Below are 57671 nucleotides of genomic sequence, written 5' to 3' on the forward strand. Positions count from 1 at the left end.
GATGCCGGCCAATCCAGTTTTATCGCCCAGCCTTCTGTGGCAGGGACCTACGGTACCTTTACCTTAGCCGCCAATGGGGCCTGGACTTACACGGCGAACAATGCACAAACGGCCATCCAGCAATTAAAGGTTGGCCAATCGTTGACTGATAGTTTCACGGCGAAATCTCTCGATGGAACTGCTACCAAAGTGGTTACCGTAACCATTCAGGGTACTAATGAAGTCCCTATTTTAACCAACGACACGAAAACTGGTAATGAAGATACAACCATTACCGGGAATGTTCTTAGCAATGATCAAGATACAGATGGTGGTGTTTTAACTGTAACGGCTTTCTCCATCAACAATACCTCTTATACCGCTGGTGCTACAGCAACAATAGCGGGTGTAGGTACCGTTAGCATTGCAGCAAATGGCGCTTATAATTTTACGCCTGTAGCGAATTGGAGTGGTTCAGCGCCATCTATAACTTATACCGTTAGTGATGGACAGGGCGGTTCTGCAACGGCGTCTCTTCAACTCAATGTTACTCCAGTTGCTGATGTTCCTACTCTAGGATTAACTACTCCGACTTCTTCAATTCCAATTGGAACAGGGTTAATGAAAGAAACATGGACAAATAATATCTTAGGTTTGACAACGAATGGATCCGGGGCTACGCCAAGTACTTTACAAGCTGTTATAGAGGCTACTCTTTTAAATCCAAGTTCTACAACCAGTATACAAAATGTTCAACAACCAGGTACGAATGATGTTGCAGTAGGAACAGCATCAAAAATTTCAGGGCTTATTTATTTAGAAGCAGGTCATACTTATACATTTAGTGGATCTGGTGATGATAGTATTTGTATTGTGGTGGGTAATAACGTTGTAGCTCAAGCTACCTGGGGAGGTAGTCAAGGTGTATTTAGCGGTAATTTTGTCCCCACTGCAACAGGTTATTATTTGTTATCCATTTATCATAATAATTCTGATGGACCAGGTAATTATGATGTTAATTTGCGTGACAATGGTGGCGCGATTAAAGATTTAAGCTCAGCAAATTTCAAATTATATCAAGATGTAGATGATGTGCATGGCGTCAATCTCCGTCTTTCTGAACTTAAGCCTGATGGTTTTTATCAAGCATACTCATTATAATGAAGGTAGCGAAGATACAGCCATTCCACTCTCACGCATTAATGCTGCATTGGTAGATACTGATGGTTCCGAAATTTTAGCAATTAAACTTGGTAATATTCCTGTCGGTGCTGTACTTAGTGATGGTACGCATACTTTCACTAGTACTGTAGGTAATACTTCTGTTGATATCACCGGTTGGAATCTGAATGCTTTAACAATTCTTCCGCCGCTCAATTTTAATGGCAATTTTTCACTGCAAGTCACTGCCACTGCAACGGAAACAGCAAACGGTGATCAAGAAAGCAGCACAGTAAATATTAACGTTGTTGTGTATCCAGTTGATGATGTCCCGGTAGCAAATATAGCCGATGGGGTAACACAAAATATTGCTGGCGCTGAAATTGATGGCGTATTAGCAGATATGGGGGGTGAATCTCAAGGTGGGGTAATCAATCTAAATGGAACACCTTTGGAAGGATTAACTTCAGGGAGAGTTGATGTTACCTATAATGTATCTGGTTCAACGATTACTGCGATGGCTGGTTCAAATGTAGTATTTGTCCTTTCCGCTGATGGACCTGATGGGACCTACAACTTTACTCTTCATCAACCGCTTGATCCTATTAACATTGCTTATACGCCAACAGTTACAGGTTCAGGTAATGCAAGTGCCTATTATGTAAATAGTACGTCTGGGGCTTTGTCTACTTCAGCTGGTGATTGGGAAATGAAGATCACTGCAAGTGGGGGTAATGGTAATGTCATTTTAAATAGTAATGGCCTGGGCGTTACAGGAGGTGCAGGTAATACCGTAGTTAATAGAGGTGAAAAATTAACATTTGATTTTGATAATACGGGTCTTGATGGGGTAGCAAATAATGCTACTGGAATGACATTGGATCTTATTGCTACAGGCTCTGTAGATGTCTCTTATAAGTGGACTGCTTATTACACTGATGGCACAACTGCCACAGGAACTGCAATTTTACCTGATGGAACAAGTGCCAGTGTTGATATTCCTGTAACAGCCAATAAATACCTTGATCGTGTAGAACTTGAAAATAATTCAAGCTCTTCCAGTGCAAATAATAAGCATTTCCGAGTTTCTGGAGTTGAATTTGATATTGAAGGCGATAAAACAACAGATTTGCCTTTCCAATTTACTGCTACTGATGGAGATGGAGATTCTATTTCAGGGAACTTTACCGTTACAGTCACTTCTGATCCGTTAAATCTCAATTTGTTTGATTTTAGTAATGAGCATGAAAAAGTCCTTAGTAATAATTCTGAGAATTTATTAATTCCTGAGGATTTATCACACATGGGAACGGTAGCTGGCGGACATGGTATTGATACAGTGAAATTTAACGAAAATAACATGGGCTTAAGTACTAATGAAATTAAAGAACATTTTGGTCATGGTGGCTGGGAAGTGATTGATATGGCTGGTGCCGGTAAAAATGATGTGCATCTTGATTTGGATGCGGCATTAAAATTATCTCATAACAGTGATTTGAGTGTTGAGGTAAATGGTGTTACCTATGATCATGTGCTGAAAATTCGGGGGGACGGTGATGGCCAACAACATGATACAGTCAATATTGAAAAAACATCTACGCAAACCTGGAATGAACTTGGAAATGTAGATGCAGCACATGGTGGTGGAAAGCTTTTTGAATTCTCCAATGGCGCTGAGGTTGCACATGTTCAGGTTGTGGGAGTTACTCCTACTGCTGCGTTGCCAGAAATTCCACCTCCAACGACAGTGACCTAAGGACTAAGGAGAGTACTGTGAATTATCAAGATCAATCAGGAGAGCCGGAGGAAATCCCCTCTTCACCACCATTAGAAGATCCTATGCTGCCCGATCCAGCAGAACCAGGCCCTGATTATTCTCCTGAGCCAAGTCCAGCCAATGATCCAGAGCCAGAACCAGTACATATACCAGAACCTTTGTCAGATGATTAAACAGCAGACCCCTTGTATAACCGGTGTCTCTGGTTATATTGCTGTAATGCGAACGTTTCTGCGATGCTTATTTACTACTTACTTGTAAGCTCCGCTCCTGAAACGTTTGCGCCTTAAAATACAGAGGTTATGCAAGAGGCCTAATGGGTACTTTACCAGCTTAGGGAACTGCAAAATGCCATTCCATGGTTTTTGATAAGTTTTCCAAGATAATTTCACCGCGAATGCTATTGCCTTTAGCATTGACTCGAGGACTAAGTACCACTATACCTGCTTTGGCAGGAACTACTGCAATGGTATATCCTGAAACGCCACTTTTAGCGGGCATGCCGGTACGAACCATATGTGTTCCAGTCTCATCATATAAACCACAGGTTGCCATGATAGCGAGCGTAATTTTACATGTTTCAAGAGAAATAATTTGTGTTCCATCTTGGGGATCTTTTCCTGCATTGGCTAAGATAGTCGGTAAATAGAGCATCTGTTCAAGCATTGCTTCGTAAGAGCAAAGAGTAAAATATAAATCAAGGGTTTCATTAACGCCGGTTCCCAAATTGTTCCTGCTTTTAAGTAAATACGCCATAGAACGATTACGGTCCCCAGTCCTTTTTTCTGACGCAAATACGAGAGGATTTATGCTCAAACGCTGATTAAATAATTTCTGTACCCAATGTTCCAGCCAGGCAAATTTCTGCTCCCCTAAGCCAGGTATATGAGAGCAAAGGGTGATTGCGCCGGCATTTAACATAGGATTGGATGGTTTGGGGCCAAACCGTTCGAGACGGGTAATCGATGCAAAATCATCACCGGAAGGTTCAACTTTAACCCATTCAAAAAGCTGTTCTGCGCCAAATTCCTCTAAAAGACCAATAAGGGGAATCATTTTGCCTGTACTTTGTAAAGTAACTGGCGATAAAGGCATATTGCTGTAAGAAAATGATTCGCCGCTTAAAAGCTTAACTGCTACTGCAGTTAAGTCTTTGTTCACATTCGCTAATTCGGGTATGTAATTCGCGGTATCGCCATCCTGATTGCGCTCCGCCTTGTTGACTAATTGTTTCAAAAGAGCAGGTGTTATTTTTTTATTTGTCATAGGCTCTCAGCCATAAAAAATGGGGTTGCATTATGCTAAATTTAGCACAGTAAGACAAATAAATGGAAAAACCACTCATTTTCAGTGGGGTAAGGATATTATTGGTGACTAAATAATTTAATTAAAAACAAATAATTAATTAAAAAAATATAAACTGTAAAGATTAGCTCATTAATTCTTGAAGTTTATGTCCTATATTTGCCGCGCGCATTAAACTCTCACCGATTAAAAAGGTATTGATGCCATTTGCTTGCATTAGCTTAATATCTTCGTTGGTGTTAATGCCGCTTTCACTGATCATGATTTTATCTGCTGGCAGATGATGAATTAATTCAAGACTGGTACGAATATCAGTAATAAACGTGTGTAAACTTCGATTATTGACTCCCATCAAAGGAGTAGGTAGTACCAGTGCACGCTCAAGTTCTGTTAGCGTATGGCTTTCTACCAATACTGCCATACCCAGTTCTTGAGCTAATTGGCAATAATCTCGGAGTTGTGAATCATCAAGCATAGCAACTATCAACAAAATACAATCGGCTCCCAGAGCCCGGCTTTCATGGAGTTGGTAATCATCTATGATGAAGTCTTTACGTAGCACAGGTAAGGATGAATGTTTTTTCGCTACAGCTAAATAACTTGGATCGCCTTGAAAAAAGTGATGGTCTGTAAGGACAGATAAACAGCTGGCACCATTTTTTTCGTAAATTTGGGCGATAGTTGCTACATCAAAATCAGCACGTATGATTCCTTTACTGGGTGAGGCTTTTTTGATTTCCGCAATAATGGCTGGATTAATCTTATGTAAGCCAGCAATAAAATCTCGAACAGGTAAAGTGTCAATATTTTTTAAACTGGCTAAAGGCTTAAGACGTTTTGCTTGTGCAATTTCTTCCTGCTTATGTTCGGCTATGCGATTTAAAATACTATTCATTATTGTTTTATCACTTGTTGAGTTAATTCTTTCAATTGCACAAATTTTTCGGCGGCTTTGCCACTATCAATTGCCTTTTTGGCCTTTTCTACAGCATCGTTGAAACTGGAGCTGAGTTCCGCACAATAAAGTGCTGCGGCAGTGTTTAATAGGACGATATCGCGTGCGGGCCCCAACTCACCATTCAACACCTTCTCTGCAAGTATCAGGCTTTGAGCAGGGGAGTTAACAATAATGGCTTCCAAATCCGCATGAAAACAATCATAATCTTTGGGGTCAATACACCAATGTTTGAATTCGCCTTGATGATATTCTACAACATCCGTAATGGCTGAAATACTGACCTCATCCATGCCATCACGAGAATTGATGACCAATGCACGCTCACTGCCAAGATTAGCAAGCACTTTGGCTATTGGCTCTAGCAAACGATATGCGCAGACGCCGACAACTTGTTTTTTTACATGGGCGGGATTAATAAGGGGGCCAAGTAAATTAAAAAAAGTACGTATCCCAAGTTGTTGACGTGCTGTTTTTGCATGTTGTACAGCTTGATGAAAATGAGGAGCAAATAAAAAACTGACACCGCATTGCTGCATACAGGCTTGTAACTGTGCATCGGTCAAATGAAGTTCGAAGCCAGCCTGTAATAGCAAATCGGCACTACCACTACGACTAGAAACAGAACGATTACCGTGTTTAGCCACATGAGCCCCTGCTGCTGCAGCAACAAAACTGCTGACCGTTGAGACATTAAAGGTATTTTTGCCATCACCCCCTGTGCCCACGATGTCTAGCAAATCATTACCTAAATCAATACAGTGAGCCATTTTCATCATGACGGAAGCCGCAGCAGTTAATTCCTCAACTGTTTCACCTTTCATACGCATGAGGGCTAAGAAGGTAGCGATTTGCACATCACTCAATTCACCTTTCATGCAGGCAAACATAAAGTCTTGTGTTGCTGTGGCGGTTAAATTTTCACCGGCAATTAATTGCTCAAATAATTTATTGGTATTCATAGGCTAAAAAATGAGTTAAAAGCTGCATGCCATATTCACTTAAAATGGCTTCCGGATGAAATTGTAGACCATATAAAGGATATTGACGATGTGTAATAGCCATAATTGTATTATCAGCCCATGCATCAATGGCAAAACAAGAGGGCAGGGTTGCAATATCGACAGCTAATGAATGATAACGAGTAGCCTGAAATGGGGTGGGCAAATTACGAAACAAGCCTTGCTTGTTATGGTTAATTAAAGAGTTTTTGCCGTGCATTATTTCTGGTGCCTGAATAATGGAAGCTCCAAAAAAATGAGCTAGACATTGATGACCTAAACAAATTCCAAGAATGGGAGTTTGTTGATAAAAATGTTCAATCACCTGTAAAGAAATACCTGCCTGCGCTGGGCCTTTGGGGCCGGGAGAAATAACCAGGTATTGGGGCGCTAGACGTTCAATATCCTCAATAGAGATGCGATCATTTGCAAAGACCTTAACCTCTTGCCCCAAGCATTGAAAGTATTGTACGAGGTTATAAGTAAAAGAATCGTAATTATCAATAATTAGCAACATGATTATAATGAGAACTCTTCACCCAAATACACTGCACGTACTTGTTGGTTGGCAAGAATTGCTTCGGGCGAACCTTCGCAAAGGATTCTGCCCTGAGTCACAATATATGCTCGTTCACAGATATCTAAAGTTTCACGGACATTGTGATCTGTGATTAAAACCCCAATATTTTTGTCACATAAATGGGAAATTATTTTTTTAATATCAAGAACAGAGATAGGATCAACACCTGCGAATGGCTCATCCAACAAAATGAAGGTCGGTTCAATGGCCAATGCGCGTGCGATTTCAACACGGCGGCGCTCACCACCTGATAAACTCATTCCTAAACTTTTTTGTAAATGAGAAATATGGAATTCATGCAGCAATTGCTCTAGTTTCTCTTGCCGTGCTTGCTCATCGAGATCATTACGTAATTGCAGGATAGCCAAGATATTCTCTGATACGGTCATTTTACGAAATACTGATGCTTCCTGGGGTAGATAACCTACACCTAATCGTGCTCGTTGGTGCATCGGCGCCTTGGTAACATCTTTGCCGTCAAGGATGATTTGGCCCTCATCACAGGATTGGAGGCCAACGATCATATAAAAACAAGTTGTTTTTCCTGCCCCGTTTGGCCCTAATAAACCGACACATTCGCCACGACGAATATTAATACTGACACCATTAACAACAGTACGGGTTTTAAATGATTTTTTTAAGTTTTTTGCTGACAATTCACTCATGATTGTTTTCCTGGATGAATGATAATTGTCGTACGTGTCTTACCATCACTTTTAGAGACTACATGCTGTTTGAGCGTATCGTAACTAATTTTAGGCGCTGCAAAAGAATTATCACCTTGGGATACATGGGCATTACCAATCAGTTCAATCAGGTGGCGGTTTGGATAATAACGGATGATATCAGCGTAGGCATGTAATAAGGGTTTATCTAATGCAGTTTGCGTCCAATAATGAGCCTGTTCCTTATCATTACCTTCTGCAACAGCAAAAACTAATTTGTTGTGTTTATCACCCTCAGTAATCGCTTTTGCTGCTCGTAAATGAGTAGTTCCTTGATCGAATTGGACGTCACCAATATATTCCCCGCGATGGGTTTGTTGATCGAGATCAGCCGAATCCGCTGATAATTCAACCAGTTTTTCGCGATCATCAGGCATTGCCAGACTATGGTTACTAGTTAAGATCAGTATTAACAACGTAATGCATTTCAATAGTCCAATCTTAGGCATGTTTGGGTTCATAAGTGGCTCGCGCTTTACTTAATAACTGTACTCGCTTATCGGCTAGATAGGCTTTCATTCCCTGGGCGAGAACAATACTGCCTGGTTGTTCAAAGCGCACTGCTTTTTCGGTAGTGGCTAGCTTGTTTTTAGGAAAATAGGTGAGTTCCTCTGTTTTCATTGTACTTTCCTGGTTGTGCGTACTTTTATTTTGATGAACTATTACATTATGAATAAAAGTAATTTGTTGCCCGCCATTGATTGCCCTGGCTCGCTCGGATTTAATTTCCCAAGGTGCTTGGTTGTCTTGAGTGATAATAATATGAGGCGATTGCAGTAGGTGGGTATTATGGTTCGGTATATGCTGTACTTCGGGAGTTTTTAAATAATTGACTAATTTCCCAGTCTCATCAAAACGGCGTACAGTTAAGTTCGTAATAATTGTGTCAGCCGCTTTTGAAAGGGCTTTATCATTAAGTTTGGCTACTGGTGTAGAGCTTGCAAAATACCAACCGGAACATGCCAGTGCTATTAATACACAAAATAACCATGCAGCTTGTTTGGCTGCATTCATGATGCGAGGTACCTGGTTAGTGCGAGTTCTTGTTTGTCTTGCGCGTTTAGAATTAGTTCACAAACTTCACGAACAGCGCCACGCCCGCCTTGTTGTTCAGTTTGCCAAACCGCAAATTCTTTTACTTGAGGCACCGCATTTGCAACGGCAACTCCCAGGCCTACCTGTTGAATAATAGCCAAATCAGGTAGGTCGTCCCCTATATAAGCAATTTCCTTGTTACTCAAACCCAGGCGTAATTTTAACTGCTCAAATGCATCTCGCTTATCTACCTGTCCTGTAAAATAGTGTAAAATACCTAATTGTTTCATGCGGTGATCAATGACGGCATTTTGAGAAGTAGTAATAACTGCTACTACTATGTCAGCAGCCATTAGTAATTTTAAACCCATTCCATCTTGTACATGAAAAGATTTTAATTCATTGCCCATGTTATCTATATGGAGAAGACCATCAGTCAAAACCCCATCAACATCACAAATTAAGCACTTGATATGCTTGGCTTTTTCTGTTAATTCGTTCATTTTTCCACCTTAAAAAACACCAGCCCGAAGCAGATCATGTAAATGGATAACTGCTGCTGGTTTATTATCGTCATCAACAACAACTAAAGAGGTAATACTGTATTTTTGCATAATTGCCAGTGCTTCTGCTGCCAATGTTCCTTTTTTGATTGTTTTACAATTTCTACTCATAACACTGGCCAACGGCGTCGTATTAATGTCAAAATTTTGAGTCAAAGTACGTCTTACATCGCCATCGGTATAAACACCTGATAAATAGCCATGGTTATCTACCACGCAGGTCATTCCTAATTTTTTTGCCGTAACCTCAATCAACGCTTCGCTAATAGTAGCCTGCTCATGAACTAAAGGTAATTCATCTCCATGATGGCATAATTCGTCAATACGCAGTAAAAGGCGTCTGCCCAGAGCGCCGCCAGGATGTGATAAGGCGAAATCTTCGGCACTAAAGCCGCGAGCCTGCAGTAAAGCGATAGCCAAAGCATCTCCCATCACTAAAGAGACAGTGGTGCTTGTGGTGGGAGCCAGGCCTAAAGGGCAAGCTTCCTGACGGATACTAATATCTAAATTGACACTGGCAGCTTTAGCTAAAGTTGAATCATCATTGCCGGTCAATGTAATTAGAGGCACTTCAAGACGCTTAAGGAGAGGTAATAAGGTAACAATTTCGTTGGTAAACCCGGAATTTGAAATTGCAACCACGGCATCCTGTCGGGTAATCATACCTAAATCACCGTGACTGGCTTCGCCAGGGTGCATAAAAAAAGCAGGTGTACCTGTACTTGAAAGTGTGGCGGCAATTTTATGCGCAATATGACCTGACTTGCCCATACCAGTCACTACAACGCGTCCTTTACAGGCTAGTAAAAGTTCGCAGGCTGTTTCAAAGCGCTCATCAATGCGTTGCGTTAGTTCAAGCACTGCCTGAGCTTCAGTTTCAATGACCGCAAGGCCTAATTTGCAAAAATTCATGTATTCTCAGTGCTATCAAGCAGAAGGCCAAGTTTAACACAGTAATTTTTTTCTTTATAGGTTAAAAAGCTAGGGTTTATCCTGCTGAGATAGTTCCTTTTAACCAACTACAATTATAATAAAACTAGTTTAGGTTATAGTCGATTTTCTGGGAGAAGCAGGCGAAAGCGTATTTTATGGACTATATTTTTCTATATTGTACATAAAATGATCTATCAATGGCTTTCCCAGTTTTGCCATCAGTAAATGATTGGCACAAAAAATCAAAACAGCACCCTGACCGGGTAGTTGAGAAGTATTTAAGGGCAATTTATGACGCTCAAACCATTTACGAACGATTTGATGGGCTCATTAAGCTTTTGCATCATTGTGATAAGCATGAAAAAGATCATGAAAATTATACAAGATTAAAAAAAACTGTCTTAGAAGTTATTGGTTATATTATTAACGATGATAATGCCGAAACAATAAGAGAAAAAATTACTGCACGAATAGCTATTCGCGATTTCGATCCCTTTTTTATGCCGTGGCTTCGACCAGCTCCTGGCGATGTTTCCAATGATCCCTGGGCATTTTATGAACGTGTAAGAGAAAAGTCTGCAGAACAAATAAAAGCCCATTTTAAAAAATTTTACGCTAAATTAAAGGCAAGCAAGGATTTATTACCTTACGGTGGAAAGGATGCGGGTGATGAGGCATTTTATGCGCTTCGCTCTGGAGTAGGAACAGTCTATCATAGTAAAGAGGAGCTCGAGGAGTTTCGAGTCATACCAAACAAGACCAATTTATTGAAATTACAAACGCTCGATAAAGGTGATAATCGGCATCTTACTTTTAGTTATGCTACTACTGAACATTTATCAATCAAAGCCTATGATAGTTTTAGGCAGCACCCCGAAGATTTTCCCAACACGGCTATTTATACCGTGCATGTAAATGGTGGTATGTTCATGGGACCTGCTCTTGCACCAGAGCGCACCTCATTTTTTTCCAGTGAAGCGATTTTGCATCCTACCTATGCTGATTACTATAGTGATGCAAATTTATTCATGGCTGGGCAAATCAAAGTTATAGACGGCAAAATCATAATGGTTGATGGCGCCAGTGGACATTTTATGCCTGATTATGAACAAACTTCGCGTGCACTTTCTTTCTTTGGAGGCCTTGGAATTATAAATAATTTAACAGAGCTTCCTTATTACCGACCTACAAAAGATGGTGATGAGAGGATTTATACACCCATGAAGTGTACCTGGTTAATGGCGATGTTAAGTGATTATAGTCTGCTTAATAAAGTGGATTTTAGAGCGCTAAATCTAACCTATTTAAAAGAACATGCTCCCGAGCTTTATACTGTTTATCAATTGCAGTCCAATATTAATGAAGAGCTGGCTAGGTGGCTGGAGCAGAGCACGGTTTTTTATAATAGACCTTCACCATATACGCTTAAGCTCAATAACGCAGTCGAGGTTTTCTCAAAATTTGGCAAATATGACCAACCGGAATTCACTTTGCAATTACTTACAAATCTTGAGGTTTGTATTGATGAGTGGAATACTTTTCATAAGGAATCAACTTCAAGAAGACAATCTGCAGTTGATATGTTGGAAGTTCGTGTTATGGAGCAGATTCTCTATTACAAGCTTTATTTGTTATTGCAGAATTCTTCTTATAGTCGGGATCCTACTCCCTATAACACAATAATTGATAATTTTTTACAACGTAAAGTAGATTTTAAAATGCTGATAGAACAGGCCAAGCCTTTATTAGGAAGGCAAGGTCCACAGTTTTTCTCAGGAAAAAGCGCTGGTTCTGGGGATGTGGAGGAGGATGTTCTCAGGGTTATAATAAAAAGTGAAAAAACGAGCACTGCTGTTGAACTGAAAGAAATAATTCGTCAGTTGGATGCAATTGCTGCAACGTCTTTAGCATTAGGCTCCAGCTCATCACTGAACTCAAGTCCATCGCCTGATACAAATTCTTTGTCTTAATTATGAAAAGGAATAGAAACTTGTCTGGAACTACACTTTAGAATCTTGATAGCATTGGCTGTACCACGGTTTTCCTGCATTTTTTAGACTTACCTTTGCGCCTCATTAATTTGATAATGAATTCATCAAAAATGGCATGTTCAAATAAATCTGATGATAGCTCAAGTCAGGGACTGGCTGCAGGTTATAATCGTTTTTACCCCAACTCTGCAAAATTAGATGCTGTTAGTAGCGTTTTAAATTCGCAAAATAACTCTTATCAGGTATATAATTGTCTCCTATTTAGATCCGGAATAAAAATTATATGCAGGATAATTTGGTGCAAATCACCAATCTTACCTTTACGCGAGGGTCCCGCCCTATTTTTGCTGGTGTGGATCTGGCAGTTCAACGAGGCAAAATCACGGCAATTATGGGTCCGAGCGGCAGCGGTAAAACAACGTTGTTACGCTTGATTGGGGCACAATTGCAGCCAGAAGCTGGGGAAATTCTAGTAAATGGTGTTAATATTCATCAACTTTCGCGCAAGGCTTTGTATTTAGCCAGGCGAAAAATGGGATTATTGTTTCAAAGCAGTGCGCTTTTTACTCATTTATCGGTTTTTGATAACGTTGCCTTTCCCTTGCGTGAACATACCAATTTGAACGCGGCGATGTTGCGGGACATTGTTTTGATGAAATTGGAGGCAGTGGGGTTACGAGGAGCTGCGCAGATGATGCCAGACGAGCTTTCTGGCGGTATGGCAAGGCGAGTAGCTTTTGCGAGAACAATGGCCTTGGATCCCGAGTTGATGATGTACGATGAACCGTTTACTGGCCAGGATCCGATTTCTATGGGTGTTCTTGTTCGATTAATTAAGCGGTTAAATCAACTTTTACAGACAACCACTATTATTGTTTCCCATGATGTGGAAGAAACTTGTTCTATCGCTGACTACATTTATCTTATAGCAGGTGGTCAGGTAATTGGACATGGCACGCCTCTTGAATTAAAAAATTCTATGCAACCTCAAGTGAAGCAATTTATGCATGGCGAAGCTGACGGTGTAGTACCTTTTCATTATCCGGCACGTCCTTATACGGAGGAGTTGTTAAATGCTTGATATGCTCGAACGCTTGGGGCAGCGCGGCGTAAATAATTTGCAGACAATTGGTAATTCAGGTGTTTTTTTATTAGGTATTTTCTTTAGAAAGGCTGATTTACCTCGGCTTTGGCCTGCATTGCGTGCACAACTTTATTTTGTTGGTGTTTTGTCATGTTTGATTATTGTTGTTTCCGCGCTTTTTATTGGCATGGTTATTGGTTTGCAGGGTTATAATACACTGCAAAAATTTGGCGCAAGCAGCCAACTTGGCCAGCTTCTAGCCCTGAGTATAGCTAGAGAACTTGGACCGGTGATTAGTGCATTACTTTTTGCCGGGCGGGCCGGATCTGCTTTGACTGCTGAAATTGGTTTGATGAAGGCAACAGAACAATTGGCAAGTATGGATATGATGGGTGTAGACCCATTGGGACGTGTAATTTATCCACGCTTTCTTGCAGGTCTTATTTCTCTGCCAGTATTGGCTCTGATTTTTTCTGCAGTTGCTATTTATGGCGGTTATTTTGTTGGTGTGCAGTGGTTAGGCGTTGATGCAGGTAGTTTTTGGTCTAATATGCAGGCAGCAGTTAATTTTCGCATTGATGTGTTCAGCGGCATTATTAAAAGTATTGTGTTCGCTTTTGTAGTCGTATGGATAGCGGTGTTTCAAGGGTTTAATTGTATTGCTACAGCGGAAGGCATCAGTCAAGCAACAACACGTACAGTGGTTTATTCGTCAGTCGCAGTGCTTGGACTTGATTTTCTTTTGACAGCGATAATGATTGGAGGTTGGTAAATGAATAAGAATAATAGGCAACGCTATGTCGATATCAGCGTAGGAATTTTTATGCTCTTAGGGATGTTTGCCTTATTTATTCTCGTAATGAAAGTTAGTGGTATTTCTAATTTAGCATCGAGCAAAGGCTATCATGTAACAGCGGAATTTACTGATATAGGTGGTCTTAAGGTGAGGGCGCCGGTCACAGTTGCTGGTGTGCGCATCGGTGAAGTGACTCATATTGAATTACAGCCCGGTGAATTGAATGCTAAGGTAACCATGTTATTGCGAAATGATAAGCCAATACCGTTTGAAGATTCATCAGCACGGATTTTGACTGAGGGTTTAATCGGTTCTAATTACATCAGTATCGTCCCTGGTTTTGATGATGAGGAAAATAAAGAGCATCCTTATTTGCGAGAAGGCGACGTTATTGCAAAAACACAAGAAGCTGTCATTCTTGAAAATCTAATTGGTCAGCTTTTGTTTAATATTAAAAAATAGGTGAATTATGAATGTAATAAAAACAATCGTTTTAGTTGCCTCTTTAGCAATATCCCAAATCCTGTGGGCACAATCATCTCCTTTACCTATGCTTGAAGATACTGCTAATCAAATTATTACTACCCTTAAGCAAAATAAGGCGAGTTTAAAAGATAATCCCCAAGTGATTCATCAAGCTGTCCAACGCTATTTATTACCTAACGTTGATGTTAATGGTATGTCGCGCTCTGTGTTGGGTCGTCAAGCTTGGAATAAAGCTTCTGCAGGCGAGAGAAAGCAATTTGCTACTGCTTTTACGCAATTGGTTATTCGCACTTATGCAAGTCCTTTAGCTGAATATACAGATGAAACAGTAAAATTTCTCCCTGTAAGAGGTTCATTATCAAGTCGCTTTCTTCGTGTAAACAGCGTGATTGTCCGCTCAAACGGACAAAATATTCCACTCAGTTATAGTCTGGTATCTAAAAATGGGACGTGGAAAATCTATGATTTAAGTGTAGAGGGAGTCAGTTTATTACAAAGCTTCCGCTCACAATTTGCTGAAGCTTTACGAAGCTCAAGCATGCAAGATTTAATTAAACAAATGAATCAACGTAGTACTGTTAAAAAGGCGGCTTAAGTGCAAACACAACCTTTTAAACCTTCGTCAGAAATGACATTTTCTACGGTGCAAACGGACTGTCAGCGCTTATATAAATATTGCCGGGAAAATGAAGAGGCTATTTTAAAGATTGATTTAAGCAAAGTGATTCACTGTGATAGTGCAGGCCTTGCTTTATTGATTGAAGCCAAAAGGCTTTGTAGAGAGAAAAACAAAATTTGCAAATTGGAAGGCATGCCAAAAGTTATTCAGGCTTTGGCTGAGTTTTGTGGGGTTAACGGGATATTGGCACCGTAGCTAAGGGCTAAATTTCGCTAGCTTGGGTGTTTATGGCTTGATATTCGAGTATCGTCGCGGAGCATACACGTGAGTAGGTGGGTAGCGAAGTGCAGAAAATCAAGATTAAGTACCTAGATAGTAGAAGTGTAACAGACCCTTGTAGTAAGAATATGCAGAGTGAGATAGTTGTATGGTAAGTAATGAAGAGTTGGAGCGTCGTCTTGCAGAAACAGGCGAGGTTGATTTTGTTAAGGTTGAAGGAGATGGTTATCATTATCAGTTAACTATCGTTTCTAACGCCTTCCTCGACAAATCAAAGGTAGCAAGACAGCAATGGGTTTATTCAAAGCTGAAAGATTATATTACGACCGGCAGTCTACATGCGCTTAGTATGAAGACTTGGACAAAGGAAGAGTGGGAGACGAGTCATGGATAAGTTAATAATAAATGGCGGTAAAGCTTTAAATGGCGAAGTCGTGATCTCTGGTGCAAAAAATTCGGCTTTACCGATCATGGCTGCAACACTCCTTGCTACCGATAATGTGACGATCGCTAACGTGCCTCATCTTCGAGATGTCACTACAATGATGGAGCTCTTGGGGCAATTGGGTGCACAATTAACTGTTGATGAAAAAATGAATGTGCAAGTGGATGCTTCTCATGTTGATAGTTATGTTGCTCCCTATGAGTTAGTGAAAACCATGCGTGCTTCTATTTTAGTATTAGGCCCCCTACTGGCTCGTTTTGGCCAAGCTGATGTTTCACTACCAGGCGGCTGTGCAATTGGTACTCGTCCTGTGGATTTACATCTTAAAGCACTTAAAGCAATGGGTGCTGATATTTCTGTGAAAAATGGTTATATCAAGGCGCGTTGTAAAAAGGGGCGTTTACAGGGTAAGCCTTTGGTCTTTGATACGGTGACTGTAACAGGTACTGAAAATGTTCTCATGGCAGCTGTTCTTGCAGAAGGTAAAACGCTTATTAAAAACGCGGCTCGTGAACCAGAGGTTGTTGATTTGGCAAATTTCCTGACTCAAATGGGAGCAAAAATTTCTGGCGCCGGTACAGCAACTATTGAAGTAGAAGGGGTAAGCTCACTCAGTGGCGGCCGATATGCCGTTATGCCCGATCGTATTGAAGCAGGGACCTATCTTACTGCTGGTGCACTGACACGCGGTAGAGTCACTGTACGTCGTGTAAAACCAGATAATTTATTATCCATGCTTTGTAAATTTGAAGAAGCAGGTGCTGAATTGGCGATAGGGGAAGATTGGGTGACCTTGAATATGCATGGTTTGCGTCCCCAGGCGGTCAATATCTCCACGGCTCCTTATCCAGCTTTTCCTACTGATATGCAAGCGCAATTCATGGCTTTGAATACCATTGCTGAAGGTTCCTCTTCAGTGATTGAGAATATCTTTGAAAATCGTTTTATGCATGTACAGGAATTGCAGCGTATGGGGGCTCAAATTCATTTAAATGGTAATACAGCAATGGTTACTGGCGTAGAAAAATTAACCGGCGCTCCAGTTATGGCTACTGATCTACGCGCTTCTGCAAGTCTTATTTTAGCCGGCTTGGCTGCAGAAGGAGAAACCAGTGTTGAACGTATTTACCACGTCGACAGGGGTTATGAACGTATTGAAGAAAAATTATCGATGTTAGGTGCTGATATCAAGAGGGTTTCAGTACGGTGATAGCTCGTGATGATTTAGCTTCTTATCTGCACACTCTATTAGCTTGCGCCAATTTTAATGATTATGCGCCTAATGGTGTGCAGATTGAAGGGACTGATAAGATCACTCGAATTTGTACGGCTGTTACAGCATCAGCTGCTGTTATTGAACAGGCAGTGAAAATGCAAGCGGATGCTTTGTTTGTGCATCACGGTTATTTCTGGCGGGGTGAGGATGCAGTGATAACTGGCATTAAACGCCAGCGTGTTGCTCAATTACTCACTAATAATATAACTTTGTTTGCGTACCACTTACCTCTTGATTGTCATCCGGAATTGGGTAATAACGCTTGCCTGGCCAAGCTTTTTGATTTTAATGCAATCACCATGCACCAAGCTGGTAAAACGCCTAATTTACTATGGTCTGGTTCATTAGCACAGGGTAAAACTGCAAAAGAATTCTCAATTCAATTACAGGAAAAACTAGGGAGAGAACCTTTGCATGTGCAAGGTGGGGATAACATTATTCAACGCATAGCCTGGTGCAGTGGTGCCGCACAGGATTTTATTGAAGAAGCTTATGCTCTTGGGGTTGACGCTTATTTCAGTGGTGAAATTTCCGAGCGCACCTATTATCAAGCACAAGAATTAGGGATTCATTATTTTGCCTGTGGTCATCATGCGACAGAGCGTTATGGCATTCAAGCTCTAGGCAGACATCTGTCCGAGCATTTCAAGTTGCAACATCATTTTATTGATAGTTCTAATCCTGTTTAAAATAAGAAACCTGACGATATTTAGCGCATTGATAAAGCAAAAACCCCAAAAAATAAAATAATAATTCCAGAGAAACGATTGATATAGCGCATTACTTTAGGACTAAGGCGGTGGCGTAATTTAAACGCTACGAAACTACTGAGTAATAACCACCAAAGTGCTGAGCCGAGTGTTATTCCTGAGACTAATATAAAGGCATGTATAAAGTCAGTGACTGTACTGCCTAAACCTAAACCTGCAAATATAGCCATAAAGGATAAAATGGTTGCGGGATTTGTCAAGGTCAATAAAAAGGTGGTAGCAAAGGCATGCCAAAGGGATCGTTCCTCATCTCGAGTTGCTCGCGCTTTGGGATCTGCCAGAAAAAGTTTGATTCCAAAATAAAGTAAAAATAAGCCACCTATCAAGCGTATCCAAAATTGCTGGGTGAGCAAAAAAGAAGAGAGTGCTGTTAAACCAAATCCAGCAATTACTCCATAAACGCTATCGGCTAGCGCTGCACCCAAACCACTCATAAGTCCGATTTGGAAACCATTATGGAGAGAGCGTTGTATACACAATATACCAATTGGACCAACAGGTGCTGCAATTGCAATACCAACAATTAATCCTTTGAGAAAAAGAATAATCATTTAACTCCTTAAACCAGTAGAGCTCTAATGGAGTGAGATTAAACCATAAGTCTACCATTTCCAAACTGGCTGCAGAACTTGATTTCTCACTGCTGTAAAAAGCCAATAATATGATTTGTAAAGCTTGTAATGGTGTGTTAATTATATTTTTAATTAGGGACTTACTAATTAATTACGAAGGAAGGAAGCCGCTATGGATGGGTGCATTGGTAAACATATGAAATTTAAAAAATCATTGGCCTCGTTAACAATTGTCTTGTCGCTTGGTATGGCAGATTCTCTGTTTGCTGCAAGTGGACAGTTAATATTAATCAATTCGCTTGGGGTAGTTGTTAATGGAAGTCTGGGTGGTTCAGCTTCGAATATTAAAGTACAAGTCAGTGATTCTTCAGGAATTTGCTCAACAACTTCTTCTTTGGCTTATGGTGGAGTAGTCGTTGTGCCGTGGAATAGCGCAAATACCCATTCGACAACCAAGTGTACAAATATAGTTAGTGTAGATGTCTCTGCTTTGAAAACAGCGAGTGGTGTTATTCAATATGACAGTACTGCCAATCCCGCACCACCAACACTAGCTACTGCTCCAACTACTTTTACTGCTCCAACGACTGCAGCGGCCAACATAGCACTCATTATTACAGGAAATGCCTCACCAGCAATGATTAATAGTGCAACCTCTTGGGGTTCAGCAGCAGGAATTCCGCCTGTTTACCTCACCTCAAACGGAAGTATTTCTGTGACTGGTGTGATGGGGGGGGTAGGTATGCAAGGCATAAAAGCTGCGGAACGTATGCTGCGTTATGGGGTGAGGCCTGCAGCCTAAATTACCTGGTGTCTGCAAGGAGATTTTGTCATTTCCGTGCAGGAAATCTCTTCCTCAAATTGCTTCTCACTATTACAGATGTCTTCCCGTGAAGGCGGGAAGACATCTGCTTAATAAATTAACCGAAATATGTCGGGATTTCTCAATGCGTTGGCGCCATAGAAACACGTTACGTTGTTATTTTATTTTTAATATAAACTCCTGCTGGCTTTAAATTGTTATCTCCCCAGGAGCCGGTTGCACAGCTATTCGTTTTCCAAATAGCTCCAGAACGAAAATCATCAGAATAATTCCAGTTTGTCCAACCAATTTTTCGTGTTGCCATAAGCTGCATATAGCGATCGGACATGACAAAATCATTTGCTCCATCACCGCTGTAGGTTTGTGTACCAAACTCAGTTACAAAGATAGGGAGTACTTGAGAAGCATTATCCAAGGCGCTTAAATACTCCTCTCTATGAGAGGCAGCATAAAAATGGAAAGTGTACATAATATTTGTAAATTGGACAGGATTGTTAACAATTTCCTCATAATTACTACCTTCAGAGACACCGAGTGAACTCCAACCACGGGTGCCAATAAGAATAGGAGCATTGGCGTCAATTTCCCGGATTACAGGAATCAGTTGATCGGCGTAGTTCTTTATTGTTGCCCAACTTACTCCATTGGGTTCATTTGCAATTTCATAGAGAATATTCTTTTTATCTTTGTGAACTGTAGCAATATCGGTGAAGAATTTTTTAGCGCGAATTAAATTGTAGGTTGGATCACCAGGATTCAGGATATGCCAATCAACGATGACATAAATTCCTCGCTCATAAGCTTCATTAATTAACTCACTAACCTGTTGAGTAAAGGCTGCAGGATTACTCTCATAGCCATTTTCCTGGACATAAAGAGAAAGTCTTATAACATTGGCTTTAAAATTCTTGCTCAATACATTTAAAGAGGCTTCAGTTATACAAGAACCAAGACCGTACCATTGAAGGCCATGAGTGCTCATTCCTTTTAACTGAATTGCGTTTCCTTGCTCATTGCAAAGCTGAGTGCCACACACTTTTAATTGTCCATTGATTGCAAGTGGGGTTTCTGCATTTTCGGGACTGAAGCTTATTGTTACTACAGCATTGGCAGAGGCGGTCAAAGGTTGTGGTGAAAAATGAATTGAAAAACCATCTACTGCCTGAGAGGAAAGAGTATAAATTACTCCTTCTGTTAGTATCACAGTCGCTGAGCCGTTGCCGTTATTTAAATCTATCGTTTGTGATATAACTGTAGAATTATCATGAGGTGTCAGATTTATTTTTAGCGATGCTAAGTTGGCTGGAGCGCCTGTAACATTTAAGGTGACGGAATCCTGAATAATCTGGGTGCATTGATAAGTTAAATTAGTCGTAGGAAGGCTTGTTGTACTGACAACTAAACTAGTAGGTGTGAAGATTGGAGCGCAACGCTGGCCGTTATAATTAATTGCTGTTGTTGAGAACTGATAAGTAGCACCAGCCTGTAATTGAGAAATTGTGGTAAGGCTGTCCCAATTCAATGAGCGCGCTATTGAATTCCCTGTTTGATTTTGCGTGATTAAAACAGATGGATTACTGGTGTAGCCTGCTAGTTTATCAGGCAAGGTTTGTAAATTAACCGCAATTTTACCCTCTTGCTGAGTCAAACTATAAGTAATCGTTGAATTAATTGTTTGATCTTTTTCTAATGTAAAAGTATGAGGTTGTGCATTCCCTTGGTAACTATGGCCATTACTGTCAGATACATTTTCAGCGGCTACACTATAGGCCCCTATGGGCAATTCGGATAAAGTGAGTGAGGAGGCCCAAGGCAATTGAACATCATTGATTATCTGGCCATCGTGAAATAAGTGAATTAGGGCATGATCTTGCGAAACACCAATCGGTTTTGGTGATGCATTTTGCAGTACTAGCGAGCCTGTTTCGACCGGTTTTTCTAAATAAACGTTTACACTGCCGGCAAGATGATTGTCTGCACTGACACCATATCTGATTTGGATAGAATCATTAGGGGGGAGTTTGGAGTTTGCGCCTGGATAAGATGGAAAATGCAAATTTAGAGTGGCTAAATAATTGCCATTAGTTCGATGTTGTGAAGAAATAGTTAACGAGCTATCCGGATAAGATAACGGTGCAAAATCTCCCCAGAATGACGTATTAATTGTTGTTGTACTTTCAAAGGAAATCGTGGCATTTTGAAAGTCTACCGTTTTATTACAGTTATTGGTTAGTCTTAAAATCATTGATTTCCAGTACTGATCGCCCGTCGCAGTGAATTGCGATGATAGACAGGTAGTTGGTTGCGCGACTAAATGTGTTTGCAAGGGTTGCGCTGTGACTGCTTGGGCTATGAGTACGAATAAGCCGATAACTAAATGTTTTTTCAAGATATTGCTTCCTTTCAATTAAGCCAATAAATCTGTAATGAAAACGAACATCCGTTTTGCTTTAGCGTAAGAAATTTATACTTATTTTTGTTTAAAGTAAAACTTGGATAAAATAGTCTCTAATCAGTTATAAATTTTGTCAGGATGCATAACAATTATGTTTGATTTTAATGATCTTGAGTTTGCTCACGGTAAACCACAGGCAACAGGAACTATGAAAACCTCGGCAGAGGATTTTAAAGTAGATGAAGAGCTTGGTTTTGAGTTAAGTGGTCAAGGTGAGCATCTTTATTTGCGTATTGAAAAAAAGGGTTTGAATACGGAAGAGGTAGTAAAGGCTTTGGCACGTACTTTAGGCAAATCCGAAAAAAATATTTCTTATGCAGGCCTAAAGGATCGCCAGGCGTTAACAACACAATGGCTTTGTGTTCACTGCCCTGGTGAAGAAATTATTTCGCCTGATTTGCTTGCCGGAGAAGGATGGCGAGTAATTGAAAGCAAGCGTCATTTAAAAAAATTAAAAATAGGTGCACTTGAGGCAAATCGCTTTAATTTGATTTTGCGTGATATTAAAGAATGTGAGGAGGTAGAAAATCGCCTTCAACAAATTCGAGGTGTGGGTGTGCCAAATTATTTTGGTGCTCAGCGATTTGGCTATGAGGGGCAAAATCTTGTTAAAGCAGAAGCTTTTTTTCGTGGCCATATCAAAGTAAAAAATCGATTTTTACGCGGGATTTATTATTCAGCAGCGAGAGCCTTTTTATTTAACCAAATTCTTTCAGCTCGCGTTAAAGCAGCAACGTGGAATACTGCTTTACCTGGTGATGTCATGCAATTAACGGGCAAGAACAGTATTTTTTCCATCGAGGCTCCAGACCAGCTCATCCAAACCAGAGTGGAAGACTTTGATCTTTCACCAGCCGCCCCTTTATGGGGGAAGGGCCAAGAACGGGTTGGAGGCGATGCTTTAACCCAACAAGAGCAGGTATTAGACAGGTATAAATTTTGGTGTGAGGCCTTGGAGTCTCATGGATTAGAACGTGCATATCGACCTTTAGTATTGCCAATAGAAGATTTGATGTGGAATTGGCAGGATAATCAATTGAATTTAAGTTTTAGATTAACTTCTGGTAGTTATGCGACCAGTGTTGTACGCGAGTTAATACAATTGAATACTTAGCCAACCTTATTTTAACTCTAACGTTGTTGATTCGATCCGCTGTGTCGAAGTGACGGGTACATCCGTCTCGCATTCAGTAAGCAAGGGAAGTCTAGTATGTTGACCATCGATAGTTACGATGACTTCCGTTTCTCCTATTTCAAATTCACCCGTTTTACATTGAGTAAGATGTTCTTTGTGTTCAAGTGTTAGTTGTGCCGGTATGTGACTGAGATTGACCAGCACTAAATCGATACCGTCTTGAATAAGATGCCCGTCAACTAATGAGATGCCGCTTAGTTTCTCCCCTGATTTAGAATGATGATACAACGTGGTGATCCCGCTGACTGCCTCACCAATGAGTTGGCAACCTATGTCAAGTGGTATACCAATACCAAAACCAACACCTTCCCCAACTATTCTCAGCGATTTCCCCATTACAAAGGCTAGGGAGAGGCCGCAAAAGGTATCAAGAATACGGCTGGCAACTGCCGGTACCAGAACAATCATACAAACACTGGCAGAGGATCCCACTGTCAAATAAACACCACCACCTAATACGGCTGTTAAAGCATAGCGGACAGGTGGTATATGGCTAATCGTATCGCCCATGACATAGCCTACACTCCAACCTAATATTTGTAAGGGCTGGGCAATTAAGGGTCTCAGGAGTGATGTAATAGGGTAGTTCTTTACTTGTTTTTTATCTAATAAGGCACATTGATCTTTAGTAAATTCCAGGAAATCATGCCATTCCAGCTCTGTAAAAGGAGAATTAGTTTTGGTATTGACAGCTTTTAACGGTCCATTAGTTTCCAAATAGCCTTTGGTTGCTAATAAGCAATTGGCTCGAGTTTTTTCATCAACAAGATTAATAGGGCTTATCTCTGCCGCTTCATCAAGAAGCTGGCTTAAAATAGGTGTAGTTAAATAATTACTATTCGTTTTGGATTTAATATAGAAGCAGGCAGTCATGAGTATGTGCAAGGCGGTTAAAAAACTCTGGATTACCTCTTCAGGTGTCGTGAGACTCTCCCAGTTTTTACGCAAAGCAGCCAGCAATCCTTTTATAAAGCCAATTTGCTGCCTGCGGGTCGCGATATCTTTGGCACCAAAAAAACAACTGATTGCATAAGGTTGTGGTGATTTTTCTAAATCTTTCCCAGAACGAATTTCATAATCTCTATCTAAACTGTCTAGTTTGCTAAGAAATTTTGCAACAGGAAGGACAAAGCCCATACACACCTCACATCCATGCTAATTTAATATCCTAGTTTTCTATATTACCTACTCGTTGATTAAATGCAATCTTACCTGACTAAATTTTATGTCTATGAAGTTTATATGTGTTAAGCATATTGCCTTTGAATGATCATTTAATCCTGACTAGTGTACAAAAAATTCCATCAAGAGATAATTGTTGAAATCATTGTGAAGAAATGCAAAGTTAATTAACCTATTGAAAAACTGATGATATAGTTAACAATTAACATTGCACAAAGCTGTTTAGGCAATAATTATGACGCCGATAAAACAATTCTTCATGTTACTTAGATTTTCTCATTGGTCTAAGGCTGCCTTTGTGCTACTTGGCGTTTTTTATTCTGGCTCACTTGAATATTTGCCTGATGCTTTACTAGCGGCATTCTCATTTTGTCTAATTGCTAGCGCCGTTTACATCTACAATGATATACAAGATAGAGAGGAGGATAGATTACATCCACAAAAATGCCGTAGGCCTTTGGCTTCAGGAAATGTATCACTTCCTTTTGCATCGAGTATATTAGCAATCTTACTGGTTGGAGGGTTATTGTTGGCTGGGTTGATTTCAATCAATCTCGCAGCGCTTCTTGGCTTATATTTGCTGATAAATCTCGCTTATAACCATGCCTTGAAAAATCTGCCTATACTTGATGTGTTATGTATTGCCAGTGGATTTATGTTACGTGTTTTAGCTGGCACTATCGGTATAGGGTTACCTATTTCTTGGTGGCTCACTTTGACGGCAACCTTGATTAGCCTGTTTATTGCCTTGTGCAAGCGACGTTTAGAAAAGCAACTGGATTTAACCTATACAACCAGAGAAGTGCTGAAGAAATACTCGCCCAGATTACTGGATTATATGATTAATGGTACCGCTTTCTGTTGTTTTGTAGCCTATCTCCTTTATACCATTTATGCCCGGGATGAATCGTTCTATTTTTTGCTAACAATACCTTTTGCTGCCATTGGACTGTGGCGTTTTGCTTGGGTGACAAGACGAAGTAGTGATAATGATGATCCGGTTTCCTTATTTTTAAGTGATAATTTATCACGTTTTAATTCGTTATGTTTTCTAATTTTAACCCTCATTGCGTTGTTTAAATAATGAATAAAAAAGGGTTATTAATTGGTTTATTGCTTGTTGCATCATTTATTTATCTACTCTTATTCCAGTTAAAAGCGATTTGGCCCTTTACCATTGATGATATGTACATTAGTCTTCGTTATGCCAAGCATTGGGCAGATGGTGACGGTTTGTTATGGAATATCGGAGAGGAACCTGTAGAGGGGTATTCTAACTATAGCTTTGTTGTTTTGGCGGCAGTATCACTCTACTTACATCTTGATCCTGTTATCGTGCTGAAGAGCGCCGGTGTTTTAGGGCTTTTCTTTGCAACAGCGGGCGTTTATTTTCTTTCGCGCTTATGGTTTTCTGCTTGGCTTGCCTTTATTCCCTGTTTATGGATGTTAATATACCGGGGGCAAATAATATGGTCTGTGAGCGGCCTTGAAACCACTGTATATCAGGCTTTGCTCGTTTTTTCCCTATTTTTCCTGTTACGTGGTATAGGCTATGGTTTTTATCCTCAGCCAAGAAAAAAATCAAACAAAGTTTATTTTTTGCTGGCGGGTTTGTTATTTGCTCTATCAGCAATGACCAGACCTGAAGCGCCGGCTTTGGTATTGCTTCTGGGCTTCATAGCCTTGTTTGATAGTGGTAATGAAAAGAACAAAACGTATTATAAGAATTTTTTGTGGAGTTGTAGCACCTTTCTTATCCTTTTTTTACCTTATTTTGTCTGGCGTTGGTATTACTATGGCCAGTTATTTCCCAATGCCGTTTATTGCAAAGGATTCAACGATTTTTCTGCGTTTAATCTTGATGAAAGTTATTTAGGTTTAATTTGGCCTTTCTTGTTATTGGCTCTGCCTGCGATTTTTTTGGCAAAAGACCGACGTCATTATTTTTTGTGGACACCAAGTATTTTGTATCTGACTTTATTAATTGGTGCGGATCCCATTGTTGCTTTCTTTAATCGCTTATTTCTGCCTGTTTTTATTTTGCTTCTGCCCCTCTCTCTTTTGGGAATGACTTATATATTGCGTTATTTCTTACAAAAAGAAGATGAAATTTATTATACAAGTCTTGTATTTTGTGCGCTCCTTGTTGCGTTTGTTTTTATCCCCTCGATGAGTTTGTCCAATTACCGTTATTTTGCTGTCAATCCGCAAGCAGGGGAACATTTGCGGCAGAAGGTCGCAGATTGGTTAACAAATAATGTCACTCAGGACAGCCAGGTATTGCTTGCTGATAGCGGGATGATTCCCTATCTTAGCCCCTTACGTTTTATTGATTCCTATTGCTTGAATAACAAAAAAATGGCGAAGATATCACACTTGGAGAGGTATAATCGTATGTGCCAGGAAGCATTTCTCATTAAACCAGAAGCGATTATTTTAACCTCATTAATGGAGAGGGGTAGAATTATTTATACGCCAACTGATTATTGCTTGCGCAGAGAGCTAAAAAAGAACAAATTATATCAATTTCGTACTATATACCAAACTAGAGACTTGGATTCTTCTTATCGGTATGAAATTTATACCCTATTAAATTAAAGCTGTAGTAATATACGGGTTGCCATTGATTGACAAATTTTGTGCAGCTCTTCCAAGAAAGGAATTTTTTACAATTATGCAGAATATTGGTACTTTTTTTCTGAAACTCTACAAGAAATTACCTGTTATTGCTTTTGATGTAATAGCAATTCCAGTTGCCTGGTACTTTGCTTATTGGCTTCGATATAATATGCAGCCCTTTCCCAGTAGCCTTGTTACTGTTCATTCTCTTTTTGCATTACTGATTTTAATGACAATGCAAATAACCTGTTATTATTATTTTCGGGTTTACCGCGGTTTATGGCGTTTTTCCTCTTTAAATGATGTAGCAAGAATTATTAAGGCTACAGTGTGTGCAACAATACTCTCGATACCAGTTTTTTATTTAGCCTCGCTTCTGCAACATATTCCTCGTTCAGTATTTCCTCTGTACAACATGATTTTAATAACACTGCTTTGTAGCGGCAGACTATTAATGCGTTCTCTTTGGGATAAACGGGGTAGGGAAGGGCAGGTTAGTGAAGTTAAGCGTGTATTGATTATTGGGGCGGGTCGAGCAGGTGAAAGTCTGGTGCGTGATCTCAAACGCACACAATCTTATCAGCCAGTTGGTTTTGTTGATGACAACCTTGGCAAAAGAGGACTAGAGGTGCACGGAATCAGGGTATTGGGTACTTCTCGCGATTTGCTCGATTTAGTTATAAAGCATCATGTCGATCTGATTTTTATTGCTATTCCTTCTGCAGGCTCTGCAGCCATGCGGCGTATAGTCAGTCATTGTGAAAAATCAAATGTGCCATTTCGTACCTTACCTAGCATCCCGGCTTTAGTGGCAGGGCGTGTGGAAGTAAATGCACTTCGAGATGTTAACATCGAGGACTTATTGGGGCGTGATCAGGTACAGTTACAATGGGATAAAATTGCTGCCAATATCAAGAATAAACGAGTTATTGTGACTGGAGGCGGAGGCTCGATTGGTTCTGAATTGTGCCGTCAGATCATGGCTCTTGAACCCGGTAAGTTATTAATTGTAGAAAATTCCGAGTTTAATTTATACAAAATAGAGCAGGAGTTGAGCGAGAGATTTCCTCAGATACCTCTTGAGTTAGGATTAGTATCTGTCACTGATAAAATAGCTATTGACTATTTATTCGACCAATTTAAGCCACAAATGGTGTTTCATGCTGCGGCTTATAAACATGTGCCTATGCTTGAGGATCAAATCCGTGTCGCTATACAGAATAATGTTTTGGGGACCCAGATCGTCGCTGAGGCGAGTGTAGCCGTTGGAGTAGAAAAATTTATTTTGATTTCTACAGATAAGGCTGTGAATCCAGCGAATGTCATGGGAACGACCAAACGAGTTGCTGAAATTTATTGTCAGAATTTGAATGAACGGGTTGATACCCAATTCATCACGGTACGGTTTGGTAACGTCTTGGGCTCTGCCGGTAGCGTAGTACCTTTATTTCAAAAGCAATTGCAGGCTGGTGGACCATTAACAGTCACCCACCCCGACATTCAACGTTATTTCATGACGATACCGGAAGCGTGCCAGTTAATTTTACAGGCAATGGTTAATGGCCACGGGGGTGAAATCTTTGTATTGGATATGGGGGAACCGATTAAAATCAGCTATCTCGCTGAACAAATGATTCGTTTGGCTGGTAAGGAGCCTGGTAAAGATATAGCCATAGAGTATACAGGGCTAAGGCCTGGAGAAAAATTATTTGAAGAACTTTTTCATGTGTCCGAACAATTGGCACCAACGGAGCATGAGAAGTTATTTAAAGCTAAGTTTCGCCAGCTGGAATGGCATGAGTTGATCCAAACAATTCGGTTGTTAAATACGGCTTGTGCTATGCATCATAATGAAGAACTTTATGTTTTACTAAAGAGTTTAGTACCGGAATTTAATTCACAGGTAGAAAAAGGGGCAGTGGTTAATTAGCCCTTAAATTTGGGAATTTTTTTCTCACTAAAAGATTTTTTCTTAAGTACTTGTCGATTAGGATTTCTCTCATTTATGATGAAATACGGACGGTATACATTTTATTTCAATGAATTTTCCTTATTCAATTATCGACTTAACTCACAGTTTGACTTCTGACTGTCCTTCTTGGGATAAGACCTGCGGTTTTCAATATCATAACGTAATCGATTATCAAGATTATGATACTGGTCTACCATTTCGAGTGCAGCATCTAATTATGCATGCCGGGATTGGTACTCATATAGATGCTCCTGCTCATTGCGTAGAAGGCGGCAAATCGGTAGCCGAACTGGATTTAAATGATTTACTTGCTCCAGCTGTAGTCATTGACGTTTCACAAAAAGTAAACGCTGATTATAAGGTCGTCATAGAAGATGTTATGAATTTTGAAGCCCAATATGGAAAAATTGCAACTCACTCGTTTGTGATTATTTATACGGGTTGGGATCAATATTGGCTGGAGCCTGAAAAATACCATAATAACTATAATTATCCCTTTCTTGCACAAGAAACTGCGGAGTTGCTTTTGGAGAGAAAAATTGTGGGGCTTGGTATTGATACCTTGTCGCCGGATCGGCCTGATGACGGTTATCCAGTTCATAAATTATTATTGGGGGCAGGTAAATACCTTATTGAAAATGTAGCTAATGCAGTGAAATTACCTGCTGTAGGAAGTTATATTCTTGCTTTACCACTTAAACTTTTGCAAGGTACAGAGGCTCCCCTCAGGCTTGTTGCCTTAATAAATAAGGAAAAGAAATGACTATAAGCTATGATGATTTTGCTCGGGTTGATTTGCGTTCGGGCACAGTAGTAGAGGTTAAAGAGTTCTCTCGCGCTAAAAAGCCAGCCTATAAAGTTTGGGTTGATTTTGGCCCTGAAATTGGTATTTTGCAAACTTCAGCACAAGTGACTGCTCACTATACGCCGGAATCTTTAATAGGTAGATTAGTAGTCGGTTGTGTGAATTTGGGTGAAAAAAATATTGCTGGTTTCATCTCTCAGTTTTTGTTACTTGGTTTTTCTGATGCTGACGGTGCCATTTGCTTGATTACTGCGGATCCCAAGGTAGAAAATGGTCGAAAGTTGCACTAATTTATCGAGGTTATCTCTCTAGAGTTTCTCAAATCTTTGGAGTAGCTGATCAGCGCATTGGAAGATGGTCGGAGTCAATGGGCCTCTGTTATATTTTTTGAATCTTGTCAGTGGATTGAATCATAGCTCGTTTTCCATGTTCCCGTTCGCTAACTTTATACACTTTTTGAAAAAAAAGGGAAAATTTCCGCCCGGAATAAATTGGTATTTTGGCTACATCCAAAGAGCAAATATTTCCAAATGAGAACAATTGAGAGCAATTTTTTTAGTATTAATGTGATTATTCAGTTTCATGTTCTTACTAGTGCTAAACTTAATAGAGATGCACCAGGAGAAAAAATTGTTAGTTATCAATGGCTCTTCAAAAAAACTCATCCTACTAGTCATCATGCTGTGGGGATTTTTTTGCTTATTGGATACTCGCAATGCTTATGCAGCAGCTCAATTAGGAAGTGCTCAACGCCCAATACGTGTTGCTGCTGTTAATGAGGCTCCGTTTGTTATTTCTAAAGATCAACTATTGACTGGTTTGGCGGTTGATATTTTTAAATTTGTTGCTGAAGCTAAGCACTGGCATTATAAAATCACTCTAGTTGGTGAAGATATTGATGCTGCAATTGATGCTCTTGCAGCAAAAAAATTTGACTTACTCATTGGACCTGTTTCGGTTACGAGTGAACGTATAGTTCGAGTTGATTATGGCAGGCCTTTTTTTCTTAGCGAGGTAAGGCTTGCTTTTAACACCCATTCCGTATCGGCGCTTGAAACTCTTTACCATCTGTTTAAGACAATACCTTTACTAATAGTTGGCTTGATCATTCTAGGTTTTTTTCTTATTTCAAATTTTATCTGGTTTGCTGAAAAATCAACGAATGAAGAAATGCCAAAGGGGTATTTTAAAGGAACGTTTTTCTCTCTTTGGGTGTTTATCTCACATTTTCTTAAGGGAGGAATGTTTTTCAGGCCGACAACTACTGCTGCGCGGGTCGCGATTACATTTTGGTTTATAGTGGCTTTATCCTTTTATTTGATTGTAACTTCCACCTATACGGCTTATATGACAGCGAAAATAGTTAGCGCGAGCGAACCAGTTCATGATGTTAGTGATTTAAGGGGAAAAAAATTAGCTTATGTAAAAGGTGAAATGTATATTAAATACATTAAAGCGATTAATGCTGAGCCGGTACCGCAAGTCGATTTAGTGGCGGCAATAGACGCTTTACAAAATCAGGAGGTTTTTGGGATAGTTGAAGATTCGTTAGTTTTATCCATGGTGATTGATGCTTCAAATTTTAAAGATCTAACGGTATCAAGTTTTAAATTCAGTAGCGATGAACTTGCTTTTGCTTATACGCAGAATAGCCCAATTAGAAATATCATCGATCAAATGATTGTGATCATGCAAGATACCGGAGAGATGGAGACGCTGTGTAAACTCTATTTGGGTAATAAATACAAGAACTGTGAATTTTAAGTGTCTAGAAGCTTGGTTTTGCTATTTAAGCCTCTCGACAGACAGCTTCTATATTATGTCCATCAAGATCCAATATATAAGCAGCGTAATAATTTGGATGATAAATTTCTCTCACCCCTGGAGAACCGTTATCTTTTCCTCCAGCAGCAAGTGCAGTCTTATAAAAAGCATCAACCATTTTTCGAGTTTGGACGCGAAAAGCAATGTGAATAATGGGTGTTGTCTGGATGCCTTGTTTAAGCCATAACTCAGGTTGACCATGAATGGAGAAGCCTGCCCATTCTTCCCATTCCATAAATAATTCATATCCCAGAGGTTTTAACACTTTAAGGTAAAATTCTTTACTGCGTTTGATATCAGAAACTTGTAAACCAACATGATCTAACATGCATGTTCTCCATCTTTCTTGATGATTAACACTCGTTTATCATCTGTTGTATAAATAGATTCATCAAATTATTAGAAAAATAGTAGCACATGTTTTGCTCCGCCTTAAAATGATTTATTAATCAAGGAGTTTACTTATGAGAATTATTGTTATTGGTGCATCCGGGACGATAGGAAGGGCGGTAGTGGAAGAATTACACTTACGCCACGAAATCATTAAGGCTGGCTATAGAAGTGGTGATATCCAGGTTGATATTACTGATAAAAACTCAATTGAAGCGATGTTTAAAAAAATTAAGCAGGTTGATGCGGTGGTACTTGCTACAGGTAAAGTACATTTTGGCGATTTTATGCAAATGAATGGCGATGAGTTCAACATCGGTTTACAAGACAAATTGATGGGGCAGGTCAATACCGTATTAATTGGTAGAAATTACCTTAATGAGGGCGGCTCGTTTACTTTAACCAGCGGGATTTTAAGCCATGATCCAATTCGCTATGGTTGTTCCGCCTCAATGGTTAATGGTGCTTTGAATTCATTTGTAGTTGCAGCAGCGTTGGAAATGCCCAAAAAACAACGTATCAATTGCATTAGTCCTACTGTAATTACTGAGGCTATGAAGAATTATGCAGAGTATTTCAGGGGGTATATGCCTGTCAGCGCAGCTCAGGTAGCACTTGCTTATAGCAAAAGTGTTGAGGGCTTACAAACAGGCAAAGTGTATCAGGTTCAATAAAGGAGACTACTCTGCTTTTTCTATTTTTTCTTTGCGATCAGGAAAGATATCTTTAAATTGCAGATGTTTATTGATTTCCATAGCAATATGATGGCGTTTGGAGAAACCCCCTATTTTATAGATTAAAACAGGGCCAACAAAGCTGATAAAGCCCATGGTAAAAGCGATTTTATAGGTTGGATCTTTATTTAATAATAAGAAGACCAAACAGCCAACCATCAATATAATAGCGACGATACCGGTATAAGGTGAACCTGGGGTTCTATAACTTAAATCATCTGTAGTATAGCCTGCTTGGTACAAACGTCTACGGAAGTTAATTTGAGCCCAGCAGAGCGATATCCATGCAATGGCACCAGTAAAGCCGGAAACAAGCAACAGAGCAATATAAAGCATGGACTGACCAAAGAAATAACCAGCAGCAAGTAATAACCAGATGGCAATCAAAGTAACGATACCTGCATTTTGCGGTACAGCATTATGATTAAGTAAGCTCAATTTATGAGGTGCCATACCATTACGAGCCAGCGCGTTTAGGGAACGGACTATGCCGTAGACCCCGGAGTTGGAGCAGGAGAGAGTTGCTGTAAGTGTTACAAAACTGGTCACTGCACCAGCCCAGCGTAGCCCATAGAAATTGAGTGCGTCGGCAAAAACAGAATTAGCAAGTCCGGCTTTTTGCCAGGGGAAAATCAATACCAGGCAAAAGACTGGGATAATGTAAATGAAAAGAATTCTAAAAGTCACGTTTCGAATAGCACGAGGAATCATGCGAGCTGGGTTAACGGATTCGCCGGCGGCCAGGCCGATAATTTCTGAACCTTGGTAATTTACTAATAAAAGTACCATCGCTGTTAATAGGGCCATTTTGCCATTGGGGAAGAGTCCTCCTTGGTCAAAAATAAATTTTGCACCAATAATGCCAGCGGGTTGTGGGCCATGAATAATGCCTAAAAAAATGAGAGTGGCGAGTATAACGAAGCCCATCAGTGCCAGGATTTTAATTAAAGCCAGCCAAAATTCAATTTCACCAAAGGTGCCTACTTTGGCGATATTGATATAGGTAATTAACAAGCCAAAGCAGACAGCCCATACATAACCATTTATGCCGGTAAAATGCTGCATGATAATGCCACCTGCAATACATTCGGCGGGAATATAAGCGACCCAGCTAATCCAATAAGACCACCCTACACCACAGGCTATGGTAGGAGAGATGAAATCGGCAGTGTAAGTTATAAAAGAACCAGAGATAGGAATGGCAACAGCCAATTCACCCATACATAACATAGTGAGATAAATAATCAAACCACCTAATATGTAGGCGAGGAATACAGAAGGGCCAACCAGGTTAACGACCTCCCCTGTGCCCAAAAAATATCCAGACCCGATAATCCCGCCTAAGGCGATGAGTTGAACATGGCGATCTTTTAAACCGCGCCTATACCCACCATCACTGATTGGGGCTTGATGATTGTCTTGATGATTAATCACTAGCTGTATAGTCTCTCTCAAAAAGTGAAGCATTAATTGGCTGGAAAATTGTACAATAATTTTCTATTTTGTCCATAAATTTCTATGGAACATAACAATAAAAAGAGATTTTTATAAGAAAAAAGCTGAGAAGGCAAGATTTATTTTTAGCATAATTTACTTGATAATTAATTAGCGAATAAATCCAACCTATTTGTTAGATTTTTTAGCGTTTTGCTGCGTAATTGCCGCCACAAAATAAGCCCTATATTTTTGATTAATCCCTGCTAATCATGAGCGAGTGACTAATGCAAATAGTATCAACAGAACGGATTTTATTAAGAACCTGGCAAGAGTCAGACTTGTTGCCTTTTACAAAAATGAACGCAGACGAAGAGGTGATGAGGTATTTTCCTAATACGTTAACACCAGAAGAAACAGCAGCATTGGTTGAGTGCATTGAAACACATATTGGTCTGTATGGGTTTGGTTTATGGGCTGCGGAACTGAAAGAAACAAACGCTTTCATAGGATTTATCGGTTTAAGTATCCCTACTTTTTCCGCTCCTTTTACCCCTTGTGTAGAAATTGGTTGGCGTCTTGCACGGCCTTACTGGAGGCAGGGTTTAGCGACTGAAGGAGCAAAAGCTGTTTTAGCTTATGGTTTTGGTCATTTCAAATTAGATGAGATAGTTTCTTTTACTACAATACATAATCAGCGTTCACGGCGCGTCATGGAAAAAATAGGGCTAATACATCACCCGGAGGATGATTTTATTCATCCAAATTTAGCGCTTGATCATGCTTTGTCACAACATGTTTTATATCGCTTGTCGTACAAGCGATGGCAACAGTGTGTTACCAAAGATAATGTGGGGCAGGGCTGATAAATTAGAAGGCGGCTCTTGCTCGTGTTCTTTTTAAAGCAGGTCGGACCCCTGAATCAATCTTCGAACCCCTGATTCCGGCGAACAAAGCATGTGCCGGTCTAATCCAGTATTGCGGGAATCTCTTTGACAGAGCTTACTGTCAGAGTTGTAATAAATAAAAAAATTATAATTCAATGGAATTAGGTCAATATTGCATGCATCCTCACATAAATGAGAGTACAACTTCACTCCAACAAGAGTTGAAATAAAAGTAGTAGACCATTTATCCCCCTTCTGATTAAACCTCCTGTAATTGCCTTGCTGAGAATATCAAAAGAGTTTATTTAAATTATCTAAATCGAAGAACAAAAGTACATATAAGCAACAATAAGGTAGCTCTAATAAAAATATAAATTACTTGAACAGTTATCTCATCTAAATGCCATTTATCATTGTACTTGGTCTTTTCTTGCGTACAGTCCAACGGTACGCTTTAAAAAAACCATCATCAGCGAATCATTTCATGGTTCGCCAACCTATTGTGGGACGCCATTATTTCTTCAATATCACGATAACTTAAATTTTTTTTGCTTGCTGCAATAGCTCTTCAACTTGCTTATTCTTGAATGTAACATGATTCTGCAGTCCAATAGCGATTATTGTCGGCGCCAACTCTTTAAGTACGTTCAAAGCGTCTTCTTTCTCTTTGGCTGTCGAGGAATTTTCCAGTAAATTGATATTCGCTAAAAAAGCGCCAACACTACCTTTTCTTACTTGTACTCCATTTATTTGAGCAAAATCGGCTCCATCAGGGATGATATCACTGGCTTGAATACCTTTGCTTGTCATTATTTTCTCCTTATAAATTGTTTAGTGGCCACATAAGGCCATTTTCTATCTGATAAAAACGGTCTATCCCTATGGCGGACAAAAAATCTTCATCATGAGAGATAGCTAGTATTGCTGCTGGAAATTCTTTTAATATTTGTATGATATGTCCTCTTGTTGTTAAATCAAGGTTATTACATAACTCATCCAAAACAAGAAGTTTTGGAGGAGAGGCAGCAATTTGAGCCAAGCATAATCTTGCTTTCTCACCACCAGATAAATCGCAAACCAGCGTATTGATTTCTTCATTTTTACGAAACAGAAAACGGTTTAAGTGCTCTCTGATTTCTTGGGTAGTCCAATTTAATTTTAACGCTTGAATCGTTATAAAAGCAGTATTGTGATCAGAGAGGGTAGCATAATATTGATCAATATAACCTATATCTTCCAGCCTTGGTGTATGCCAATCGCCTGATTTCCTAACGTTGGCCTGTAGAATCGCTTTAATGAAAGTTGTTTTACCACTGCCATTTGCTCCTGCTATCGCAATTCGCTCATTGCCTTGAAGTGAAAAATTAATCGCCTGAATAATTGGATTATCATAACCGACGGCACCATTTCGAATCGATAATAAAGAGCGTGAATTTATTTGGCCTGCTCGAAGAATGAATTGTGGTTTAATAACTTCTGGACGTTTGAGTTGAGCGAGTTGATTAAGTAACGTTTTTTTTTCAGCCACAATGCTTTTTTTATTCTTATTGGCAGTAGCCTGTCCGCGCCCTTGAGCACTACGCAAGGCTAATTTATCACCATTGTATTTATTTTCACCATAAATTTTACGTTTTTTGGCACGTTCTTGTTCTTTCATAAGCTTGTGATGCGTTTTTTTTTGTTTTAGTTCAAGCTGTGAAATGGCTTGTGAAATTGATTGATGTTGAATTGCCAATTCACGGCAATAATCATCATAATTACCTGTGAAAATGTGAATTCGGCCATTATCTATGTGCCATAAGGTATCGGCAGTTTGGCGTAGTAATTGCGGATCATGTGAAACAATGATCAAGGTTTCTCTATAATTATCTAGCAATTTAAAAAGAGCCCGACGATTGATCTTATCCAGATGATTTGTTGGTTCATCCAGCAATAGCAGGTTGGGGGAGTTGCTTAAGGCTTTAGTTAGCGCCCTGTTAAAAGCTTGGCCGCCGCTGAGTTGGGAGTGGTAGTCAGTAACAATTTGGGGAACATACGCTAAAACAAGATCATCGGGATGTTTTACCTCGCCTTCGTAAGAATCTATTTCTCCTGACAACAGGTTGAGTAAAGAAGATTTGCCACTGCCATTTTGGCCCATGATAGCGATGCGCGAACCATGGTGTATGGTAGTGGTGAAATCTTGAAAGCAGGTTTTTTGAGGGAAAGACAGAGTAAGTCTGTTTATACGAAGGGGTTTATGCATGATAGTACTCTCAATATTTAAAGCAAATCCAGAAAACCATGTTTCTGGGTATTTAAAACTTTATTGAGAAATAATATTCATGTTATTGGGCGTCCTGTTGCATAAACTTTATAATTTCTGCATAGTAACAGATCTGAAAATGGAAGAATAGGCCTGTTGAGAAGTGAAATGGACAAACTATTTGTACAGAACATCATTAGCATGTATGGGGCGAAAGGAAAGCAGTGGCTTGAGAATTTACCTGAAATCATAGAAAGGAAGGAAGAATTTTGGCAGATTAGCGCGCTAAAATCACTGGGCAATCATTCTTACAATTATGTGCTTAGTGGTTTGCAAAATGAAAAGGCAGTCGTTTTAAAGCTAAATCCGGATAATAAAACCTTAAATATAGAGGCGAAAGCGTTAAAGGCCTTTGCAGGATTTGGCGTTGTTGCCTTGTTAGATCAAATGGATGATGCCTTGCTGCTTGAATGTGCGGTTCCAGGTAATTCATTAAAAAATTACTGGCCGAAGAGGGAAGGGGAGGCTATTAGAATTGCTTGTAAAGCTATGGAAAAATTGCATCAGGCGCCATGTCCACAAGAGGGGGTTTTTCCTTCAATCGATGAATGGCTTGCGCCCTTGGATAAAGAGTGGGAGATTCCCGCTGTTTATCTAAAAAAAGCTAGTGGGCTAAAAGAATCGCTTCTTAAGACCAGAAATGAAACCAGATTACTTCATGGCGATCTTCATCACGACAATATCCTTGCCCATGGGGAAGATTGGTTACTTATCGATCCCAAAGGTGTCCTGGGTGAACAAGCTTATGAAGTGACAACGTTTATTCGCAATCCAATGCCAGCGTTACTTGATTCTGAAAAAGCATTAGCTATTTTACAAAATCGTATTGAGATGATGGCTGCCTTGCTTGAGTTGGATAGACAGCGGATATACAAATGGTGTTTTGTACAAACCATTCTTTCCTGGATATGGAATTTGGAAGATGGTCTTGATACAGCCTATTTTAGGCAATTGGCGACAATTTTTTATTCTCTGCTGCCTCGCCAGGCTTAATAAGAGGTTTGGTTCTGTCATGCCTAAAAGAAATTAATTTGTTTGACTTCTTTTAGAGCAATCGATAACATCCGTTTGTAATTTTTTAAAACAAAATGAGCAATAGATTTTTAATTTGTAATGGGAGATGTAAATGCGAACTGATTTATACGACAGACTGATAACTTTGCATAGAGAAATGCATGATTCAAGCAAGTCAACAGCAGAGCGTATAGAAGCCGCAAGTGATTTTGAAAGAGTCGTTCAAACTTGTGATGATAACACGAGAAAAATTATTTATGACGCAATAGGAGAAGCGCCTTCCTTCACAGCTTCGCTACTCTATACTTTGCGTGCAGCAAGCAATGAATATGTCACAACGAATTCATTTTTTTCTGCTGCAGGAACTTTTTTTAAGGTTGCAAACACCAGATTGTATAATCCAACTCATGAGCAACGTGAAGAAACTTATGCGGTACTTGATGCAGCGAGATCTGAATCTACAATAGATGTACAGCATGGGTATGGAGACATAGTGGATCTGGAAAACAACAATCCAGCAGATGCGGATGAGCACTGCTATCGCTTTTAACTCAGGGGATAGCTATTGCGACCCCTGTAAACAGCGTAATAGCTATTCGCTTCAAATTATATAGTTAAGACAGAATTTTATTCCCCTTTTCCCCCATATATTGTCTTTTAAATAAGGGTTGGAAACCAAGTTTTTCGTAAACCGATAAGCCTGCTTCAGAGGCTTCCAGAAAACAAAATTTGGCGCCGGAAAGTCTTGCTTGTTCCAAAGCGTAACTGATTAGATAGCTGGCATAGCCTTTTCGTTGATGCGCGGGCAAAGTACCTACGTCATCAATCCGTACAAGATTTTTATTTTTGGAGAGGGTTAATGTTGATACAGGTTTGTCGTTTTCATAGAGACAAAAGTGAGCAAGCTTTGCTCCCTTAAGCAAGGCGTTCTTATGAGCCTCTTTGTATTGAGTACAAATATTATAGGTCGATTCAAATGCTTCTACTAAGGGCAACATCCAATCAGTCAGATTTTCATCGGCCTCTTTAATTAATAAATCTGGCGCTGGGGGTAATTTGAGACTTTGCTGTAATTCGGCGAACATGGCTACCCCTTTTTCGCGATATTCAAAGCCAATTGTTTCGATGCTATTTTGCAAACTTTCATTAAAAGACCGCTTACACATAGCAATTGTCCAGGGTAACGCTTGGCTTATAAAAATCTGGGCAGATTTTGTGAAAATTGTTTTACTGTCGCTGATATTTTCTTTACAGATAAGAAGATTAAGGCTTTCTGCTTCTACACCAGTAAGATAAATGACTGCCTGGTCAGGAAACTCGATGCATTCTTTGCTGATTGCTCTGAAAAAATAATCTTCAGCGCTTTTAAAAAAATCAATTAACTCATTGTTCATAAAAGAAATTCGCGGAAAGGAAGTGAGGGGCAGTCTGTGCTTGGCGGAGAGAGAGGGATTCGAACCCTCGATACGTTGCCGTATACACACTTTCCAGGCGTGCGCCTTCAACCGCTCGGCCATCTCTCCAAGCGCGAAAGGATATACTCATCTACCAAGGAAATCAAGAAAGTCTATGATGACTATATTTTTCAATGAACTACCAGTAGAATGCGGAAAAAATAATCATTGAGGGTTAAATATGCGCGTTTTTGCAATTACTGGGCCGATAGGTTCATCAATCAAAAAATTTTCACAGCAATTTGCTGATAAGATTGCTGAAAAAATAGAAGTGACAATCATCGATGAATCTAATTTCTTAGTATTAACAAACGATGATGATCAAAAAGATGACGAGGTTACCAAGCTAATACCAGTAGAATATAACAAGAATAGACCCATTGATTATGCGCGTTTAAAAGAGGCCATTTCTTCTCAACCAGGGATAGTCATTGTGAGTGGAAATTATTTATTTGCCGATGAATCTTTACGTGCTCTTTTTGATGTTAAGGTATTTGTGAGTGCTGAGGGGGATACCTGCTTGGCTAATTATTTAAAGACCATCAAACCAACCGCAACTACAGTAGAACCCCTATTAGGTTTTTTGAGAAGGATATTAAAGTCAAAAATGATCAACAAATTAACCCTTTAAAAAAACATACTGATATCACCATACCTGAAGGCAAATTGGACGGTCCAGCAATGATGGTATTATTGACTAGTGTGGATAGACTATACCCACAACTGCCAAAAGAAGTGAGAGGAAATAGATCCCAGAGTTTCTTTTTCACTCCAGAAAGTGGCCCGAAGACAAAGACGGAAAGTACTGAAAAGAGCAAAATAGAGGGGGCTGAGATGATAAGTACTGATGGATTAGATAGCCAGCAAACTAGAGAGTCTCAAGAGTATAATCCCTATTCCAGCACACCTAGTAACGTTTGAGGTCAGCATGCAGCAATTTGAACATGCAAAATACAAATAAATGTTTATACTTAGGAGTAAGGATTTCTGGCTATAAAAAGGAAAAAACATGACTGGTCGTTTGCTTCTTCTGCTTTGTGGACTAGGATTTTCTGCACAAAGCATGGCTTTTCCTTGTTTCCTTACCCTGGCTAAAGATAGTTGTTGGACCAATTATGATGTCAAGGTAATCGTAATGGATGCAAGTAATAACCAGCCTATCACTACGGTTGAAGTTCCTAAAGGACAGTCTTGGACGAGACAACCTTTTACTTGCCAGCCGGGCCAGAAGTTAATTTATCAGGCAACCTTTCAACCCGCATTTTGGCAAAGCGAGGTAGGGAAAGTTTATATGGCTATTCGTTATTGGTCTCTACCTGCAACGCCGAAACCAGGTGATACTGCCTGGGATATTCCTGTTTGTTATCCTGCTGCTTTTGCCGCTGTTCCATTTCCTCCTGATGCAACGGGTAATTGCAAATGTGATTTTGGCAGTATTCCTCTGGTGCCACCGCAGCCAGCCAGCTAGGGCTATTGGCACAAGCACTGCCCTTTGTGTATTATGCTTTATTCGATGGAAATAAAAATAACTAGGGGCGTAACTTGGTGACTTTAAGACATCAAATCGGGCAAATGCTTATTATGGGTTTTTCAGGTACAGCAATTGACGACCTTAATCCCGTTAAAGAATGGTTAAGCACCGATGGTTTAGGTGGGGTATTGTTATTTGACTTTGATTTGGCCAAACAACAACCCGGCAAAAATTTAGTGGATATCGCACAAATTAAGCGATTAACTCAGCAACTGAATCATTACGCCAACATATCTGCTGGGAAAGAAGGGCTTCCTCTTTTCGTTGCTTTGGATTATGAAGGTGGCGCTGTCGATAGACTGCGTCATATTAAAGATTGTATGCCGACAAAGAGTCCTCATGAGTTGGCGCAGTTGTCCGATGAGTTGTTACAAATTGAAGCCGGCAAAATGGCTGAAACCTTGAAAATGCTGGGATTTAATTTAAATTTTGCTCCTGTTGTTGATCTTAATTTGGATGAAAATCAAGGAATTATCGGCAAATTAGGCCGTAGTTTTTCTGCTGATCCCAAGCGCGTTGCACATATTGCCAGGCAATTTGTAGACGTGTTTTCTAAACAGGGTATTAGCTGTTGCTATAAACACTTTCCTGGTCATGGAAGCGCTGTTGGCGATACTCATCATGGTTTTGTTGATGTAACGACAACTTTTCAAGATAGGGAGATTGAACCTTATAACCTCTTGTTAAGAGAAAGTCCTTCGTTACCAGCTATGGTGATGACGGCTCATGTGATTAATCGCCAGTTGGATGGCAGTGGTTTACCTGCCACCTTGTCGCAAGCTATTTTAACTGGTTTGCTTCGCCAAGAATTGGGATTTGATGGTGTGATAATCAGTGATGATTTGCAAATGCATGCAATTAGTAAACATTATTCTGTGGATGATGCGTTGCGTTTAACTATTAATGCTGGAGCAGATATGGTAATTTTTGCTAATCAGTTGGGAGAAATTACAGCAACTGAAGTTATCGATAGAATTGAGCATTTGGTCTTTTCAGATGCTATAGAGCGAAGTCGTATAGAACAAGCTTATCAACGCATCTCTCGTTTAAAACGATTGCAGTTGGCCTTGGAGAAGACCTCTGACGTACAATGTGCTTGACCTTGCAGTAATTTATGTTAAAATATGCTCTCATTGTTCATAAAAAATACATTTGCTGGTGATTATGAAAGACACTAACTTAGCTTATTCGACTATTACGACCCTCTTCTTCTCTTCAGTCCTGCCTTGCTGTTGTTGTTGCTAATCCTCTTTCTAAGTTAGTAAATCTTTAATTAATTATTTTATAAGGTATTTTTTCATGTGTGCCCAACATTCCCAGAAAAAAAGATGGCTTAGTACACCTTTTTTATACACTGTCATGATTCTTCTTGGTATTGCCAGTGGATACTCCGACATTTCTTTGCTTAAAACCTTTGGTTTGTTTATTGCCGATGTATTTATAAAAATTTTTAAATGCATCAGCTTACCAATTATTGCTTTGTCTATTATTGTTACGCTGTCAAATTATCGTGCTGACGGTGTTATGCGTACTATTTGGCGACGTGCAATGTGCTACACCTTGGGTACTACGCTCATTGCTGCGGCGGTGAGTTGCTTGTTATATCTGCTCATTCATCCTAGCATGGTTGGTGTTATTAAACAGACTGTCAGTGAGCCGCAAACAACTAATCAACTTGGTTATTTCCAACATATTGCCAATTTGATTCCTGCGACTATTTTTTCGCCCTTCCTAGAGCATCAGGTGATGGGTGTTTTATTAATCGGGATTGTGATTGGGGTCGCAATTCGATTTATTCCTGAGCCTGAGGCCAGACAAACGATTACGCAATTTTTCCGAGGTGCGCACGGGCTTTTTATGGTGATAACCAATTGGGTCATTACCATTATTCCTTTAGGCCTTTATGGATTTATTACTACGACTGTCGTGCAATTACGGGATGGTATGGCGATTAAAGGAATTGGCGAATATCTGTTGATAATAGTACTTGCCAATTTGGTTCAAGGATTTGTGATTCTACCTTTGTGGCTAAAATCACAGGGCATTAAACCTTTTGCTGCCTTTAAAGGGATGTTACCTGCCTTGTCGGTCGCTTTCTTTTCTAAATCGTCCGTTGGTACTTTACCAGTGACAATGGAAACTGCTGAGAAAAATTTGCATGTTAAACCAGAAGTAAGTCGTTTTGTATTACCACTTTGCACGAGTCTGAATATGAATGGCTGTGCTGCGTTTATTTTCACTACTGTCATTTATCTGATGCAAAATCATGGGATAGAGGTTTCTTTAGCCATGATGGCTTTATGGGTGGTTATTGCAACGATAGCAGCTATTGGTAATGCCGGTGTACCAATGGGATGCTTTTTCCTTAGTGCCAGCTTACTTGCAAGTATGAATGTGCCGATTACTTTAATGGGCATTATTTTACCCTTCTACAGTTTAATCGACATGTTGGAGACTGCACTGAATGTTTGGTCTGATTCCTGTGTTGCCAAAGTTGTTGATGATAAGGTTAGGCAAGATAAAGAAATCATTATGCCGGGCGCAGATCAAATTAATGTAGTGGGCTCAGTCTGATTTCCGCAATAAATTTATTCTCCTTGGTGGGCGTTGCCACCAAGGTCTTTTCCAATCCCTCAAAATCGCTAAACGTTTTATTACTTATCTAACCAGGACTGATGATAAATTACGATGATTTTAATTCGCTGAGTTAGTCAGGTTAAACACTCCCATTAAAATCAAATTTTTGCCTTGACCTCGACGTTTTTCGTAAGTCCTGTTAGTGTAAATTTTTGAGGAAGCTGATGTGTTAGACAATTGTTAATACAAACCTTTTTGTGGTTAATCACCATGGGATTGTTACTTTTCGTTCCCGCCGGCACTCTGCAATGGGGGGCGGCATGGATTTTTCTTATAGAAAACAACTTATTAGGATTAATGATCGGTCTTTGGCTCGCTAAACATGATCCGGCTCTTTTAAAAGAGCGTCTCTCTTTTATTATTCAAGCAGATCAGCCGTGGTGGGATAAGATTTTGATGATTACTCTCTTTAGCCTTATGATGATTAGGCTGCCATTTATTCCCCTTGATGCAGTCCGGTTTCACTGCTCTTATGTACCATTTATGCTCCAGATTATGGGGGCACTGGGTATTGCTATCTCCATGTATTTTAATTATTTAACGTTTCGCGCAAACACGTTTGCGGCACCTGTAGTCAAAATTCAGAAAGAGCGCAAACAAGTAGTGATCAGTACAGGTCCTTATGCATATGTACGTCATCCGATGTATACGGGAGCAGTTTTTTACTTTTTTGGCACACCTTTATTGCTTGGTTCATGGTATGGGTTAATTTTTTCGTTCTTATTATCTGTTTTGCTTGCTTACAGGGCTTATCTGGAGGAGCAAATACTACAAAAAGAGTTGGAAGGGTATGGTGCTTATATGAAGCAAGTACCTTATCGTCTCATCCCTTATATTTGGTAATAAGAAACTCTACTGCATTGGCGCATCGCAGCATGTTCATATGAGAGTAAATGATCTGCGAAGCGCAGGAAAGTAACGCCTCTAGGTCAAGATGGTAGAAAAGGCAACAGCTCCTAGAGGTCCCGCCAGAGTATGGCTGATAGGGTACCTTCATCCTCAAAGACGTTTAATATCTCATCAACAGTTTGTAGGGGAACATTATTTACCACGAGTTGATAAATAAGTTTTCTCCCACTTTTAGTTGTTATATAGCCAGCAAACCCTTGGCCTTTTAGCATTAATCCCTGAGAAGTGCCCTCTGCATAGGTTCCAGTTTTTGCGCGTACTTTCCCAGTAGCGCCTTTTAGAGATGGATTTTTTTGAAATTCAGTCACAGTTGCTAGCGATCCATCAATGCCAAGAATAGGTAGTGCGTCAAAATAGGCTTGAAAAACAGGAAGTGTACTCATTATTTGTAACCATTTTGTGACCACAAAGTTAGTCGCAGTTGTTTGTCCACCACCACTACCATCAATAAAATAAAATTCCTTAGCAGGAAGATGGTATTGGGACGTTAAGAGACTTTTTTCAACTAATAACGCATCAGCCATATTCTTTACATTTTGAGTAAGCCCAAAGAGAACTAAACTTGTATCTGCACCGATATTATAACTTACTTTAAGAATGAATTTGGCGTATTCAGAATAGGGTAATGAGATCAGCGAAGTGATTGGTATGTAAGTACCACTTGCAGGAGTCGGATTGATGCCCACTACAGGTGCATTAACAGTAATACCGGCTTGTTTCAGGGCTTCAATAAAAACAGTACGGGCATAATTGCCTGGTTCAACTATCCTAAATGTTTGCACAAGAGGCAATTTTTCGGTCAAAGGAGGTAAAAAATTAACCGGGATATTGCCGTTAATCTGGCCTTCGCAAGGTTTTTTGCCTATACATGCAGGGAATTGCGGACTGAGTTTGTAAGTTTCCTGGGTGCCAGCCGCTGTCGTTTTAAGATCAGACAGAATAGTAAAGGCTTCTGATACTGGTCTCCAATTAACGGAAGCAAAATTACCAACAGAGCCGGGATTTATTGTGACATCAACAACGTCATCATTGACAAAAATCGCGCTAACATTAAATTCATTGCGGAAATTGAAAGGGGTGAAAAGTCTATCGTCAATGATAACATTCCCATTAATTCGCCGTATTCCAAAATCATAAACCTGTTTAGCCAATTTTTTATAACCAGCCAGTGGATCTGGGCTGGTAAGAATGGCATTTCCAAGAGAGTTCGCTTCATTATGATCAAAATTGGAAAGAGCAATCGTATCATTAGGTAGAGTACGTCCGCCCATTGTTAAATCACCTGATGCGACAAGAATCAGATTTCCAGTTAATACGCCTTTGCTGTCTATGGTTCCTTGATAGTTAACAGGCGTATGAAATTTATAATCCGCACCTAATTGGTTGAGTAACTCGCCAATTGAAAAAAGTTTACGAATGGAACCGATATAAAAATTATCATGGGGTCTTAAATTGATTAATAAATCACCGGTTTCTTGCTCAATAACCTGTAGTCCCCAAGTGGAATTTTTGTAGAGAGGTTTATTTAAGATGGCTTCAATATCCTCATTTCTTCTAATAGAAATCTCATCTTGGGAAGAGATAACAGAGCAATGAGTTGATTGAGCAGATGTTTGACAAACTTTGGGCCCCCCTTGAATGGTATTATTTTTCATAGTTGCTGCGTTTATTTCAAGAATGAGCGTACAACTGGCCCCAGGGTCCAAGTCAAATGTACTTTGGCAAGTTCCTTTTCCAGTAGTAATCTGTTGTATCCCTGAAGAGAAAGGGACTAAGCGATTATGAATGAGAGGGGAGGCGGTATTATTTAACACCATGTATTTTGTTTGAATTATTTGTTTATCGATAATGAATTTTGGTGTTTTTGTAATGGCTTTAATAATAAACCCTGGCTTTTCTGCAAGAGAAAGCATCGGGAAAAGTAGTACCGTAATAAGAGTCAGTAACTTATGAAACTTCATAATAATTCCTTTTATTGAAACAGAGGTGATACCTCCGGGGCCAAGCTTAATGGTACTTACGTCTGGGTTTCACTGCGTTCGTAATGACGGCAGTTTTCCTTAAGTAAGTCCATTAGGGGCTAAGCTTTACTTATTTTTACTTATTAACAATTAAAAGCTGCTCGCAGATTGAATAATAAATTTTCTTAAGTGTTTCTAAGTCCTCGAGAGAAACACATTCATTAACTTGATGAATTGTGGCATTGACAGGACCCAACTCAATTACCTCCACCCCATAAGGCGCAATAAAGCGGCCGTCTGAGGTACCTCCACTCGTTGACAATTCAGGCTGTCTATCAGTAATCTTTTTTATGGCTTTTAGGCTACTTTCCAACAATTTACCTTGTGAAGTTAAAAAAGGTTCGCCATTTAATTGCCATTCAATGATTGGGTTAAGTTCATGCCGTTTAAAGCAGGCACTGACAGCTGCTTTCAAAGTGGCGGCAGTTTGCTCTGTTGAAAAGCGAAAATTAAAATGCATCACCAACTCACCTGGAATAATATTGTTCGCCTGTCCACCAGCGTGAATAGAAGTAATTTGTAAGGAAGTAGGGGGGAAATGCTGATTACCTTCATCCCATTGCATAGTAGTTAATTCGGCTAGGGCGGGGCTTAAGGTATGGATAGGGTTTACTGCCAAATGAGGGTAAGCAACATGTCCCTGTTTTCCCTGCAGAACCAATTTGCCGGTAAGGGAACCACGGCGACCAATTTTAATGACGTCGGCAACCTGCTCACTGCTTGAGGGTTCACCAATAACGCAGAAATCAGGATGAATACCCAGTTTTTTCAATTCCGTCATAACATAAGGAGTGCCATGAGCAAAATCATCTCCTTCTTCACCACTAGTAATTAAAAATCCAAGGCTACCGTTGAAATGAGGATTTTTTTGTACAAATTCTGTGGCCATAACCATCATTGTTGCAAGACTACCCTTCATGTCGGCAGTGCCACGGCCATAAAGCAGGCCATTTTTTTCTTGCAGGGTAAAGGGATCTGTTTCCCATTTGCTTTGTTCGCCCACGGGTACCACGTCAGTATGACCGGCAAATATAAGTAATGGAGCCTTGGAGCCAAGACGGGCAAAAAAATTAGCGACAGGGGGGCTATCAAAACGCTGGCATTCAAATCCATGTTGTTTCAAAAAATCCATCATGTAGTCTTGGCAACCAGCATCAAAGGGTGTTACTGATGCAAAACTGACAAGTTTGGCAAGCAGAGCTTGAATGTCATTCATTATCTTATATCTCTCAATAACTCATTGATGCTGACTTTAGCTCGGGTTTTTTCATCAACCTGTTTGACAATGACGGCACAATAGAGACTATGAGACCCATCGTCACTAGGCATGCTGCCAGAGACAACAACGGAACCTGCTGGTATACGACCATAACTTACCGTGCCAGTCAGGCGGTTGTATATTTTGGTGCTTTGACCCAAGAAAACTCCCATCGATAAGACTGAATCTCGCTCAACAATAACCCCTTCTACAACTTCTGAGCGAGCACCAATGAAACAATTATCTTCAATAATAGTAGGATTAGCCTGCAACGGCTCTAAAACACCGCCTATGCCTGCACCCCCTGAGAGATGTACGTTTTTACCGATTTGGGCGCATGAACCTACTGTTGCCCAGGTATCAACCATAACGCCTTCATCGATATAAGCGCCTATATTGACATAAGAAGGCATCAGCACCGTATTCTTACCAATAAAAGCACCACGTCTTATCATGGCGTGAGGTACCACACGTACACCGGTTTGGCTGAATTCTGCCGTGCTATAATCAGCAAATTTAAGGGGGACTTTATCATAAAACTGACAGAAACCCCCATCAATAATTTCATTGGGGTAAAGTTTAAACGATAATAAAACGGCTTTTTTAAGCCATTGGTGAACAATCCACTCACCATCAGTTTTTTCGGCAACCCGATAATTTCCCTTGTCAAGCTCAGAAAGGACCTTATCCACTGCAGCCATTAATTCTTTTGATGCGGTTGTGGGAGATAATTCATGCCGTTCCTCGAATCCCTGCTCGATAATGCTTTGTAATGAGTTCATCAAAATGCTCTGATAATGAAATGATCGTTAGTATACCCAATCAAGTTAAAGTTGTGAGGGGGTGGTGAAAACAATTTTGTAATAGTTATCAGGAACTCAAACCTTTCTCGTGTCGAAGAAGTTTAAATAGTAAGATGATTTACTGGATCGGGAGCAGAAGGTTATTGACCGAGGTATAGGAAAAAAGAGGTGTTCAGATTTGCAGATAGTATGAGAGCGATTATACTTCCGACGTAGTTTTTAAAAAGGAAGTAAGAATGCGGTTATTAATCACAGGTGCGGCTGGCTTTATAGGTTTTCATTTAGCTAAACTTCGTTTAGAACAAGGTGATTCTGTTATTGGTATCGATAATCTTAACGATTATTACGATGTGCGTCTCAAACAAGCTCGACTGGAGCAATTGCAATCTTATCCTAATTTTCAATTTTACCATGCTGATATTTGTGATGCACAAAGAGTAAATGAGATTTTTATCAGCCATAAGCCACAACGGGTTGTGAATCTAGCTGCGCAAGCTGGAGTGCGTTATTCGTTAACCAACCCTCATGCCTATGTGCAGTCAAATGTAATCGGTTTTACTAACATTGTGGAAGCTTGCCGGCATCATCAGATCGAGCATTTGGTTTATGCGTCAACAAGCTCTGTGTATGGTGCAAATACTACTCAGCCTTTCAGCGAAAGCGATGCGGTCAATCATCCATTAACTATTTATGCTGCAACTAAAAAAGCAAATGAACTTATAGCCCATTCTTATTCGCATCTCTACCATTTGCCGACAACGGGGTTGCGTTTTTTTACCGTTTATGGTCCCTGGGGCAGACCAGATATGGCTTTCTTTTCTTTCACCCGAGATATTCTGGCTGGCAAGGCAATAAAAGTTTATAACCACGGTCAGATGCAACGAGATTTTACCTATATTGATGATATTATTGCTGGCGTATCATTGGCAATCGATAAACCTGCGGCAGCCAATCCCAACTGGCTAGCAGCAAAGCCAGATGCAGCAGATAGTGATGTGCCCTACAAAATATATAACATCGGTTGCGGTAAACCAGTCAATTTATTGGATTATATTCAAGCCATTGAACAGGCAACGGGTAAAGAAGCCATTAAAGAATTTTTACCGATGCAGGATGGAGATGTTTTATCAACTCATGCTGATACGTGCCGTTTACAAAATGAGCTTGGTTATTTGCCTAAAATTGATTTTCGTGAGGGAATTTCTCGTTTTGTGGCGTGGTATTTGAGTTTTTATCACTCATTTTAAAACGACCACGTCCTGCTTAACTAATTGACGAATAGATAAACAGAGACATGGCATCTCGAAGTATTATGCCATATCTCTAACGTACTTTTCTCCGTTACTTGAATTTTAAACTGGCGATGAGCTTATCCTTTTCAAGCCAGCTAGCATTCAACCAATTCCTGAATTCAGTTTGTGTCTTATCGTCATCAACTAAATTGGGATTGGCAAATTGTTTGGGAATTGGCAATTGGCGAATATGTACTTTTATTGCATTGACTCTGCGGCAGAGAAAATCCCAGAGGGAATGATTCTTAGAGGAATAAATAATAGTTACATCCAGGATACTGTTAAACTGTTGGCCCATAGTACTAATCACAAAACCAATGCCACCGGCTTTGGGTTTCAAGAGATGCTGATAAGGTGATTTTTGTTGCCTGTTTTTCTGCAGGGTGAAGCGTGTGCCTTCTACAAAGCTCATTATAGTTGCTGGTGTATGTCTGAATAATTTGATAGCTTTGCGGGTTGCCTGGATATCCTTACCCTTTTTATGAGGTTTTTTGGCCAGATATTCTTTGGAATAACGTTTCATAAAAGGGCAGCCCATTGCCCACCAAGAGAAGCCCAACAGCGGTATCCATTTGAGTTGATCTTTAATAAAAAATTTTAAAACGGGTATTTTTCGATTAAAAAGACGCTGCAGTACAACAATATCAAGCCAGCTTTGATGATTGGCGATCACAAGATACCAGTTTTTACAATTTAGATTGTCTAAACCGGTTACCTCCCATTTTACCTTTTGAGTGTAATTAATATAAGCGTTGTTAGAAGAGCTCCAGATCATGGCGATGCGATCAACAATCTTGGTGCAGAAAGTTTTCCATCGCAGATTTGGAAGTAGCTTTAATAATCCCAGAAAAAGAATAGGTATAAAGCAGATAATAGTAGAAAAAGTTAACAGAATGATTGTGAAGATAGCATGTAGTTGATTGACTGATTTTTTTATAAAATTCATTATATACTCCATTACACATCAACTCAGAGCGTGGTTTAAGTCAGCGATCAAATCGTCTATATGTTCAATACCAACCGAAAGTCTAATAAACCCATCTTCTATTCCTAATGCCCTGCGCTTTTCTGCTGGTACTGAAGCATGAGTCATTATAGCAGGATGTTCAATCAAGCTTTCTACTCCCCCCAGACTTTCCGCCAGGGTAAATAGCTCACAACGCGATAAAAAGCGTTTGGCAGTATCCAAATCACCATTAATAACCATTGAAATCATACCGCCAAAATCATGCATCTGTTCTCTAGCTAAAAAATGCTGTGGGTGACTTACCAAACCTGGATAAATAACCTTGGAAATTTTAGGATTTTTTTCCAGCCAATTAGCCAGCGCAAGTGCATTTTCACAATGTCTTTGCATACGTAAAGAGAGAGTTTTGAGGCTGCGTAATACTAAAAAGCTGTCGAAAGGTCCGGCTACGGCACCACAAGAGTTTTGTAAAAAAGCTATTTTATCAGCCAGTTCAGGTGTATTTCCTACTACTACAACACCGCTGATTACATCAGAGTGGCCATTCAAATATTTGGTTGCGGAATGCAAGACGATGTCAAAACCAAGTTCAAGTGGACGTTGTATCCAAGGAGTGGCAAAGGTATTGTCGGCAACAGTAATGAGGTTGCGTCGTTTACCCAATTTTGCAATCTCGCGTATATTAGCCAGTTTTAGCATGGGGTTTGAGGGCGTCTCAAGCCAAATCATCCGGGTTTCTGGACGAATGGCTGCCTCAATGTTTTTGATATCTGACATATCGACAAAGGAAAAAGATAAACCGGAAGTGCGTGTTTTTACCTTATCAAAGAGCCTGAAAGTTCCGCCATAGAGATCATCTGTTGCAATAACATGGGCACCAGCATCCAGTAAATCGATAACGGTATTGATAGCTGCCATGCCTGAGGCAAAAGCAAAACCACGTTGACCTGATTCAAGACTGGCTATACAACCTTCATACGCCGTTCGCGTTGGATTGTGAGTCCGCGAGTATTCATACCCCTGATGAATACCCGGAGCGCTTTGCCGGTAAGTTGATGTTGCGTAAATAGGTGTCATCACAGCGCCAGTGCTTGGATCTGGTTCTTGTCCTGCATGAATTGCACGGGTGTCAAAGTGAGTGGAGGCCATTAAAAATTCCTTCTTTGAGTTAAGCCTACGGGCAAAAAGCACAGGAGCAGTATATAATATTCATAATGAACTGTGTTGAATCATGAAGTTAGCTAAGGATTTTATGCTTAATCACCCACGCGAATGAGGACTATTTTAGTGAGGGATTCATGCCTAGGCAAGAAATAGATTATGAAAAAGTTGCTTCTGCTGCCGAAACGGTAAAACGACGCGGCAAGGAGCCGTCTTTAACTAATGTATGTGAAGAGTTAGGTATTCCTTCACTGACGCCAGAGTTATCTTCCTTACTGGAAAAATGGTACCACACGCAGCCAGAATTTCAGCGCTCCATTAATGCTCCTCTTTCCAATAATATTAAAATCGAAACAAGCGAAATACTTGAGAAAAATATTGAGCTGGAGAAATCCCTGTCTTTGTTACGGGCAACCTTGGAATCTACTGCTGATGGCATCATGATGGTTAATGGTAAAGGCCAGGTTGTGGATTGGAATCAAAAATTTGTTGAAATGTGGCGTATTCCTTCCCATATGCTTGAGTCTGGTACTGAAAGTATTGGTTTTGAATACATTTTAGAACAATTAAGTAATCCTGCATCTGTGATAGCCGATGTCCAATATCTCTATGAAAATCCCGACTGGCAAGGGGAATTGCCGTTATTACATTTTAAGGATGGCCGTATTTTTGAGCGTTATACCCAGCCGCAGCGTGTAGGGTCAGAAATTGTGGGCAGAGTATATAGTTTTCGTGATGTTACTCAGCGGATGATGTCAGAGGATGAATTACGTATTCGCGAGCGTGCAATTGAGGCTAGTAGCCATGGTGTAGCAATTATCGATATCATCAAGCCTAATCAGCCTATCATTTATGTTAATAAAGCCTTTGAACGCATCACTGGATATAACGTAAAACAAACCATCGGCCAAAACCTGGCTCATTTACAAGGAACAAAGGCTGATCAGGTTAATCAAAAGCGTATTAACCTCGCAATTAGAGAACAAAGAGAGGAAACTGTTGAGTTAGAAAGCTATCGCCGCAATGGTGAAATGTTCTGGTGTGAATTAAGTGTTGCACCAGTCAGTGATTCTTTCGGAAAAATCAGGCATTACGTCTGTATTATTAACGATATCACCCAGCGTCGTGATATGGAAAAGCAATTGGTCAGGCAGGCAACGCATGATCCCTTGACCGAATTGCCTAACCGTGTGTTGTTGATGGATAGGGTAGAGCAAGCTATTTTACAGGCCAAGAAGAAGAAATCTCTTTTAGCCTTCCTGTTCCTCGATTTAGACCGCTTTAAAATGACTAACGATACGTTAGGGCATAGTATGGGGGATAAATTACTGCAGGCTGTTTCTAATCGTCTACTGATTGCTACGAATGATTTTGATACGGTTGCTCGATTAGGGGGCGATGAATTTGTTATTCTTTTGCCAGAATTAAGCAGCGAACAACAAGCCCAGCAAATGGCATCAGAAATTCTGCATCTTATTGAAAAGCCGTTCCAAGTTGATCAGCACAGCTTAAAAATTACTGGCAGCATTGGTATTAGTTATTATCCAAAAGACGGTCTTGACTATGAGTCGTTGATGAAAAATGCTGATTTATCCATGTACCATGCCAAAGACAGTGGACGAAATAATTACCGTGTCTTTGAGCCGGAAATGAATAGGCGTGTGATTAATCACATGCAATTGGAAAATGCATTGCGGGATGCAATGAAAAAAAAGGAGTTTTATCTCGTTTACCAACCCCTAATTGATCTCAGAAAACGATGCATAGTTGGGTTTGAAGCATTATTGCGCTGGAATAGTCATCTTTTAGGACAGGTTTCGCCTATCGAGTTTATTGGTATGGCCGAAGAAAACGGTCTAATTGTTGATATCGGTCGATGGGTATTGGAACAAGCCTGTAGTCAAGCGATTTGCTGGCATAAAGAAGGATTTAAGGATTTAAGGATCGCTGTCAATATTTCCGGTCGTCAATTTCGGCAGAGCAGGCTTCCCGAAATAGTCGCGGATGTTTTAGCGAAGACAGGATTGGCAGCAAAATTCCTGGAACTAGAGTTAACGGAAAGCTTATTGGTTGATGACATTGAACATGCTGTTGAGACGATGTATCAGCTAAAAGATATGGGTACGAGTTTAGTAATTGATGATTTTGGTACAGGTTACTCTAGTTTGTCCTATTTAAAACAATTTCCCGTCAATAAATTGAAAATAGATCGCTCTTTTATTAGTGAACTGTCCAATAAGGAAAATGATGCTGCAATTGCCCGAGCAATTATTAATCTTGGTCACAGTTTGAATTTAGAGGTATTAGCAGAAGGAGTAGAAACTGAATTACAAAAGGATTTCATGGTGGCTCATGGTTGTGATTATGCCCAAGGGTATTATTTTAAACCACCAAATACAGCTGCAGCATTGAAAGATTATTTAGAAAATTTTCCGGGTTTTTAACAGAGCTTATGCGAGATTGGTACCAAAGATTGTATATAAGGAAAAAGGGAAGCAAATGTTTCGCACTATCGTTAATACCTTACATCCGACTGTATTTTATTTTTTTATATCAATTATTTATGTTGGGTTTGCCATTGTAGCCTATGTGATTGCTACGAAAATAGTGCCCTCAAAAAGATTAAAGGATGATCGTTTTGATGAAGCAGTTAGTATGTCCTTAGGTTTAGTCAATGGGGTGTATAGTATTTTGCTAGGGTTTCTCTTGTTTTTGATATGGGAGAATTACGAAACTGCAGAACAGGTTGTTGTTGATGAGGGAAGTAAATTGACAATCATGTGGGAAGGAAGTCGAGTTTTTCCCGCCTCGGTAGCTAAGGGATTGCAAGAGGCTATTGAGCAATATGCAAGAGAAGTGGCAGAAGAAGAGTGGCCAGCAATGGCATATGGCGAACAAGATGCTGATATCCCGCAATTACTATCTAATTTGTATACTATTATTCAGAGTTATTCTCCTGAAACAACAGTTACCCAGACTTTTTACAGTGAAATACTTTCAGCATTGAATGCGGTAATGGAATTGCGTAATCATCGTTTAAGTCTATTAAAAAGTGCTATTCCTGCTGCCTGGTATATATTTATTTTTTTTGTTGCGTTTGTATTAATTTTGTTAAACGCATTGAGTTTGCGAAGGCATAGCATGCAATTATATATGCATATTTTATTGACTTTGGTTATCACTTTTTATTTAACTGCTATTACAGCGTTAAGTTACCCGTTCTCGGGCTATATTTCCGTTGACAAGTCTTTATTTCTTCAGGGTTCCCTGCAAAAAATTCACCAGTAATTTTATTCGTTGAAAATCTAAAAATAACCGGAAAGGTATGATTTTTGCTGGGTATTTTATATAGAAGGATTAATACCTGTACTGGTCGGTCGTTTAACGACAGGGGGATGTATGCGGTTGTAGCTTAAGCAGGGTAATTCATATGGGGATCATTTTTAAAAACCCAACGTCACTTGCCTATGATAATGATGGAGTTATCAAGGATGATGAATCTTGGATGGATGAGGCTGGTGCACAAGCCTGGCTTCATTAGTCTAAGCTCAGGCAACGGAGAGACATGATGAGAAGCATAACCATAATTGGTTCTGGATTAGCAGGGGCTTTACTATCACTGTACCTTGCCAGACGCGGTTATGAAATTGATTTATTTGAAGCGAGAGCCGATTTACGTGTCTCAAAAATTGAAAGAGGGCGCTCAATAAATCTGGCTTTATCTTGTCGTGGCATTACCGGTTTAGCGGGTGTGAATTTAATGCCTGAAGTTGAAAAGCTCATGGTGCCGATGCGTGCTAGAGCCATTCACGAGCAAAATGGCACAATAAAATACCAGCCTTTTGGCCGTGATAACACAGAGTATATTAACGCTATTCAGCGTAGCGGCCTAAATGAATTATTGCTTAACAGAGCTGAGCAAACCTCAGGGATCCATTTGCATTTTGATATAAAATTGATAAAGCTTGATCTGTATAACAAGATAGCGTATTTCGAGCTTCCCGATAAAAGTCATTTATCCAAACCTTATGATATCTTGATTGGTGCTGATGGAGCTGCTTCTCAAGTGCGCGAAGTCCTTGAGGAGGAACAACTTATTGTTGCATCAAGGGAATTTCTACCTCACGGCTATAAAGAATTGTCTATTAGTAAAGAGCATTCTCGCCATTTTATACGAGAGCATTTACATCTCTGGCCTCGAGATTCATTTATGCTCCTTGGGAATCCTAATCGTGATGATTCAATTACCGGCACCTTATTTTTGGCTAATAAAGGCAAAAATAGCTTTGCCCAACTCAATAATGAGAAAGCTATCAATTCTTTTTTTAGAGAAGCTTTCCCTGATGCCTATGAGGTAATGCCGGATTTGATTAATGAATTTATCCATAATCCAACGGGTAATTTAAGTACAATTAAATGCGCGCCTTGGTATTTTAAAGATCATTGCTTATTGATTGGTGATGCAGCACATGGAATAGTGCCTTTTTTTGGTCAGGGAATGAATAGTGCCTTTGAAGATTGCCGTGTTCTTAACGTGCTTTTGGATCAATACGATGATGATTGGCAGCAAGTAATGCCTGCGTTTTTTAATTCACGTAAGGTTAATACTGATGCCGTAGCAGAGATGTCAATGGCTAATTACCATGAAATTCAAACAGATATTCGTGATGCAAAATTTAATTTAAAAAAACAAACAGAGCAGGAATTAATGCATCGGTATCCACATTATGTTTCAAAGCATGTATTAGTCATGTTTACCAATACGCCCTACGCAGAGGCAAAGGCACATGGCTCATTGCAAAATGAGCTTCTGGATGAAATTTGTTTAAAAGCGAGGTGTATAGAAGAGATAGATTGGTCTGAAGTAGAGAAGTTAATGGAAAAATATGACAAAAAATTGGCGAATTTAAGCTTGGTTGAGAAAATTCATTAAAATTTAATGAGTATTTGGTCAATTTTTTGTCGTTTAAGTCAGAGTCGGGGACATTTTTCTGTCGCTTTCCGAGGTTTTCTCCTGCAAAAAAGAAAAAAAACATCTTTGTTTGGATTTATTTTGATTAGAAAGGGTAATTTTTTGGCACGAGGTGTGCAACACATGAATTGTCCAACCAATTTAATCGTGCCTCGGAGGCAACTACCATGAAAACTATACAAACTTATATTGATTCCAAACAACAAGAATTCATGGGACATCCTTTTTTTGAAGTGTTAACTCAATTAAATAGTTTAGAAGAAATCAGCTATTTTGTCCCTGAATTAACTTTTTGGGCAATGACTTTCCAAGATATTTTACGTCTGAATGAAGAGCGGGTTACTGACCCTTACTTGAAAAAGGTTGCTCGCCACCATCGTCTTGAAGACGCAGGACATGAAAAATGGTTTTTACATGATAAAAAATACATGGGTGGTTTGTGTAACGATAAGTCATGCACTAAAGATGATGTGGCTTGGCTTTATAGTAAAGAATCACAACTCACTCGTGATGCGGCCTATGCAATCATGTCTGAAATCTATAAGACAGACGATGAAATACTAAATATTGCTTTATTGCTTACCCTTGAATCTTCTGGGCATGTGTTTTTCGAGAAAGTAGCTAAACAGGTAAAGAAAGCGGGAGAAGATAAAAACCTGAAGTACTTTTCGAGTTCACATCTTGAAGTCGAATTA

Annotated in this window: 56 protein-coding genes and 1 tRNA gene (1 of these 57 running past the window's edge); 34 read left to right on the forward strand and 23 right to left on the reverse strand. The window is 39.8% G+C overall.

Annotation, left to right across the window (positions count from 1 at the left end; all coding sequences use genetic code 11):
• The 3 genes from Lfee_RS00685 to Lfee_RS16865 all read left to right on the forward strand — a co-directional run.
• Window positions 1–1140 (forward strand): VCBS domain-containing protein (locus tag Lfee_RS00685; protein WP_169791953.1); only part of this gene is annotated, 1140 nt, incomplete at its 5' end.
• On the forward strand, window positions 1076–2896 hold the full coding sequence (locus tag Lfee_RS00690; RefSeq protein WP_156506581.1) for a hypothetical protein: 1821 nt from the start codon (window positions 1076–1078) through the stop codon (window positions 2894–2896). The genes Lfee_RS00685 and Lfee_RS00690, both read left to right, overlap by 65 nt.
• Before the next feature lie 17 nt (window positions 2897–2913).
• A complete protein-coding gene (locus tag Lfee_RS16865; RefSeq protein ID WP_156413350.1) occupies window positions 2914–3090 on the forward strand; it encodes a hypothetical protein in 177 nt (58 codons plus the stop codon).
• A gap of 160 nt (window positions 3091–3250) precedes the next feature.
• Here the strand turns inward: Lfee_RS16865 and glsA are convergent, their stop codons facing one another.
• The 9 genes from glsA to Lfee_RS00735 form a co-directional block, all read right to left on the reverse strand.
• Window positions 3251–4183, reverse strand: coding sequence for a glutaminase A (gene glsA / locus Lfee_RS00695; protein WP_058443361.1), 933 nt, complete (start codon window positions 4181–4183; stop codon window positions 3251–3253).
• 163 nt (window positions 4184–4346) lie between these two features.
• Window positions 4347–5117: an indole-3-glycerol phosphate synthase TrpC gene (trpC, locus tag Lfee_RS00700; protein ID WP_058443362.1), complete on the reverse strand. Its 771-nt coding sequence runs from the start codon at window positions 5115–5117 to the stop codon at window positions 4347–4349.
• On the reverse strand, window positions 5117–6139 hold the full coding sequence (trpD, locus tag Lfee_RS00705; protein WP_058443363.1) for an anthranilate phosphoribosyltransferase: 1023 nt from the start codon (window positions 6137–6139) through the stop codon (window positions 5117–5119). Before trpD ends, trpC begins: the two co-directional genes overlap by 1 nt.
• Entirely contained in the window at window positions 6126–6695 is a 570-nt protein-coding gene (locus Lfee_RS00710) for an anthranilate synthase component II (RefSeq protein WP_058443364.1), read from the reverse strand. The genes trpD and Lfee_RS00710 overlap by 14 nt, the downstream gene beginning before the upstream one ends.
• 2 nt (window positions 6696–6697) lie before the next feature.
• On the reverse strand, window positions 6698–7423 hold the full coding sequence (gene lptB, locus Lfee_RS00715) for an LPS export ABC transporter ATP-binding protein (protein WP_058443365.1): 726 nt from the start codon (window positions 7421–7423) through the stop codon (window positions 6698–6700).
• Window positions 7420–7932 carry a lipopolysaccharide transport periplasmic protein LptA gene (lptA, locus tag Lfee_RS00720; protein ID WP_058443366.1) on the reverse strand — a complete coding sequence of 171 codons (513 nt, stop codon included), beginning with the start codon at window positions 7930–7932 and terminating at the stop codon, window positions 7420–7422. Before lptA ends, lptB begins: the two co-directional genes overlap by 4 nt.
• Window positions 7925–8497 carry an LPS export ABC transporter periplasmic protein LptC gene (gene lptC, locus Lfee_RS00725; RefSeq protein ID WP_058443367.1) on the reverse strand — a complete coding sequence of 191 codons (573 nt, stop codon included), beginning with the start codon at window positions 8495–8497 and terminating at the stop codon, window positions 7925–7927. Before lptC ends, lptA begins: the two co-directional genes overlap by 8 nt.
• Window positions 8494–9021 (reverse strand): KdsC family phosphatase, encoded by a 528-nt coding sequence (locus Lfee_RS00730; protein ID WP_058443368.1) that lies wholly within the window; start codon window positions 9019–9021, stop codon window positions 8494–8496. The genes lptC and Lfee_RS00730 overlap by 4 nt, the downstream gene beginning before the upstream one ends.
• Window positions 9022–9030: 9 nt before the next feature.
• On the reverse strand, window positions 9031–9993 hold the full coding sequence (locus Lfee_RS00735) for a KpsF/GutQ family sugar-phosphate isomerase (protein WP_058443369.1): 963 nt from the start codon (window positions 9991–9993) through the stop codon (window positions 9031–9033).
• A gap of 218 nt (window positions 9994–10211) precedes the next feature.
• On the opposite strand from Lfee_RS00735, the gene Lfee_RS00740 reads away from it, so the two are divergent.
• The 9 genes from Lfee_RS00740 (at window position 10212) to Lfee_RS00780 (ending at window position 17679) form a co-directional block, all read left to right on the forward strand.
• Complete coding sequence (locus Lfee_RS00740) at window positions 10212–11984, forward strand: hypothetical protein (RefSeq protein ID WP_058443370.1); 1773 nt, start codon at window positions 10212–10214, stop codon at window positions 11982–11984.
• A gap of 304 nt (window positions 11985–12288) precedes the next feature.
• Window positions 12289–13086, forward strand: coding sequence for an ATP-binding cassette domain-containing protein (locus Lfee_RS00745; protein WP_058443371.1), 798 nt, complete (start codon window positions 12289–12291; stop codon window positions 13084–13086).
• The gene (gene mlaE / locus Lfee_RS00750; protein WP_058443372.1) at window positions 13079–13861 is read left to right on the forward strand and encodes a lipid asymmetry maintenance ABC transporter permease subunit MlaE; all 783 of its coding nucleotides are present in this window, start codon (window positions 13079–13081) and stop codon (window positions 13859–13861) included. Before Lfee_RS00745 ends, mlaE begins: the two co-directional genes overlap by 8 nt.
• Window positions 13862–14347 carry an outer membrane lipid asymmetry maintenance protein MlaD gene (gene mlaD / locus Lfee_RS00755; RefSeq protein ID WP_058443373.1) on the forward strand — a complete coding sequence of 162 codons (486 nt, stop codon included), beginning with the start codon at window positions 13862–13864 and terminating at the stop codon, window positions 14345–14347.
• Between the two features lie 7 nt (window positions 14348–14354).
• The gene (locus tag Lfee_RS00760; RefSeq protein ID WP_058443374.1) at window positions 14355–14966 is read left to right on the forward strand and encodes an MlaC/ttg2D family ABC transporter substrate-binding protein; all 612 of its coding nucleotides are present in this window, start codon (window positions 14355–14357) and stop codon (window positions 14964–14966) included.
• Window positions 14967–15245 carry an STAS domain-containing protein gene (locus Lfee_RS00765; RefSeq protein WP_064088257.1) on the forward strand — a complete coding sequence of 93 codons (279 nt, stop codon included), beginning with the start codon at window positions 14967–14969 and terminating at the stop codon, window positions 15243–15245. It begins immediately after the preceding gene.
• 172 nt (window positions 15246–15417) lie between these two features.
• Window positions 15418–15663 carry a BolA family protein gene (locus Lfee_RS00770; protein ID WP_058443375.1) on the forward strand — a complete coding sequence of 82 codons (246 nt, stop codon included), beginning with the start codon at window positions 15418–15420 and terminating at the stop codon, window positions 15661–15663.
• The gene (gene murA, locus Lfee_RS00775) at window positions 15656–16924 is read left to right on the forward strand and encodes a UDP-N-acetylglucosamine 1-carboxyvinyltransferase (RefSeq protein WP_058443376.1); all 1269 of its coding nucleotides are present in this window, start codon (window positions 15656–15658) and stop codon (window positions 16922–16924) included. The genes Lfee_RS00770 and murA overlap by 8 nt, the downstream gene beginning before the upstream one ends.
• Window positions 16921–17679, forward strand: coding sequence for a Nif3-like dinuclear metal center hexameric protein (locus Lfee_RS00780; protein WP_082646528.1), 759 nt, complete (start codon window positions 16921–16923; stop codon window positions 17677–17679). Before murA ends, Lfee_RS00780 begins: the two co-directional genes overlap by 4 nt.
• Window positions 17680–17699: 20 nt before the next feature.
• Here Lfee_RS00780 and Lfee_RS00785 read toward each other — a convergent pair whose 3' ends face one another.
• Window positions 17700–18311 (reverse strand): LysE family translocator, encoded by a 612-nt coding sequence (locus Lfee_RS00785; RefSeq protein WP_058443377.1) that lies wholly within the window; start codon window positions 18309–18311, stop codon window positions 17700–17702.
• 193 nt (window positions 18312–18504) lie between these two features.
• On the opposite strand from Lfee_RS00785, the gene Lfee_RS00790 reads away from it, so the two are divergent.
• Window positions 18505–19134: a hypothetical protein gene (locus Lfee_RS00790; protein ID WP_058443378.1), complete on the forward strand. Its 630-nt coding sequence runs from the start codon at window positions 18505–18507 to the stop codon at window positions 19132–19134.
• Between the two features lie 169 nt (window positions 19135–19303).
• On the opposite strand, the gene Lfee_RS17540 is transcribed toward Lfee_RS00790, so the two are convergent.
• A complete protein-coding gene (locus Lfee_RS17540) occupies window positions 19304–21544 on the reverse strand; it encodes a glycoside hydrolase family 5 protein (protein ID WP_238584839.1) in 2241 nt (746 codons plus the stop codon).
• 157 nt (window positions 21545–21701) lie between these two features.
• Here Lfee_RS17540 and truD point away from each other — a divergent pair, with 157 nt between their 5' ends.
• A complete protein-coding gene (gene truD, locus Lfee_RS00800; protein ID WP_058443379.1) occupies window positions 21702–22724 on the forward strand; it encodes a tRNA pseudouridine(13) synthase TruD in 1023 nt (340 codons plus the stop codon).
• Window positions 22725–22730: 6 nt separating this feature from the next.
• On the opposite strand, the gene Lfee_RS00805 is transcribed toward truD, so the two are convergent.
• Window positions 22731–23942, reverse strand: a complete 1212-nt coding sequence (locus Lfee_RS00805) for a hypothetical protein (RefSeq protein ID WP_058443380.1) — start codon at window positions 23940–23942, stop codon at window positions 22731–22733.
• A gap of 280 nt (window positions 23943–24222) precedes the next feature.
• Between Lfee_RS00805 and Lfee_RS00810 the strand changes: the two genes are divergently transcribed.
• The 6 genes from Lfee_RS00810 to Lfee_RS00835 all read left to right on the forward strand — a co-directional run bounded on the left by Lfee_RS00810 (window position 24223) and on the right by Lfee_RS00835 (window position 31147).
• A complete protein-coding gene (locus tag Lfee_RS00810; protein ID WP_058443381.1) occupies window positions 24223–25071 on the forward strand; it encodes a decaprenyl-phosphate phosphoribosyltransferase in 849 nt (282 codons plus the stop codon).
• Window positions 25071–26585, forward strand: a complete 1515-nt coding sequence (locus Lfee_RS00815) for a hypothetical protein (protein WP_058443382.1) — start codon at window positions 25071–25073, stop codon at window positions 26583–26585. The genes Lfee_RS00810 and Lfee_RS00815 overlap by 1 nt, the downstream gene beginning before the upstream one ends.
• A gap of 76 nt (window positions 26586–26661) precedes the next feature.
• Window positions 26662–28536 (forward strand): polysaccharide biosynthesis protein, encoded by a 1875-nt coding sequence (locus tag Lfee_RS00820; RefSeq protein ID WP_112854901.1) that lies wholly within the window; start codon window positions 26662–26664, stop codon window positions 28534–28536.
• A 109-nt stretch (window positions 28537–28645) separates the two neighbouring features.
• A complete protein-coding gene (locus Lfee_RS00825; RefSeq protein WP_058443383.1) occupies window positions 28646–29341 on the forward strand; it encodes a cyclase family protein in 696 nt (231 codons plus the stop codon).
• Window positions 29338–29673, forward strand: a complete 336-nt coding sequence (locus Lfee_RS00830; RefSeq protein ID WP_058443384.1) for a tRNA-binding protein — start codon at window positions 29338–29340, stop codon at window positions 29671–29673. The genes Lfee_RS00825 and Lfee_RS00830 overlap by 4 nt, the downstream gene beginning before the upstream one ends.
• Before the next feature lie 340 nt (window positions 29674–30013).
• Complete coding sequence (locus Lfee_RS00835; RefSeq protein ID WP_058443385.1) at window positions 30014–31147, forward strand: transporter substrate-binding domain-containing protein; 1134 nt, start codon at window positions 30014–30016, stop codon at window positions 31145–31147.
• Window positions 31148–31172: 25 nt separating this feature from the next.
• Here the strand turns inward: Lfee_RS00835 and Lfee_RS00840 are convergent, their stop codons facing one another.
• A complete protein-coding gene (locus Lfee_RS00840) occupies window positions 31173–31535 on the reverse strand; it encodes a VOC family protein (protein WP_058443386.1) in 363 nt (120 codons plus the stop codon).
• 136 nt (window positions 31536–31671) lie between these two features.
• Here Lfee_RS00840 and Lfee_RS00845 point away from each other — a divergent pair, with 136 nt between their 5' ends.
• The gene (locus Lfee_RS00845; RefSeq protein ID WP_058443387.1) at window positions 31672–32271 is read left to right on the forward strand and encodes a short chain dehydrogenase; all 600 of its coding nucleotides are present in this window, start codon (window positions 31672–31674) and stop codon (window positions 32269–32271) included.
• Between the two features lie 6 nt (window positions 32272–32277).
• On the opposite strand, the gene Lfee_RS00850 is transcribed toward Lfee_RS00845, so the two are convergent.
• A complete protein-coding gene (locus Lfee_RS00850) occupies window positions 32278–33765 on the reverse strand; it encodes an amino acid permease (protein ID WP_058443388.1) in 1488 nt (495 codons plus the stop codon).
• A 287-nt stretch (window positions 33766–34052) separates the two neighbouring features.
• Here Lfee_RS00850 and Lfee_RS00855 point away from each other — a divergent pair, with 287 nt between their 5' ends.
• Window positions 34053–34631 carry a GNAT family N-acetyltransferase gene (locus tag Lfee_RS00855; RefSeq protein ID WP_058443389.1) on the forward strand — a complete coding sequence of 193 codons (579 nt, stop codon included), beginning with the start codon at window positions 34053–34055 and terminating at the stop codon, window positions 34629–34631.
• Between the two features lie 558 nt (window positions 34632–35189).
• Here Lfee_RS00855 and Lfee_RS00860 read toward each other — a convergent pair.
• Together Lfee_RS00860 and Lfee_RS00865 are read right to left on the reverse strand one after the other, a co-directional pair.
• A complete protein-coding gene (locus tag Lfee_RS00860) occupies window positions 35190–35462 on the reverse strand; it encodes a hypothetical protein (RefSeq protein WP_058443390.1) in 273 nt (90 codons plus the stop codon).
• 10 nt (window positions 35463–35472) lie between these two features.
• Complete coding sequence (locus Lfee_RS00865) at window positions 35473–36897, reverse strand: ATP-binding cassette domain-containing protein (protein ID WP_082646530.1); 1425 nt, start codon at window positions 36895–36897, stop codon at window positions 35473–35475.
• Between the two features lie 168 nt (window positions 36898–37065).
• Here Lfee_RS00865 and Lfee_RS00870 point away from each other — a divergent pair, with 168 nt between their 5' ends.
• The gene (locus Lfee_RS00870; protein WP_058443392.1) at window positions 37066–37950 is read left to right on the forward strand and encodes an aminoglycoside phosphotransferase family protein; all 885 of its coding nucleotides are present in this window, start codon (window positions 37066–37068) and stop codon (window positions 37948–37950) included.
• Between the two features lie 133 nt (window positions 37951–38083).
• On the forward strand, window positions 38084–38521 hold the full coding sequence (locus Lfee_RS00875) for a hypothetical protein (protein ID WP_058443393.1): 438 nt from the start codon (window positions 38084–38086) through the stop codon (window positions 38519–38521).
• A 64-nt stretch (window positions 38522–38585) separates the two neighbouring features.
• Here the strand turns inward: Lfee_RS00875 and Lfee_RS00880 are convergent, their stop codons facing one another.
• A complete protein-coding gene (locus Lfee_RS00880; protein WP_058443394.1) occupies window positions 38586–39365 on the reverse strand; it encodes a GNAT family N-acetyltransferase in 780 nt (259 codons plus the stop codon).
• 41 nt (window positions 39366–39406) lie between these two features.
• Window positions 39407–39494, reverse strand: a tRNA-Ser gene (locus Lfee_RS00885).
• Window positions 39495–39606: 112 nt separating this feature from the next.
• On the opposite strand from Lfee_RS00885, the gene Lfee_RS00890 reads away from it, so the two are divergent.
• The 5 genes from Lfee_RS00890 (at window position 39607) to Lfee_RS00915 (ending at window position 44436) form a co-directional block, all read left to right on the forward strand.
• Window positions 39607–40056, forward strand: coding sequence for a nucleoside/nucleotide kinase family protein (locus tag Lfee_RS00890; protein ID WP_058443395.1), 450 nt, complete (start codon window positions 39607–39609; stop codon window positions 40054–40056).
• A gap of 378 nt (window positions 40057–40434) precedes the next feature.
• Entirely contained in the window at window positions 40435–40893 is a 459-nt protein-coding gene (locus tag Lfee_RS00900; protein ID WP_058443397.1) for a hypothetical protein, read from the forward strand.
• 74 nt (window positions 40894–40967) lie between these two features.
• Complete coding sequence (locus Lfee_RS00905; RefSeq protein WP_058443398.1) at window positions 40968–42056, forward strand: glycoside hydrolase family 3 N-terminal domain-containing protein; 1089 nt, start codon at window positions 40968–40970, stop codon at window positions 42054–42056.
• Between the two features lie 199 nt (window positions 42057–42255).
• The gene (locus tag Lfee_RS00910; RefSeq protein ID WP_058443399.1) at window positions 42256–43530 is read left to right on the forward strand and encodes a dicarboxylate/amino acid:cation symporter; all 1275 of its coding nucleotides are present in this window, start codon (window positions 42256–42258) and stop codon (window positions 43528–43530) included.
• A 273-nt stretch (window positions 43531–43803) separates the two neighbouring features.
• Complete coding sequence (locus tag Lfee_RS00915; protein ID WP_058443400.1) at window positions 43804–44436, forward strand: methyltransferase family protein; 633 nt, start codon at window positions 43804–43806, stop codon at window positions 44434–44436.
• A 113-nt stretch (window positions 44437–44549) separates the two neighbouring features.
• On the opposite strand, the gene Lfee_RS00920 is transcribed toward Lfee_RS00915, so the two are convergent.
• The 3 genes from Lfee_RS00920 to dapD all read right to left on the reverse strand — a co-directional run bounded on the left by Lfee_RS00920 (window position 44550) and on the right by dapD (window position 48563).
• The gene (locus Lfee_RS00920; protein WP_238584840.1) at window positions 44550–46463 is read right to left on the reverse strand and encodes a D-alanyl-D-alanine carboxypeptidase/D-alanyl-D-alanine-endopeptidase; all 1914 of its coding nucleotides are present in this window, start codon (window positions 46461–46463) and stop codon (window positions 44550–44552) included.
• 136 nt (window positions 46464–46599) lie between these two features.
• Window positions 46600–47739: a succinyl-diaminopimelate desuccinylase gene (gene dapE / locus Lfee_RS00925; protein WP_058443401.1), complete on the reverse strand. Its 1140-nt coding sequence runs from the start codon at window positions 47737–47739 to the stop codon at window positions 46600–46602.
• Window positions 47739–48563 carry a 2,3,4,5-tetrahydropyridine-2,6-dicarboxylate N-succinyltransferase gene (gene dapD, locus Lfee_RS00930; RefSeq protein WP_058443402.1) on the reverse strand — a complete coding sequence of 275 codons (825 nt, stop codon included), beginning with the start codon at window positions 48561–48563 and terminating at the stop codon, window positions 47739–47741. The genes dapE and dapD overlap by 1 nt, the downstream gene beginning before the upstream one ends.
• A 257-nt stretch (window positions 48564–48820) precedes the next feature.
• Here dapD and Lfee_RS00935 point away from each other — a divergent pair, with 257 nt between their 5' ends.
• Window positions 48821–49831 carry an NAD-dependent epimerase gene (locus Lfee_RS00935; protein WP_058443403.1) on the forward strand — a complete coding sequence of 337 codons (1011 nt, stop codon included), beginning with the start codon at window positions 48821–48823 and terminating at the stop codon, window positions 49829–49831.
• Between the two features lie 94 nt (window positions 49832–49925).
• Here the strand turns inward: Lfee_RS00935 and Lfee_RS00940 are convergent, their stop codons facing one another.
• Entirely contained in the window at window positions 49926–50822 is an 897-nt protein-coding gene (locus Lfee_RS00940) for an acyltransferase (protein WP_058443404.1), read from the reverse strand.
• Between the two features lie 18 nt (window positions 50823–50840).
• The gene (locus Lfee_RS00945) at window positions 50841–51992 is read right to left on the reverse strand and encodes a trans-sulfuration enzyme family protein (protein WP_058443405.1); all 1152 of its coding nucleotides are present in this window, start codon (window positions 51990–51992) and stop codon (window positions 50841–50843) included.
• 149 nt (window positions 51993–52141) lie between these two features.
• On the opposite strand from Lfee_RS00945, the gene Lfee_RS00950 reads away from it, so the two are divergent.
• From Lfee_RS00950 to Lfee_RS00965, 4 genes are all read left to right on the forward strand, one after another.
• Window positions 52142–54448, forward strand: a complete 2307-nt coding sequence (locus tag Lfee_RS00950) for a bifunctional diguanylate cyclase/phosphodiesterase (protein ID WP_058443406.1) — start codon at window positions 52142–52144, stop codon at window positions 54446–54448.
• A gap of 55 nt (window positions 54449–54503) precedes the next feature.
• Window positions 54504–55292: a bestrophin-like domain gene (locus tag Lfee_RS00955; RefSeq protein ID WP_058443407.1), complete on the forward strand. Its 789-nt coding sequence runs from the start codon at window positions 54504–54506 to the stop codon at window positions 55290–55292.
• Between the two features lie 280 nt (window positions 55293–55572).
• Entirely contained in the window at window positions 55573–56937 is a 1365-nt protein-coding gene (locus tag Lfee_RS00960) for an FAD-dependent oxidoreductase (RefSeq protein WP_058443408.1), read from the forward strand.
• Window positions 56938–57143: 206 nt separating this feature from the next.
• Window positions 57144–57671 carry the 5' portion of a hypothetical protein gene (locus Lfee_RS00965; protein ID WP_058443409.1) on the forward strand. 228 nt of this gene lie beyond the right edge of the window, so only the first 528 of its 756 coding nucleotides appear in the window; the start codon lies at window positions 57144–57146; its stop codon lies off the right edge, out of view.

It is taken from the genome of Legionella feeleii, assembly GCF_001467625.1.
Taxonomy (GTDB): Bacteria; Pseudomonadota; Gammaproteobacteria; order Legionellales; family Legionellaceae; genus Tatlockia; species Tatlockia feeleii.

Bases quoted from the DNA above. Each gene is read 5' to 3' on its own strand.
- Lfee_RS00880 (WP_058443394.1), bottom strand. From the start codon at position 39,365: ATGAACAATGAGTTAATTGATTTTTTTAAAAGCGCTGAAGATTATTTT.
- Lfee_RS00900 (WP_058443397.1), top strand. From the start codon at position 40,435: ATGACTGGTCGTTTGCTTCTTCTGCTTTGTGGACTAGGATTTTCTGCA.
- Lfee_RS00815 (WP_058443382.1), top strand. From the start codon at position 25,071: ATGAATAAAAAAGGGTTATTAATTGGTTTATTGCTTGTTGCATCATTT.
- Lfee_RS00910 (WP_058443399.1), top strand. From the start codon at position 42,256: ATGTGTGCCCAACATTCCCAGAAAAAAAGATGGCTTAGTACACCTTTT.
- lptC (WP_058443367.1), bottom strand. From the start codon at position 8,497: ATGAATGCAGCCAAACAAGCTGCATGGTTATTTTGTGTATTAATAGCA.
- dapD (WP_058443402.1), bottom strand. From the start codon at position 48,563: ATGAACTCATTACAAAGCATTATCGAGCAGGGATTCGAGGAACGGCAT.
- Lfee_RS00865 (WP_082646530.1), bottom strand. From the start codon at position 36,897: ATGCATAAACCCCTTCGTATAAACAGACTTACTCTGTCTTTCCCTCAA.
- Lfee_RS00740 (WP_058443370.1), top strand. From the start codon at position 10,212: ATGGCTTTCCCAGTTTTGCCATCAGTAAATGATTGGCACAAAAAATCA.
- Lfee_RS00825 (WP_058443383.1), top strand. From the start codon at position 28,646: ATGAATTTTCCTTATTCAATTATCGACTTAACTCACAGTTTGACTTCT.
- Lfee_RS00920 (WP_238584840.1), bottom strand. From the start codon at position 46,463: ATGAAGTTTCATAAGTTACTGACTCTTATTACGGTACTACTTTTCCCG.
- Lfee_RS00945 (WP_058443405.1), bottom strand. From the start codon at position 51,992: ATGGCCTCCACTCACTTTGACACCCGTGCAATTCATGCAGGACAAGAA.
- Lfee_RS00890 (WP_058443395.1), top strand. From the start codon at position 39,607: ATGCGCGTTTTTGCAATTACTGGGCCGATAGGTTCATCAATCAAAAAA.
- Lfee_RS00950 (WP_058443406.1), top strand. From the start codon at position 52,142: ATGCCTAGGCAAGAAATAGATTATGAAAAAGTTGCTTCTGCTGCCGAA.
- Lfee_RS00745 (WP_058443371.1), top strand. From the start codon at position 12,289: ATGCAGGATAATTTGGTGCAAATCACCAATCTTACCTTTACGCGAGGG.
- lptA (WP_058443366.1), bottom strand. From the start codon at position 7,932: ATGCCTAAGATTGGACTATTGAAATGCATTACGTTGTTAATACTGATC.
- Lfee_RS00790 (WP_058443378.1), top strand. From the start codon at position 18,505: ATGGATGGGTGCATTGGTAAACATATGAAATTTAAAAAATCATTGGCC.
- Lfee_RS00730 (WP_058443368.1), bottom strand. From the start codon at position 9,021: ATGAACGAATTAACAGAAAAAGCCAAGCATATCAAGTGCTTAATTTGT.
- Lfee_RS00840 (WP_058443386.1), bottom strand. From the start codon at position 31,535: ATGTTAGATCATGTTGGTTTACAAGTTTCTGATATCAAACGCAGTAAA.
- Lfee_RS00760 (WP_058443374.1), top strand. From the start codon at position 14,355: ATGAATGTAATAAAAACAATCGTTTTAGTTGCCTCTTTAGCAATATCC.
- Lfee_RS00735 (WP_058443369.1), bottom strand. From the start codon at position 9,993: ATGAATTTTTGCAAATTAGGCCTTGCGGTCATTGAAACTGAAGCTCAG.
- Lfee_RS00875 (WP_058443393.1), top strand. From the start codon at position 38,084: ATGCGAACTGATTTATACGACAGACTGATAACTTTGCATAGAGAAATG.
- Lfee_RS00785 (WP_058443377.1), bottom strand. From the start codon at position 18,311: ATGATTATTCTTTTTCTCAAAGGATTAATTGTTGGTATTGCAATTGCA.
- Lfee_RS00955 (WP_058443407.1), top strand. From the start codon at position 54,504: ATGTTTCGCACTATCGTTAATACCTTACATCCGACTGTATTTTATTTT.
- Lfee_RS00830 (WP_058443384.1), top strand. From the start codon at position 29,338: ATGACTATAAGCTATGATGATTTTGCTCGGGTTGATTTGCGTTCGGGC.
- Lfee_RS00915 (WP_058443400.1), top strand. From the start codon at position 43,804: ATGGGATTGTTACTTTTCGTTCCCGCCGGCACTCTGCAATGGGGGGCG.
- Lfee_RS00770 (WP_058443375.1), top strand. From the start codon at position 15,418: ATGGTAAGTAATGAAGAGTTGGAGCGTCGTCTTGCAGAAACAGGCGAG.
- trpC (WP_058443362.1), bottom strand. From the start codon at position 5,117: ATGAATAGTATTTTAAATCGCATAGCCGAACATAAGCAGGAAGAAATT.
- glsA (WP_058443361.1), bottom strand. From the start codon at position 4,183: ATGACAAATAAAAAAATAACACCTGCTCTTTTGAAACAATTAGTCAAC.
- truD (WP_058443379.1), top strand. From the start codon at position 21,702: ATGTTTGATTTTAATGATCTTGAGTTTGCTCACGGTAAACCACAGGCA.
- trpD (WP_058443363.1), bottom strand. From the start codon at position 6,139: ATGAATACCAATAAATTATTTGAGCAATTAATTGCCGGTGAAAATTTA.
- Lfee_RS00690 (WP_156506581.1), top strand. From the start codon at position 1,076: ATGGCGTCAATCTCCGTCTTTCTGAACTTAAGCCTGATGGTTTTTATC.
- Lfee_RS00810 (WP_058443381.1), top strand. From the start codon at position 24,223: ATGACGCCGATAAAACAATTCTTCATGTTACTTAGATTTTCTCATTGG.
- Lfee_RS00820 (WP_112854901.1), top strand. From the start codon at position 26,662: ATGCAGAATATTGGTACTTTTTTTCTGAAACTCTACAAGAAATTACCT.
- Lfee_RS00860 (WP_058443390.1), bottom strand. From the start codon at position 35,462: ATGACAAGCAAAGGTATTCAAGCCAGTGATATCATCCCTGATGGAGCC.
- dapE (WP_058443401.1), bottom strand. From the start codon at position 47,739: ATGAATGACATTCAAGCTCTGCTTGCCAAACTTGTCAGTTTTGCATCA.
- Lfee_RS00855 (WP_058443389.1), top strand. From the start codon at position 34,053: ATGCAAATAGTATCAACAGAACGGATTTTATTAAGAACCTGGCAAGAG.
- murA (WP_058443376.1), top strand. From the start codon at position 15,656: ATGGATAAGTTAATAATAAATGGCGGTAAAGCTTTAAATGGCGAAGTC.
- Lfee_RS00710 (WP_058443364.1), bottom strand. From the start codon at position 6,695: ATGTTGCTAATTATTGATAATTACGATTCTTTTACTTATAACCTCGTA.
- mlaD (WP_058443373.1), top strand. From the start codon at position 13,862: ATGAATAAGAATAATAGGCAACGCTATGTCGATATCAGCGTAGGAATT.
- mlaE (WP_058443372.1), top strand. From the start codon at position 13,079: ATGCTTGATATGCTCGAACGCTTGGGGCAGCGCGGCGTAAATAATTTG.
- Lfee_RS00805 (WP_058443380.1), bottom strand. From the start codon at position 23,942: ATGGGCTTTGTCCTTCCTGTTGCAAAATTTCTTAGCAAACTAGACAGT.
- Lfee_RS00960 (WP_058443408.1), top strand. From the start codon at position 55,573: ATGAGAAGCATAACCATAATTGGTTCTGGATTAGCAGGGGCTTTACTA.
- Lfee_RS00845 (WP_058443387.1), top strand. From the start codon at position 31,672: ATGAGAATTATTGTTATTGGTGCATCCGGGACGATAGGAAGGGCGGTA.
- Lfee_RS00935 (WP_058443403.1), top strand. From the start codon at position 48,821: ATGCGGTTATTAATCACAGGTGCGGCTGGCTTTATAGGTTTTCATTTA.
- Lfee_RS00940 (WP_058443404.1), bottom strand. From the start codon at position 50,822: ATGAATTTTATAAAAAAATCAGTCAATCAACTACATGCTATCTTCACA.
- Lfee_RS00870 (WP_058443392.1), top strand. From the start codon at position 37,066: ATGGACAAACTATTTGTACAGAACATCATTAGCATGTATGGGGCGAAA.
- lptB (WP_058443365.1), bottom strand. From the start codon at position 7,423: ATGAGTGAATTGTCAGCAAAAAACTTAAAAAAATCATTTAAAACCCGT.